This is a genomic window from Burkholderia anthina (assembly GCF_902498995.1).
Classification (GTDB): Bacteria; Pseudomonadota; Gammaproteobacteria; order Burkholderiales; family Burkholderiaceae; genus Burkholderia; species Burkholderia anthina.
Genome location: NZ_CABVLY010000015.1, coordinates 57,672 through 113,676 on the forward strand (window position 1 = coordinate 57,672; position 56,005 = coordinate 113,676).

A 56,005-nucleotide genomic window follows, 5' to 3' on the forward strand; every position below is an offset into this window, starting at 1 on the left:
GGAAGACGGGGATCTTCATGCGCTCGCGCAGCTTGCGCTCGACGGTGAAGCATTCCGGCGCCTTGATGTCCTCGAGGTTGATCCCGCCGAAGGTGGGTTCGAGGCCGGCGATGATGTCGACGAGCTTGTCCGGGTCGGTTTCGTTGATTTCGATGTCGAACACGTCGATGCCCGCGAACTTCTTGAAGAGCACGGCCTTGCCTTCCATCACCGGCTTGGACGCGAGCGCGCCGATGTTGCCCAGGCCCAGCACCGCGGTGCCGTTGGTGATGACCCCCACCAGATTCCCGCGGCTCGTGAAGCGGTGCGCGTTCAGCGGCTCGGCCGCGATCGACTCGCAGACGCTCGCGACGCCAGGCGTGTACGCGAGCGCGAGATCGCGCTGCGTCACGAGCGGCTTGCTGGCGACGACGGAGATCTTCCCCGGGGTCGGAAACTCGTGATAGTCGAACGCTGCCTGCTGCTGTGTCTCTGTCTGTTTCATGTTCTTGGGTCCGGGCGTGTGCGCCAGGCCAGTCCCGACGCGATCCATGAGCGTGATTCTAGGCACCCGATATAACAAGATGATTCTGTTTTAATATTGGTCCATCACTTTTTCCTGATGAATGGTTGACCAGTCAATGACATTCGACACGAACGACGTGGTCAGGCGGCTCGGTGCCCGCCTGAAGATGCGGCACCTGATGCTGCTGCTGCAGATCCAGCAGCACGGGTCGCTGACGCGCGTCGCGGAGCACATGGCCAGCAGCCAGCCGGCGGTGACGAACGCGCTGTCGGAGCTGGAAAGCATGTTCGGCACGCCGCTGTTCGAGCGCTCGTCGCGCGGGATGCGGCCGACCGCGCTGGGCGCGGTGGTGCTCGAGCGGGCCAGGGCGATGCTGAAGGATCTCGACCACCTCGCCCGCGAGATGGAGGCGGTCGCCGCCGGGCATGCGGCCCACCTGCATATCGGCGTGATCCCGTTCATTTCGGGCCAGATGCTGTCGGCGGCGCTCAAGCGGCTGCAATCGCGGATGGAGCGGCGCGTGACGGTGACGATTCACGAAGGCACCAGCGACCAGTTGCTGCTGCAGCTCCGGGATCACAGCGTCGATCTCGTGATCGGGCGGGCGTCGTCGACGGTCGATCTGGGGCAGGTGTCGTTCGAGGTGCTGTACCGGCAGCAGCCGCGGATGATCGCGAGCCGGCGGCTGGCCGCGAAACTGGCCCGCACGAAGCTCGACTGGGAGAAGTTGCGCGCGCTGGACTGGATTCTCGGCGCGCCGCATACGCCGATGCGCGAGCAGGTGACCGACCTGTTTCTGTCGGCGGGCATTGCGCCGCCGGTGCCGATCGTCGAAAGCTACTCGTCGAAGCTGATCGGCGAAATGATCGCGTCGAGCGACGAGGCCGTGTCGATCGTGCCGGCCGATATCGCGGAAGAAATGGTGCGCATCGCCGGGGTGGCGATCGTGCCTTACTCGCTGGTCTGGACGCTGCCGCCCATCGCGCTGTTTACCCGCGCCGACGAATCGCATGCGCCGACGCGGGATCAGCTGGTTCAGGCACTGCGCGAGATCTGCAGGGAAACCTACGTCGAAGTCTCGCGATAACGCTTCGGTTCCCGGCCCGTACGCGCGGGGCCGGGAACCGCGTCACACCTGCTCGCGCGCCGCCGCCGAAGCATGTCCGGCCTGCATTCCCTACGCCGCATCCGGACAATCCCCCGCCCATCAGGATTCGCTCCAAACCCGCGCCGCACAAGCCGCAGCCCGTGCATAGTGGTTTCCACCCATAGTCGCAAATAGTCAAGAACAGGTCGCCGCCGGTCGTCTTGCGACCAATATGGCTCGTTACTTTTACTCCCACGATGCAGGCCGGGACGCACTCCGCGCACCGTCGCACATCGGCCCACAGGGGAGAAACCATGAAGTCGACAAAGATCGCCGCGTTCGTCGCGGCCGTGCTGGCGACCGGCGCATTCGCGACCGCGGCGCAGGCCGAAACGGATGCCGCGACCTGCCGCAACGTGCGCTTTGCGGATATCGGCTGGACCGACATCACGTCCACCACGGCGCTCGCCTCGACGGTGTTCGAAGGGCTCGGCTACAAGCCGACGACGACGATCGCGTCGGTGCCGATCTCGTTCGCCGGCCTGAAGAGCAAGCAGCTCGACGTGTCGCTCGGCTACTGGTGGCCGGTGCAGCAAAAGCAGCTTCAGCCGTTCCTCGACAGCAAGTCGATCAACGTCGTCGAACCGCCGAACCTGTCGGGTGCGAAGGCGACGCTCGCGGTGCCGAGCTACGAATACCAGGCCGGCCTGAAGACCTTCGAGGACATCGCGAAACACCGCGCGGAGCTCGACGGCAAGATCTACGGGATCGAGCCGGGCAGCAGCGCGAACGCGACGATCCAGAAGATGATCGACACGAACCAGTACGGCCTCGGCGGCTTCAAGCTGGTCGAATCGAGCGAGGCGGGGATGCTCGTCACGGTCGAGCGCGCGATCCGCGAGAAGAAGTGGGTCGTGTTCCTCGGCTGGGAACCGCACCCGATGAACATCCAGATCAGCATGAACTACCTGTCCGGCGGCGACGCGTCCTTCGGTCCGAACTATGGCGAAGCGCGCGTGTACACGCTGACGGCGCCCGACTTCATTGCCCGCTGCCCGAATGCCGGCAAGCTGATCGAGAACCTGCGTTTCTCGACGCAGCTCGAGAACCGGCTGATGCAGTCGGTGATGAACAAGACGAAGCCGGCCGACGCCGCGAAGGCGTATCTGAAGAAGAATCCGCAGGTGCTCGACGCGTGGCTGGCCGGCGTCAAGACGTTCGACGGCAAGGACGGGCTGCCCGCCGTGAAGGCCTATCTCGGCCTGTAACGGCCCGTGCGCGCCGGGCGTGCCCGGCGCGCAGCGACGAATCATCTGCAGTACGACGGAAATCGGGCGACACCATCCGAATCAAGCGAGGGCTCACAGCATGAACAACGAAGTCATCATCACCTGCGCGGTCACCGGTGCGGGCGACACGGTCGGCAAGCATCCGGCGATTCCGGTCACGCCGAAGGAAATCGCGGCCGCCGCGATCGAAGCGGCGAAGGCCGGCGCGACGGTGGCGCACTGCCACGTGCGCGATCCGCAGACGGGCCGCGGCAGCCGCGATCCGAACCTGTACCGCGAGGTGGTCGACCGGATCCGCTCGGCCGACGTCGACGTGATCATCAACCTGACGGCCGGCATGGGCGGCGATCTGGAAATCGGCCCGGGCGAAGATCCGATGCGCTTCGGCAAGGGCACCGATCTCGTCGGCGGCCTCACGCGCCTCGCGCACGTCGAGGAACTGCTGCCGGAGATCTGCACGCTGGACTGCGGCACGCTGAATTTCGGTGACGGCGACTACATCTACGTGTCGACGCCCGCGCAGTTGCGCGCCGGTGCCAAGCGCATTCAGGAACTCGGCGTGAAGCCGGAGCTGGAAATCTTCGACACGGGCCATCTGTGGTTCGCGAAGCAATTGCTGAAGGAAGGTCTGCTCGACGATCCGCCGCTGTTCCAGCTGTGCCTCGGCATTCCGTGGGGCGCGCCGGCCGACACCGGCACGATGAAGGCGATGGTCGACAACCTGCCGCCGGGCGCGCACTGGGCCGGCTTCGGGATCGGCCGCATGCAGATGCCGATGGTGGCGCAGGCGATGCTGCTCGGCGGCCACGTGCGCGTGGGCCTCGAAGACAACATCTGGCTCGATCGCGGCGTACATGCGACCAACGGCACGCTCGTCGAGCGCGCGCGGGAAGTCATCGAACGGCTCGGCGGCCGCGCGCTGACACCGGCCGAAGGGCGTCGCAAGCTCGGCCTGCCGGCGCGCGGCGAACGTCCGCTCGAACGCCGTGCGGTGACCGAATTTGCATGAGTGTTTGCAACTGATCCAGCTTTATTGCGGCGGCGCGCGCACGAGCGCGGCCGCCGTCCGATTCCCCTCGATTTGAAGGATGCGTTGACATGGCTGTGAAGACCGATATCAAGACGTTCGCCGCGATCGGCACCGGCGTGATCGGCAGCGGGTGGATTTGCCGCGCGCTCGCGCACGGTCTGGACGTGGTCGTCTGGGACCCGGCGCCGGGCGCGGAAGAGCGGTTGCGCGCGAGCGTCGCGAATGCGTGGCCCGCGCTCGAACGTGTCGGCCTCGCGCCGGGCGCCGATCGCGCGCGGCTGCGTTTCGAATCGACGATCGAGGCCTGCGTCGCCGACGCCGACTTCATCCAGGAAAGCGCGCCCGAGCGCGAGGCGCTGAAGCTTGAACTGCACGAACAGATCAGCCGCGCGGCGAAGCCCGACGCGATCATCGCGTCGTCGACGTCGGGGCTGCTGCCGACCGACTTCTATGCGCGGGCGGTGCATCCGGAGCGCTGTGTGGTCGGCCATCCGTTCAATCCGGTCTACCTGCTGCCGCTCGTCGAAGTGCTCGGCGGCGCGCGCACGTCGCCGGAAGCCGTGGAAGCGGCGATGGAGATCTATCGCAAGCTCGGCATGCGGCCGCTGCACGTGCGCAAGGAAGTGCCCGGCTTCATCGCGGACCGGCTGCTCGAAGCGCTGTGGCGCGAGGCGCTGCATCTGGTCAACGAAGGCGTCGCGACGACCGGCGAGATCGACGACGCGATCCGCTTCGGCGCGGGCATCCGCTGGTCGTTCATGGGCACGTTCCTGACCTATACGCTGGCCGGCGGCGACGCGGGCATGCGACACTTCATGCAGCAGTTCGGCCCGGCGCTCGAACTGCCATGGACCAAGCTGGTCGCGCCGACGCTGACCGACGCACTGATCGACAGCGTCGTCGAAGGCACGAGCGAGCAGCAAGGCAAGCGCAGCATCAAGGAACTCGAGCGCTATCGCGACGAGTGCATTACCGAGGTGCTGAAGGCGATCGCCGCGGTGAAGGCGCGGCACGGGATGCGATTCGAGGACTGACAACATGACCGGCGATACCCCGCTGACGATCTACCGCGACGTCGTACGGCCCGAGTGGGTCGACTACAACGGCCATCTGCGCGACGCGTTCTATCTGCTGATCTTCAGCTTCGCGACCGATGCGCTGCTGGACCGCATCGGTCTCGACGACGCCACGCGTCGCGAGCGGGGCCGCTCGGTCTACACGCTCGAAGCGCATGTGAACTATCTGCAGGAGATCAAGGAAGGCACGCGCGTGCGCGTCGATGCGCGGGTGTTCGCGCATGACGCGAAGCGGCTGCACATGTATCTCGAACTGTTCGCGGACGGGCACGACGGCGCGGTGTCGGCGAGCGAGCAGATGATGCTGCACGTCGACACGCGCGACGGCGCGAAATCGGCGCCGTTCGACGACGACGTCGCCGTGCGCGTGGCCGGGCTTCACGCGTTGCAGCGCGATTGCGCGGCGCCCGCGTATGCGGGCCGCGTGATCGGCCTGCCGCCGCGCCGTTAGCTCCGGATACGGAAAACCCGCACGATGCTCGAACCCGAAATCGCGGCGTTCGTTGCCGCCGTCGCCGCCGCGTATCCGGCCGATGCGGCGGCGCGCTCGGTCGGCGAGCAGCGGCGCGTCTACGATCGCTTCGCGGCCGCATGGACGCCTGCCGCGCTGCCGGCCGGCATCGTGCAGCACGATGCAGTGTGGCGCGCGCCGGACGGACGAGCGATCAAGCTGCGGCGCTACGCGCCCGAGCACGGTACGCCGCGCGGCACCGTGCTGTTCTTTCATGGCGGCGGTTTCGTCGTCGGCTCGCTCGACAGTCACGCGCTGATCACCGCGCAACTGGCGGCCGACACGGGGCTCGCCGTGATCGCGGTCGACTACCGGCTCGCACCCGAGCATCGCGCACCGGCCGCGCTCGAGGATTGCCTCGCCGTCACGCGTGCCGCGCGTGACGCAGCACACTGGCCGTTCGGTTCATGCGCCCGCCCGCTGACGCTCGCGGGCGACAGTGCCGGCGGCAATCTCGCGGCGGCCGTCGCGACCGTGCTGCGCGATGCGGGCGAGGGCGGCATCGACGGGATCGCACTCGTTTATCCGATGCTCGGTTTCGAACCGCAATCGCCGGCGCGCGAAACGGAAGCGCACGCGCCGATGCTGACACTCGACGACGTTCATCACTATCGCGCGCTGTACTGGGGCGATGCGGATGAAGCCGCGTTGAACGACGCTCCGCTGCTGCGCGCATCGGTGCCGCTTGCCGCGTCGCGTTTCGACGGGTTGCCGCCGGTGCTTGCGATCGGCGCGGAACACGATCCGCTGCGTGACGACGCGCGCGTGTACGTCGAACGGATACGCGCGGCCGGCGGCGCCGCACGTTACTGGATGGGAGAGGGGCTGGTGCACGGTTGCTGGCGCGCGCTCGGAACGAGTCCGCAGGCGGCGCGCATGCACCGGATGGTCGGTGGGTTCTTGCTCGCACCACACGCGTAGCGGGCGTTTTCCGGGAGGCAGCGATGCAGTCAGCGCAACACCGTATCGAGGACTGGCGGACGTTTTCGGGGGATGCGGCGATTGCCGCGGTGGCGATCGGCGACGGTACGGTGGACGTCGCGTGGCACGACGCGCGACGATCGCCGTTTCATTTCGACTGGCTGCGCGACAACTGCGCGTGTTCCGCGTGCGTGCATGCGATCACGCGCGAGCAGGTGTTCGAGATCGCCGATGCGCGCGAGGATCTGGCCGCGCACACCGCGCGGATCGAAGCCGACGGCACGCTGCATGTCGAGTGGAACGACGGCCATCGCAGCGCGTGGTCGCCGGGCTGGTTGCGTGCGCATGCTTATGACGATGACTCGCGCGCGGAGCGCCAGGCCGCGCACGGACGGCATGTGTGGGCCGGCGACGATGCAACGGCCATCGGCGTGTTCGCGTGGCGCGACGTGATGGAGGATGACGGCGCGTTGCTTGCGTGGCTGCGCGCGTTGCAGCGCACCGGGCTGACGCTCGTCGAAGGCGTGCCGGCCGAGCGTGGTCGCGTCGACGAGATCGCGCGTCGCATCGGTCTGATCCGCGAGAGCAATTTCGGCGTGCTGTTCGACGTCGAATCGAAGCCGCGCCCGGACAGCAATGCCTATACGTCGCTCAATCTGCCGCCGCACACGGACTTGCCGACGCGCGAGCTGCAGCCCGGCGTGCAGTTCCTGCATTGCCTCGCGAACGACGCGACGGGTGGCGACAGCATCTTCCTCGACGGCTTCGCGCTCGCGGATGCGCTGCGGCGTGAACATCCGGCCGATTTCGAGCAACTGGCGTCGACGCCGTTCGAGTTCTGGAACAAGAGTGCGACCAGCGACTACCGCTGTTCGGCGCCCGTGATCGGGCTGGATGCGCGCGGGAACGTGACGGAAGTGCGGGTCGCGAATTTCCTGCGCGGGCCGCTCGATGCGCCGGCCGAGTCGGTCGCGGCCGTCTATCGCGCGTACCGTCGGTTTCTCGCGCTCGCGCGTGAGCCGCGTTTTCGCTTGCACCGGCGGCTGCGTTCGGGCGACATGTGGGCGTTCGACAACCGGCGCGTGCTGCATGCGCGCACCGAGTTCGATCCATCGACGGGGCGCCGCCATCTGCAGGGCTGCTACGTCGATCGCGACGAGCTGCTGTCGCGGTGGCGCGTGCTGTCGCGTTCGGCGCCCGCTGCGGCCGCGCCGCGCTGACCGGCCGCATACACCCGTCTACCCCGCATACGAAAAAGCGCCCGGACGCACCGCGCCCGGGCGAAGCCACCCGCTGCCGGGCGGCGGAGGTATGCGTTTCATAAAAAAAGACGAGCCCGCACAGCGGGCTCGTCCGGTTACAGCTTCATCGCGCGATGCGCGGTGCGCCCGCCGGGGGCGCGTCGGCTTACTGGCCGAAGAAGATCGAGTCGCGAGCGTTCGACGACGCTGCGGCAGCCGGGGCGCCCGAGTGGACGACCGGAGCCGGCTGTGCGCCGTAGCCGCTGGCGTCGGCACCATGAACACGCGCTTCCGCCGACTGGATGTCGTTCGGGTAGTACGGGCTCGACAGGCCCGGCTTGTAGCCGGCTTGTTCGAGCTGAACCAGTTCGTTGCGGACTTGTGCGCGGGTCACGGTGCTTTGTGCGAAAGCGCCGAACGAAGCGGACAGGGCGACAGCGGCAACAACTGCGGAAACGAGCGATTTCATGATGACCTCCGGTGTTTTATTGGGTTCGCTCTCGACACCATGTCTTAAGCGATTGACTAAATCTTAGTCACCGGGGTCTTCAGGGTAAACGCTGATTTTGACGATAGATTGTTTCCTGGGTGGTAACAGTTGTGCGTCGAATCAGTCTTTCAACGGCCTTTCTTTTCCGTCCGCGTAATAAGTATGAAGAATATGCGAGCCGGCGGCGTGCCGTTCAGCGTGCCTCGGCCGCGGCGTCGAACGGCTTGGCGAGCGGCCGTCCGGCGGGTGCGCCCGCGCTCAGGAAACGCACGCCCGTCGCGGCTTCCGACGCTTCCCACAGCAGCGCCGCCACGGCCGCGTCGCGGGCCGAACGCGGCACGCTTGCCGGTGCCGGCAGGCCGCGCGACTCGAACCAGCCGGATGGGCCGATGTACGAGCCGCCGACGAGATCGGGCGCCGTCGCCGCATGAATCGCGGGCAGCGCGCCCTGGTCGGCAGGTTGCGCGAGATAACGGTTCGCCGCACGCATCAGCGCGGCGCGGGCGGGCGAGCTGTCCATCGCGGGGCCCGCGAACTGCAGGTTGGTCGCCGCGTAGCCGGGGTGCGCGGCGACGCTGATCCCCGCGAACGCGGCGCGCTGGAAGCGGCGCTGCAACTCGATCGCGAACACGAGGTTCGCGAGCTTGCTGTCGCAATACGCGAGATAACGGTTGTAGCGATGCGCGGCGCGCAGGTCGTCGACGCGGATCCGGCCGCCGCGGTTGAAGCCGCTCGACATCGTGACGACGCGCGCCCGGCGGGCGGCGCGCAGCGCGGGCAGCAGATGGCCGGTCAGCGCGAAATGGCCGAGGTGGTTGGTGCCGAACTGCATTTCGAAGCCGTCGCGCGTCTGCCGCAGCGGCAGGAACATCACGCCGGCGTTGTTGCAGAGGATGTCGACGCGGCCGTGACGTTCGGACACGTCGTCGGCGAAGCGCTGGATCGATGCGAGATCGGCGAGGTCGAGCGGATCGACTTCGACGCGGGCAGCGGGATGAAGACGGCGGATCGCATCGGCCGCCTGCGCGGCGCGGGCGGCATCGCGGCAACCCATCACGACGGTCGCGCCCTTGGCGGCGAGCGTTTCCGCGATCTGCCAGCCGAGACCGCTGTTGGCGCCGGTCACGACCGCGACCTTGCCGCCTTGCGCCGGGACGTGGCGCGCGCTCCATGCATGCATGTCTGCCTCCCTCGGCGTGGCAATGCGCCACGACGCGTAATCGTTACATTGAGTGGTGTAACGATAGTCCGCGCAGGCGGAGCAGACAAGCGGGGGAATTAGACCGGCGGTTCTAGGCAGGCATGCGTGTTACGCAGCCGGCCCGCGCACGCGGCCGGTGCGCGTTATCGGCCGCCGGCCATGCCGAGCACTTCGGCGGCGGAGATCATCGCGGCCGCATTCGCGGGTGCCGGGCGCTCGGCCGGGCGGAATACTTCGTCGCCGCGCTGGATGACCTGGCGCGACAGCGCACAGGTGCCGGTGCGCTGCGCGAAGCGGCGGCGCCAGCGCTGCTCGCCGTAATGACAGCGGCCGGGTTCGACCCAGCGGACGACGAGCAGCGTATCGGAACGTTCGAGAATTTCGACGTGGACGTCGGCGGGATCGAGCGCAGGCAGGGATTGAGAGGCCTTCATTTGCCGTTTCCTAAAGCTCGTGCGGTTTCGGCCTTGGCAGTGGATGTCACTACCCGATGGCGAATCCGTAGCGGTTTCCATGAGTGGTGCGCTAAATGTAAGCGTCTGTGACCGGAAAAAACATCCTGTCTGGCTCAAATTACCTTTTGCCGATTTAGAAACAATCGACCCGCATTTTCTTTAAAAAGGACGGACAAAAACGCCCCGGACGCGGACGCCCGGGGCGGAAAATCGGCCCGCGCCCACCGTGTCTGCTCGCTCAGTCACGGGGCCCACCGCGGGGGACGGAGGTGCCCGTCAGGGATCGTCGACGGGCGGGGGTGCGGTGTGCCGGGAGGCGCGGTCCGGCCACACGATGATCGCGCGCGCATCCCGTTGAGACCCTGACAGCAACATGACTTTTCTGTCAGGTTCGCCGGCCGCGGCGTGACGCGAGCTGCGGAAACCGGCGGAAACGCCCGCCGGCATTGGCTTCGCGCGATGCGGAGCCGATCGTCCGGGGCGTGGGTTGCCCGCCAATCGACCACTGCGGCACCGCTGCCCGGCAGATTCTCCCGCTCGGGAAAATACTGAATCGCGCGGCCGTGACAAATCCGGAATCTGTTCCTATGATTGGTTGGACCTTTGGTCCTTTGTGCCAATCGGCCGGTTCGCCGGCTTCTATTCGGAGAGGTGCGCATGAGATTGCAGGGCAAGCACGCGCTGGTCACGGCGGCCGGGCAGGGCATCGGCCGGGCAACCGCGCTGCGGTTCGCGAGCGAGGGCGCCGACGTGCTGGCGACCGACATCAACGAGGCCGCGCTCGCGCAGCTCGCGGCCGACGCCGAGCGCGCGGGCGGCCGGCTGGCGACACGGCGGCTCGACGTGACCGACGCGCACGACGTCGCGGCACTCGCCGCGCAGGAACGGGCGTTCGACGTGCTGTTCAACTGCGCCGGTTTCGTCCATCACGGCTCGATCCTCGATTGCGACGACGACGCGTGGGCGTTCTCGCTGAACCTGAACGTCACGTCGATGTACCGGCTGATTCGCGCGTTGCTGCCGGCGATGCTCGAAGCGGGCGGCGCGTCGATCGTCAACATGGCGTCGGCGGCGTCGAGCGTGAAGGGCGTGCCGAACCGCTTCGTCTACGGCACGACCAAGGCCGCCGTGATCGGGCTGACCAAGGCGGTCGCGGCCGATTTCGTCGAGCAGCGCATCCGCTGCAACGCGATCTGCCCCGGCACGATCGAGTCGCCGTCGCTCGAGCAGCGGATCGCCGAGCAGGCGCGCACGCGCCAGGTGTCGACCGACACCGTGCGGCAGGCCTTCGTCGCGCGCCAGCCGATGGGCCGCATCGGCACCGCGGACGAAGTGGCCGCGCTCGCGTTGTACCTCGCGTCCGACGAAGCGTCGTTCACGACCGGCGCGATTCATCTGATCGACGGCGGCTGGTCGAACTGACCGTGTCGAACTGACCGGCCCGCCCCATTCACTTTCCGTTTCCGTTCGGACAACCCCATGAAACTGCTGAGATTTGGCGACAAACACCACGAGAAACCGGGCTTGCTCGATGCGCAGGGCAAGATCCGCGACCTGTCGGGCGTGATCGACGACGTCGCCGGCGATGCGCTCACCCCGGCGTCGCTCGCGCGGCTGCGCGACATCCCGCCGTCGTCGCTGCCGCTCGTCGAGGGCACGCCGCGGCTCGGCGCGTGCGTCGGCCGCGTCGGCAAGTTCATCTGCATCGGGCTCAATTACTCCGACCACGCGGCCGAATCGGGCATGGACGTTCCGAAGGAGCCGGTCGTGTTCGGCAAATGGACGAGCGCGATCTCGGGGCCGAACGACGACGTCGAGATTCCGCGCGGCTCGGAGAAGACCGACTGGGAAGTCGAGCTCGGCGTGGTGATCGGCCAGGGCGGCCGTTATATCGACGAAGCCGATGCGCTGTCGCACGTCGCCGGCTACTGCGTGGTGAACGACGTGTCGGAGCGCGAATACCAGCTCGAACGCGGCGGCACGTGGGACAAGGGCAAGGGCAACGACACGTTCGGCCCGCTCGGGCCCTGGCTCGTGACGGCCGACGAAGTGCCCGATCCGCACGCGCTGCGGCTGTGGCTCGAGGTGGACGGCCACCGCTACCAGAACGGCACGACCGCGACGATGGTGTTCCGCGTGCCGCACCTGATCAGCTACCTGAGCCGCTTCATGAGCCTGCAACCGGGCGACGTGATCTCGACCGGCACGCCGCCGGGCGTCGGGCTCGGGCAGAAGCCGCCCGTCTATCTGCGCGCCGGGCAACTGATCACGCTCGGCATCGACGGGCTCGGCGAGCAGCGTCAGCGCACCGTGCAGGCCTGATTCCCTTCAACGGACCGTTCGTCATGCCTATCATTCGATCGATGCGCGTCCTCGACGTGCGCTTCCCGACCTCGCGCCAGCTCGACGGCTCCGATGCGATGAACCCGGATCCGGACTATTCGGCCGCGTACGTCGTGCTCGACACCGACCACGCAGGGCTCGAAGGCCACGGGCTCACGTTCACCATCGGGCGCGGCAACGAAATCTGCTGCGCGGCGATCGACGCGATGCGTCATCTCGTCGTCGGCCTCGACCTCGACTGGATTTGCGAGGACATGGGCCGCTTCTGGCGGCACGTGACGTCGGACAGCCAGTTGCGCTGGATCGGCCCCGACAAGGGAGCGATCCACCTGGCGACGGGGGCCGTCGTCAACGCGGTGTGGGATCTGTGGGCGAAAGCCGAACGCAAGCCGCTGTGGCGGCTCGTGGCCGACATGAGCCCCGAGGAATTGGTGCGCGCGATCGACTTCCGCTACCTGACCGACTGCCTGACGCCGGACGAAGCGCTCGACCTGCTGCGCCGGCAGGCGCCCGGCAAGGCCGACCGGATCGCGCTGCTCGAGCGCGACGGCTACCCGTGCTACACGACGTCGGCCGGCTGGCTCGGCTACAGCGACGACAAGCTGCGCCGGCTGTGCCGCGAAGCCGTGGACGCGGGCTTCGACTACGTGAAGCTGAAGGTCGGCGCGAACCTGGAGGACGACATCCGCCGCGTGACGATCGCGCGCGAGGTGATCGGCCCGGACCGCAAGCTGATGATCGACGCGAACCAAGTGTGGGAAGTCGACGAGGCGATCGACTGGGTGCGCGAGCTCGCGTTCGCGAAACCGTGGTTCATCGAGGAGCCGACGAGCCCCGACGACGTCGAAGGGCATCGCAAGATCCGCGAGGCGATCGCGCCCGTGCAGGTCGCGACCGGCGAGATGTGCCAGAACCGCGTGCTGTTCAAGCAGTTCATCGCGCGCGGCGCGATCGACGTCGTGCAGATCGATGCGTGCCGGCTCGGCGGCGTGAACGAGATTCTCGCGGTGATGCTGCTGGCCGCGAAGTACGGGCTGCCGGTGTGTCCGCATGCGGGCGGCGTCGGGCTGTGCGAATACGTGCAGCATCTGTCGATGATCGACTACGTGTGCATTTCCGGTACGAAGGAAGGGCGCGTGACCGAATACGTCGATCACCTGCACGAGCATTTCGTCGAGCCGTGCGTCGTGCGCGGCGCGGCGTACATGCCGCCGACGGCGCCCGGTTTTTCGATCGAGATGAAGCCCGAATCGCTCGAACGGTATCGGTTCCGCGGCTGAGGGACGACGCACGACGAAGCACGACGTACCCTGCGCCGCGCGCGGCCTGCGCGGCGACGACACGAACGACGGAGACGCGAAGTGGATTTGAATCTGCAAGACAAGGTCGCGATCGTGACCGGCGGTGCATCGGGCATCGGCGCCGCGATCTCGATGCGGCTGGCCGACGAACGCGCAATTCCCGTGGTGTTCGCGCGGCACGCGCCGGACGACACGTTCTGGCATGCGCTCACGCGGAAGCAGCCGCGCGCGGCGTGGGTGTCCGTCGAGCTGCAGGACGATGCGCAATGCCGCGAGGCCGTCGCACGGACGGTCGCGCGTTTCGGCCGCATCGACGGCCTCGTCAACAACGCAGGCATCAACGACGGCATCGGCCTCGATGCCGGGCGCGACGCGTTCGTCGCATCGCTCGAGCGCAACCTGATCCACTACTACGCGATGGCGCATTACTGCGTGCCGCACCTGAAGGCGACGCGCGGCGCGATCGTCAACATTTCGTCGAAGACGGCCGTGACCGGCCAGGGCAACACGAGCGGCTATTGCGCATCGAAGGGCGCGCAACTCGCGTTGACGCGCGAGTGGGCCGTCGCATTGCGCGGCGACGGCGTGCGCGTGAACGCGGTGATCCCCGCCGAAGTGATGACTCCGCTCTATCAGAACTGGATCGCCGGCTTCGACGATCCCGGCGCGAAGCTGGCGGAAATCGCCGGCAAGGTGCCGCTCGGCAAGCGCTTCACGACGGCCGACGAGATCGCCGACACGGCCGTGTTCCTGCTGTCGGAACGCGCATCGCACACGACGGGCCAGTGGCTGTTCGTCGATGGCGGCTATACGCATCTCGATCGTGCGATCGACTGAGGACGGCGCGCCATGCAACCCGATCCGAACCCGATGACCGCCGCACCCGCGGCCCCCGCCGCGCTGATCGCATTGACCGGCGTCAGCAAGCGCTTTCCGGGCGTGCAGGCGCTCGACGATTGCCGGTTCGACCTGCGCGCCGGCGAAGTGCATGCGCTGATGGGCGAGAACGGCGCCGGCAAATCGACGCTGATGAAGATCCTCGCCGGCGTGTACCAGCGGGACGGCGGCGAGATCCGCATGGACGGCCGCGCGGTGGAGATTGCCGATCCGCGTGCCGCGCAGGCGCTCGGCATCGGCATCATCCATCAGGAACTGAACCTGATGAACCACCTGAGCGTCGCGCAGAACATCTTCATCGGCCGCGAGCCGCGCGGTCGCTTCGGCGTGTTCGTCGACGAAGAGAAGCTCAACCGCGACGCGGCCGCGATCTTCGCGCGGATGCGGCTCGATCTCGATCCGCGCACGCCGGTCGGCCGGCTGACGGTCGCGAAGCAGCAGATGGTCGAGATCGCGAAGGCGCTGTCGTTCGATTCGCGCGTGCTGATCATGGACGAGCCGACCGCCGCGCTGAACAACGCGGAGATCGCCGAGCTGTTCCGCATCATCGGCGACCTGCGCGCGAACGGCGTCGGCATCGTCTACATCTCGCACAAGATGGACGAGCTGCGCCAGATCGCCGATCGCGTGACGGTGATGCGCGACGGCAAATACGTCGCGACCGTGCCGATGGCCGGCACGTCGATGGACGCGATCATCGCGATGATGGTCGGCCGCCAGCTCGACACGACGTTCCGTACGCCGCCCGAGACGTCGTCCAACGACGTCGCGCTCGACGTGCGCGGCCTGTCGCGCGGCCGCGCGATCCGCGACGTCGGCTTCACGCTGCGGCGCGGCGAGATCCTCGGCTTCGCGGGGTTGATGGGCGCGGGCCGCACCGAGGTTGCGCGCGCGGTGTTCGGCGCGGACCCGATCGACGCGGGCGAGATCCGCGTGCACGGCAAGCCAGTGACGATCCGCACGCCGGCCGACGCGGTCAGGCACGGCATCGGTTATCTGTCGGAGGACCGCAAGCATTTCGGGCTCGCGGTCGGGATGGACGTGCAGAACAACATCGCGCTGTCGAGCATGCGCCGCTTCGTGCGCCGCGGCGTGTTTCTCGATGCACGCGAGATGCGCGACACCGCGCAGTCGTATGTGCGGCAGCTTTCGATTCGCACGCCGTCGGTTGCGCAGCCCGCGCGGCTGCTGTCGGGCGGCAACCAGCAGAAGATCGTGATCGCGAAGTGGCTGCTGCGCGACTGCGACATCCTGTTCTTCGACGAGCCGACGCGCGGCATCGACGTCGGCGCGAAAAGCGAGATCTACAAGCTGCTCGACGCGCTCGCCGCCGACGGCAAGGCGATCGTGATGATCTCGTCGGAGCTGCCCGAGGTGCTGCGCATGAGCCACCGGATTCTCGTGATGTGCGAAGGGCGCGTGACCGGCGAGTTGCGCGCGGCCGACGCCACGCAGGAAAAGATCATGCAGCTCGCGACGCAGCGCGAGTCGACCGTATTGTCCTGATTCAGACGCCTACCCGATCATGTCCAACGATACGCATCCCGTTCCGCCACTTGCCACCGGCGACACGCCGGCGGCCGCACCGGGCCTGCGCGCCCGCTTCTTCAACCCGGCCGCGCGGCAGAAGCTGCTGGCGTTCGCGAGCCTCGTGCTGCTGATCGTGTTCTTCAGCATCGCCTCGTCGAACTTCCTCGAAGTCGACAACCTCGTGTCGATCCTGCAGGCCACGGCCGTGAACGGCGTGCTGGCCGTCGCCTGCACCTACGTGATCATCACGTCGGGCATCGACCTGTCGGTCGGCACGCTGATGACGTTCTGCGCGGTGATGGCCGGCGTCGTGCTGACCAACTGGGGCATGCCGCTGCCGCTCGGGATCCTGGCCGCGCTGTTCTTCGGCGCGCTGTCGGGCAGCGTGTCGGGTTTCGTGATCGCGAAGATGAAGGTGCCGCCGTTCATCGCGACGCTCGGGATGATGATGCTGCTCAAGGGGCTGTCGCTCGTGATCTCGGGCACGCGGCCGATCTATTTCAACGACACGCCCGGCTTCACGTCGATCGCGCAGGATTCGCTGATCGGCAACCTGATTCCGTCGCTGCCGATCCCGAACGCGGTGCTGATCCTGTTCCTCGTCGCGATCGGCGCGTCGATCGTGCTGAACCGCACCATCTTCGGCCGCTACACGTTCGCGCTCGGCAGCAACGAGGAAGCGCTGCGGCTGTCCGGCGTGAACGTCGATGCGTGGAAGATCGCCGTCTACACGTTCAGCGGCGCGGTGTGCGGGATCGCGGGGCTGCTGATCGCGTCGCGGCTGAACTCCGCGCAGCCCGCGCTGGGCCAGGGCTACGAGCTCGATGCGATCGCGGCCGTCGTGATCGGCGGCACGTCGCTGTCGGGCGGCGCGGGCAGCATCGTCGGCACCATCATCGGCGCATTCATCATGAGCGTGCTGACCAACGGCCTGCGCATCATGTCGGTCGCACAGGAGTGGCAGACGGTCGTCACCGGCGTGATCATCATCCTCGCCGTGTACGTGGACATCCTGCGCCGGCGTCGCCGCTGACGTCGCCGCACGGACGCGCAGGCATCCGCTTCACCGCCGGCCCGGCCGGCAATTTCAGTCGATACCCACCAAGGAGACGCGAAGTGATCAGGAGCAAGGTGTTGAATGCGATCGTCGGGCTGACGTTCGCCGTCGGCGTCACGGCCGGCGCGCACGCGCAGGAAACCTACATCCCGCTGATCTCGAAGGGCTTCCAGCATCAGTTCTGGCAGGCCGTGAAAGCCGGCGCGATGCAGGCCGCGAAGGACTACAAGGTGAAGGTGACGTTCGAAGGCCCCGAAACCGAGGCGATGGTCGACAAGCAGATCGACATGCTGTCCGCCGCGATCGCGAAGAAGCCGGCCGCGCTCGGCTTCGCGGCGCTCGACAGCAAGGCCGCGCTGCCGCTGCTGAAGAAGGCGCAGGCCGAGAAGATCCCCGTGATCGCGTTCGACTCGGGCGTCGACAGCGACATCCCGGTGACGACCGCCGCGACCAACAACAAGGCCGCCGCGGGGCTCGCCGCCGACAAGCTCGCCGCGCTGATCGGCGACGAAGGCGAGGTGGCCGTGGTCGCGCACGACCAGACGAGTCGCACCGGCATCGACCGTCGCGACGGTTTTCTCGAACGGATGAAGTCGGCGCATCCGAAGGTGCAGGTCGTGACCGTCCAGTACGGCGAGGGCGACCAGCTGAAATCGACCGAGGTGACGAAGTCGATCCTGCAGGCGTATCCGAAGCTCAAGGGCCTGTTCGGCACCAACGAAGGCTCGGCGATCGGCGTGGTCAACGGCGTGCGCGAGATGAAGCGCAAGGTCGTGATCGTCGGCTACGATTCAGGCAAGCAGCAGAAGGACGCGATCCGCAGCGGGCTGATGGCCGGCGCGATCACGCAGAATCCGATCGGGATCGGCTACAAGACGGTCGAGGCGGCCGTGAAGGCGATCAAGGGCGAGAAGCTGCCGAAGGTCATCGATACCGGTTTCTATTGGTACGACAAGTCCAACATCGACGACCCGAAGATCGCGGCGGTGTTGTACGACTGAGCGAGGCGTGATGTCATGCGCGGGTAACGGCGGAACACGAGGACACCATGGGCGCAGTGCGTATCGATTCCCACCAGCACTTCTGGCGTTACCGCGCGGCCGACTATCCGTGGATCGGCCAAGGGATGGGCGTGCTCGCGCGAGACTACCTGCCCGACATGCTGTGGCCGCAGATGCATGCGCAGGCGCTCGGCGCGTCGATCGCGGTGCAGGCGCGCGCCGGGCGCGACGAGACGGCATTCCTGCTCGACCTCGCCCGCGACGACGCGCACATCGCGGCCGTGGTCGGCTGGGAGGATCTCGCGGCGCCCGGGCTCGCCGAGCGCATCGCCGAATGGCGCAGCCCGAAGCTGCGCGGCTTTCGTCATCAGGTGCAGGACGAAGCCGACGTCGCCGCGTTCGTCGAGGATCCCGCATTCAATCGCGGCGTCGCCTGGTTGCAGGCGAATGGCTATGTGTACGACGTGCTCGTGTTCGAGCGTCAGTTGCGCGACGTGCGCGCGTTCTGCGCGCGGCACGATGCGCACTGGCTCGTGCTCGATCATGCCGGCAAGCCCGCGCTTGCCGGGTTCGAACGCGACGACACCGCGCTCGTGCGCTGGCGTGCCGGGTTGCGCGAGCTCGGTGCGCTGCCGCATGTGGTGTGCAAGCTGTCGGGGCTCGTGACCGAGACGGACTGGCGGCGCGGCCTGCGCGCGAACGATATCCGGCACATCGAGCAGTGCCTCGACGCGGCGCTCGACGCATTCGGGCCGCAGCGGTTGATGTTCGGCTCGGACTGGCCCGTGTGTTTGCTCGCGGCGTCATATGACGAAGTGGCGTCGCTGGTCGAGCGCTGGGCCGAAGCGCGGCTGTCGGCCGCCGAGCGCGGCGCCTTGTGGGGGGGCACGGCCGCGCGTTGCTATGCGGTGCCGGGCGCGTCGAAGCCCGGCATATAAAATAGGCGCGAACGGCCTGGCGCTTCATTGCGCAGACCGTTCGCAACGAAACCGCTCACCTGTATCAACGTATGTCCATCCAGCCGATTCAGAACCGCCGCCTGTACCAGCAGATCGCCGACAAGCTCAGCGGCATGATCGAGTCCGGCGATTTTCCGCCGGGCAGTTATCTGCCGCCCGAGCGCGAACTGGCCGAACGGTTCGGCGTGTCGCGCACCTCGGTGCGCGAGGCGCTGATCGCGCTCGAAGTCAACGGGCTCGTCAGCGTGCGCGTCGGCGACGGCGTGAAGGTGCGCCAGCCCGAGGCGGCTGCCGCGCCGGCGCCGCAACCCGCCACGAAGGTCGCGCCGTTTTCGATCGTCGAGATCGATCCGGAACTCGGCATCGCGCTCGACCTCGACACCGAAATCCCGCCGTTCGCGCTGTTGCAGGCGCGCCGGCTGATCGAACCGGAAGCCGCGTCGCTCGCCGCGAAACACGGCTCGGACGCGCAGATCGAAGGGATCCACGAGGCGTTCCTGCGCAACCAGGAAGACAACCGCAGCGGCTCGCTCACGCATCCGGGCGACCGGCTGTTCCATATCCGTATCGCGGAAGCGAGCGACAACCCCGCGTATGCGCTGATGATCAAGCAACTGCTCGCGCACAAATACGATCTGATGTTTCAGCGGCTGCAGTCGCTGTACATGCCGAACGACATGCCGCACCGCTCGGAGCTCGAGCACCGCGCGATCCTCGACGCGATCCGCGCGCGCGACCCGGAAGCCGCGCGCCGCGCGATGGCCGAGCATCTTGACGAAGTGATCGAGATCTTCGGCCGCGCGCTCGACTGAGCGCGCTTTGACACGCTACCGGTTCAGAAACGATCCGCGCGATAAGGCGTCGGATCGGTGAACGGGGTTTCGCCCGTCATCATTTCGGCCAGCAGGCGACCGGACACGGGGCCGAGCGTCAGCCCGTGATGGTTGTGCCCGAACGCGAACCACAGCCCGCGATGCGCGGGCGCGGGGCCGATCACCGGCCGCATGTCGGGCGTGCATGGGCGGAAGCCGAGCCACGGCTGCGGGTCGAGCCGTTCGCCGAAGCCGAACACCGGGCGCGCGACGCGTTCCGCGCGTTCGAGCTGCACGCCCGTCGGCGGCAGGCCGCGGCGCGCGATTTCCACGCCGGTCGTCAGCCGCAGGCCGCGCCGCATCGGCGCGATCACGTAGCCGTATTCGCGATCGACGATTGGTGCCGACGGCGTGCCGCGTTCGGATGGCGCGTAGTGCATGTGATAGCCGCGTTTCTCGCGCAGCGGAATCTTGTAGCCGAACTTGCCGAACACCGTGTCGGACCACGGGCCGAGCGCGACGACGACGGCCGGCGCGGCGATCCCGCCGTCGTCCGTCGTGACTTGCCAGCCCGGTGAGAGCGCCTCGAGGCTCGCGGCGTCGCCGTTGAGCAGCGTGCCGCCGCCCTGCACGAAGAGTTGCGCGTAGGTTTTGACGAGCGCGGACGGATCGACCACGCTCTTCGGGTCGAGCCAGTGCAGCGCGCCGCAGAAACCCGGCGCGAGGCTCGGTTCTCGCGCACGCAGTGCCGCGGCGTCGAGCGGCGTGATGCCGAGCCCGTGGCGGCGCGCGGTGAGCCCGGCATCGCCGACCGCGCGTTCGAATGCGGCCGGCGTGCGGAACGCTTCCATCCAGCCGCTCGCGCGGACCAGCTCCGCGGCGCCGGCGCGTGCGATCAGCGCGTCGTGCTCGACGATGCAGCGCTCGATCAGCGGCAGCATGTCGCGCGAGGCCGCCGCGTGACGCATCGGCGCCGATTCCCACCAGAAGCGCGCGAGCCACGGCGCGAATGCCGGCAGCGACGCGCTGTGCCAGTAGAGATCGGTCGAGCGGTTCAGCGCGTAGCGCATCAGCGTGAACGGGCTGCGCGGGAACGGGTACGGCTCGATCGACGAGCGCTCGATCAGTCCCGCGTTGCCGAAGCTCGTGCCTTCGCCGGGCGCACCGCGGTCGACGAGCGCGACCTTGCGTCCGCGATCCTGCAGATGCAGCGCGGCGGAGACGCCGATGATGCCCGCGCCCAGAACGATTACGTCGAAGTCCATCGTGTGAGTGGCCGTGTTAGCGGGGCGCGTGGCCGCGGTGCGGTGTGCGCGCCCGGGTTGGAGATCGTATGAAGTGAAAGCATACTCGCGGCGGCGTGGTGCACCAAGAGGGTGTGCGCCGCTGGCCCCGGTGCGGCTGGCCCGTGCGCGATGGTTCGCGGTGGTCCCGGTCGTGGGGCAGCGGAATGCGCAGGTTCCGGCATTCGGGGTGACGCGCGATGACCGATTTGTCCGCACACGCATACGCTGCGGAGTTGACGCGTCCGGGTGTCCAATCCACTGATCAATCCGCCTGCGTCGCGGCTGCATGGCCGTTCGGCTGAACGTCGCCCGCATCGTCACGCCCGGCACCGATTCAACCTGCTTTCCTGCATGACTCGCGGGTGTATCCCACTGGTTCGGGATGCAGATTTTTACCTAAGATGGAGGGAATCGTGCGCGGGATACGGTGCCTGCACGCGCATGAAGGGAGCAGGTCGCGCCGGGCACGACTGCAGCAGATTTTCCATCATGGATGCGAGCGTGTGCGCGGCGGCTGCGAGTCAGGCAGCCGCATCGACGCCGGCGGGTGCGGCGGCATTCGTCGCGCGAATGGCGTCCGGCCGGCCGGGCCGAGTCGCGTCGTTGCGCCGCGCGTTCGTCGCAATCGTTTGCGTTCTGACCGTTGCGCCTGCCGTCCTTGCCGGGGCGCCGGCCAATGCCGACGATCCGGTCGACACGGTACACGTTGCCGCCGCCGCGCCCCCCGTCAGTCCTGCCCATTCCGCGATTTCTTCACACGACTCCGCCGTGCGCCAGGTCGTGCTCGGCATCGTCAGTTTCACGCGCTGGCCCACGACGCCCATTCGTCTGCATCTGTGCGTGACGGGCAAGCCCGACTATGCGGGCGGACTGACCGACACGTTGCAGGCCGGCTCGACCGTGCTCGACGTGCAGCGCGTTCGCTTCGACGATTCCGCGCTCGGCATCGCGTGCGACGTCGTCTATCTGGGCAACCTCGACAACGACGAGCGCGCGCGGGTGAGAAACGCGCTGGCCGGCCACCCGGTGCTGACGATCGCCGAACACGACGAGTCCTGCACCGCGGGCGCGATGTTCTGCCTCACGGTCGAGGGCGAACACGTCACGTTCGACATCAATCTCGACGCCGTCGCGCGCAGCGGGGTGCGCGTGCATCCGAACGTCCTCAACCTCGCGCGACGGCCGCTGACGCCATGACACGTTCCGCGCCGTCCATTTCGTCTTCACGTGTGCCGCGCCCGACGCTGCAAAGCGTGTTGCGCCGCGCGCATTTGCGCCTCGCGTTCGTCGCGGTGACGATGGCCGCCGTGTCGTTGATCGTCGTCGCCGTGATCGCGTTGCGCGCGTATGCCGGCAACAACCTGAACCTGCTGGCCCGCTCGCTCGGTTATACCGTCGAGGCAGCGCTCGTGTTCGGCGACCGCGTCGCGGCGAATGAGGCGATCGCGCTGATCGCCAACGACGAGGACGTCGCGCAGGTGGTGGTCATCGATGGCAAAGGCCAGTTGTTCGCGATCTGGACGCTGCCCGTCGGAAGCCGGATCGCCCGGATCGAGCGCGGCGTCGCCGATTTCGCGCTGCCCGGGCCCGTGACCATTCCGGTGATGCACGACGGCCTCGTCGTCGGTCAGGTCATCGTGCGTGGCCGAGGACATCAGTTCTTCGGATTCCTGCTCGGCGGCATCGGCGGCATTCTCGGCTGCCTGGCCGTCAGCGTGCTCGGCGCGTATGTCAGCTCGAAGCGTCTGCTGCGCAACATCGTCGCGCCGCTGCGCGCGCTTGCCGGCGTCGCGCACGCCGTGCGGCGCGAGCGGGCATTCGCGCGGCGCGTCGAGCCCGTGGCGATCGCCGAACTGAACCAGCTCGGCGACGACTTCAATGCGCTGCTCGACGAATTCGAGGAATGGCAGAACACGCTGCGCGACGAGAACGCGTCGCTCGAACACCGGGCGACGCACGATGCGCTCACGGGGCTGCCCAATCGCGGGCAGTTCGAGACGCGTCTGTCGCTTGCGCTTTGCGACGCCGTGGTGACGCGGCAGCGGGTCGCCATCCTGTATCTCGATTGCGACCGCTTCAAGGAAATCAACGATTGTCTCGGGCACGACGCGGGCGATGCGGTGCTGGTCGGTATCGCCGCGCGGTTGCGCACGCAGGTGCGCGAGACCGATCTGGTCGCGCGCCTGGGCGGCGATGAGTTCGCGGTGATGCTGACGGCCGTGCGCGAAGCGGACAGCGTAGGCCGGATCGCCGGCGCGATTTTGTCCGGCATGGTGCCGTCGATCGAGCTGTCCGACGGACGCATGGTGGCCACCATGATGAGTGCCGGCGTTGCGCTGTATCCCGACCACGCGTCCGACGCCAGCGGCTTGCTGCGCGCGGCCGATGCCGCGATGTACCGCGCCAAGCGCACGCGGCCGGGGTCGTGGCAGCTGGCGGAAGGCGTTGCCGGGCCGGTTTGAGGTCCATCGTTTCGCGCTGCGGGCGAGGCCGCGGCAGCGGGATAAAAAGCGCACGCGGCGCGGGCGCGTACATAGGGGTCGATGATGGAAAACTCGTTGCCAGTGAGCATGGGGCGGATGTGTATCGGGAGCGCGGTGCTGCTGTGCCTGCTGCTGGGCGGGTGCAAGACGGCGCCGCTGCATCGGGGGCTCACGCAGACGCAGGTCACGGCGCTGAAGTCGGCCGGCTTTCAGGAGACCGGGCAGGGGTTCGAGTTCGGGTCGACCGGGCCGATTTTGTTCGACTTCGATCGGTATAACCTCCGGCCGGATGTGCGGCGGATCGTCGAGCGGATTGGCAGGACGTTGAAGTCGGCGGGGATCAATGGGGTCCGGGTCTACGGGTACTCGGATGAGGAGGGGGCGGCGGCTTACGATCTCGAGTTGTCGAGAAGGCGGGCGGAGGTCGTTGCCATCGAGCTGGTGGATGTCGGGTTGGACGGAAAGCGGATCGTGATCGTCGGGAAGGGGAAAAGCGATCCGATAGGGGATAACCGCACAGCGGCCGGGCGGGCGCAGAACCGGCGGGCGGCGATCGTGATTTCGCCGAGGTGAAGGGCGCGTCGCGCACCGGCGTGCCCCGATCGCGGTGGTTGCTCGTGAATACACGGCTACCGGCCTGCGTCAGGGCAGTCCGTTGTAACTGTTTGCCATCATTGCCGGGCACATGCGCGCGCGTTCGTTCGCGCGCAGCGGACCTTGACGTACAGGGCATCCGGGACGCATCGGCGTCATGAAACCGTCATGCCCGATCGCAAGCCGTTCGGCACATTCGAAACGAGGATTTCAATTGCCTGAATAAAATCGTTCCGCCAGTTTTTTTGAACGCTGCATGGCCATGCGGCCAGCGCGGCGACGACCGGAACGTGTATGGCCCTCGAACCCAACGATCTGCTGCCGCATTTCGAACGCGAGATCGCGCTGCTGCGCCGTTCGATGCAGACGTTTGCGCAGCGTTTCCCCAAAATCGCCGCCCGCCTCGCGATCAACGGCGAGCGATCGGACGACCCGCATGTCGAGCGTCTGCTGCAGTCGTTCGCGTTGATGGCGGCATCACACGACATCCGTCTCGAAGACGACGTGCCGCCGTTTACGCGCGATCTTCTCGAATCGCTGCACGGCGCGTTCCTGCGCGCGTTTCCCTCCTGTGCGATCGCGCAATTTCATTGCAACGCCACCGACAAGCAGACCTCACCCCGCGTCATCCGTCGCGGCGATCGATTGATCGCACCCGTCGGCCGGGCGGTATTTCGTATGGCGGACGACGTCATGACCGCGCCGCTGACCGTCGCGGCCGTTCGTTACACGACGTCGGCGATCGCACCGCGAGACGCGTCGTTGCCACCGGAAACGACCGGTTTGCTGACCATCACGTTCGAGCTGACCGCGTCGGATGCCACGTTCGCGATCGTGCCGGACAGGTTGCGCCTGCATTTCACCGGCGCGCGCGAGGTGGTCGCGGCACTCGCGGACGCAGCCCTGCTGCTTGCCGTACGCAGTTTCGCCGAAGCGGGCGATTCCGGTCGCTGGAAGCGTTTGCCGGACGTGGTGATGACGGCCGTCGGCGTTGAGCCGACCGATGCGCTGCTCGACCTGCCGCCTGACGACACCCTCGGGCCGTTTCACCTGCTGATGACGTACTGCGCCGTTCCGGAGCGCTTCGACTTCGTCGACGTCGACATGCGGCCGCTCAAGCGGGCCGCCGGCGACAGTCGGCGCGTCGCGCTGCACCTCGCGATCGCCGGCGTGCATCCCGACTCGCAGCGCGCCCAGCGTCTGGTCGCCGCGACGGTTGACCATGTGCGCTTGTTCTGTACGCCCGTGACCAACCTGTTTCCGGACGATGCCGAGCCGATCGAGACGTATGCCGGTTGCGCGTATTACCCGGTGAAGGCGCTTGCCCAGGCAGGCGCGTCGCAGACGGACATCTGGTCGATCGACACCGTTTGTCAGACTTCCGACGCCGGTACGTCGATGCTGGCGCCGTTCCAGTCGCTACGGCACGGCATGGACGCTCGCCCGGGGTTGTTCTGGACGGTATTGCGCGACGAGGCCAGGCGGGCACCGAAGAAGCCGTCCGCCGATTCCGAGTCAAAACAGGCGGACAAGGCGCCGACGCCGGCCCTGGACGACACGCCCGAACCGCTCCACGGCGTCGAACTTCAGCTGACCGATCGCGACGGCCGACCTGCCGATCCGGGCAAGCGCAAGCTGGCGATCCGGCTTTCCTGTACCCAGGGCGACCTGTCCGGGATGCCGACGCGCGAGCTGGCGCTGGCGAAAGGCGACCCGGTGGGCGCGATCATGCTGCTGAACCGGCCGACCCGGAGCCAGGCGCGGGCGTTCCGCTACGGGGAGCTGTGGGATCTGCTGTCGCTTCTCGTGCCGCAGGCGATCCGGCTGGACAAGGGCGGCCTGACCCAGCTCAGGCGGCTTTGCGCGCGCTGGGCGGAAGGCTCCGTCGACGCCGGGCGGCGTTTCGATGCGCTCGTCTCGTTGTCCACCGCGCGTGTGCGGTGCTGGCTGCCGGGCAAGCCGGCGTCGGCGTTCGTGCAGGGGCTGGAAGTGCGACTGGTCGTGGACGAGCAGCGTTTCGCCGGGTTCAGCCTGGGCGCGTTCGCGCACGTGATGGACCGGTTTTTCGCGCCGTACGTGCCGGTCACCAGTTTCGTGCAGGTCGTGCTGTTTTCGGCGCAGACCGGCGCGCTGCTTCGGCGCGGGCAACCTTGTCCCGGCACCCAGCCTTTGATCTAGTTTCCGATTATCGGGGCGCGAGTCAAACGTTTGCGGCGTGCCTTTCGCATGGCAGGGTTTTGACCTACATTATCGAAGCCTCGGGCCGGGGAACCGGCCGATGGAACCTGAGAACACAAGCAAGGAAAAAGAATGAGTTTCGCTCCGAATGGGGGTATTCCCGGCGGTTTTGGCGGTAGTGCGCTCGGTTCCTTGAGTGCGCTCGGCGGCCTTGCCGGTCCTGCCGCGTCGAGTATTGCCGGCAGTCTCGGGCCGCTCGCCGGCCTGGCCGGCCACGTCGACACCGTCCAGCGCGCGATGCAGCTCGCGCAGACCGGCTTCTCGCTGATGGACAAGACGCCCGGCGCGATTGCCGACGCGATCAACGGCGCCGCCAACCCCGCGCGCCTGACCCAGCTCAATCGCTACGTGACGCTCGATACGCCGCTCGGGCCGGACGTGCTGCTGGTGAGCGCGGCCGTCGTCGACGAACACGTGAACCGGTTGCCGGAAATCCACCTCGACCTGCTGTCGCATCGCCATGACTTGCGCCCGGAGGACCTGATCGGCCAGCAGGTCAAGATCCGGCTCGACCAGCAGGCGCGCTTGTCGACGCTCGAACGCGTCGTGGCAGCGGGCACCGGCGACAACGACCGTTACTTCGACGGCTACGTTGCGTCGTTCGACCGCGCCGGCAACCCCGGCAACGTCACGCAGTATCACCTGACGGCCGTGCCGTGGTTCTGGTTCCTCACGCGCTCGACCGACTGCCGGATTTTCCAGAACAAGACCGCGCAGGACATCCTCACCGAGATCTTCCAGGAGCACGAGTTTTCCGACTTCGTGTTCGATATCCGCACGAGCCAGAAGCCGCTCGAATACGTCGTGATGTACCAGGAGTCCTACTACAACTTCTGCGCGCGGCTGATGGAGCAGGAGGGGCTCGTCTGGACGCATCGCTACGAGAAGGACAAGCACTTTCTCGTGATCGGCGACACGAACCTGCTGTTTCGTCCGATCGACGGGCTCGCCACCGTGCCGTTCGCCGCGACCGAGGCCAGTGAAGACAGCGGTATCGACCAGTTGCACGAAGGCCGGCGCTTCGGGGTCGGCAAGGTCACGTTTCGCGATTTCAATTACCAGAACCCGTCGTCGCCGCTGATGCTGGTGGAAGCCGAGCCGCAGAACCTCAAGCACGCGCGGCTCGACGCGACCGAGCGGTTCGAGCATCAGTCGCTGTACGACCACGGCGACGACGGCAACCGCTACGCGCGTTTCGCGATGGAAGCCGAAGAAGCGCAGGCTCATCGCTATACCGGTGGCGGCTATGCGTGGCGCATGACGACGGCCGGTGCCGTGACCGTCGCGAATCACCCCGTCCTCGCGAACAACCAGGAATACGTGATCCTGCACGTGCGTCACGAGGCGGTGAACGATTACACGCAGCACAACGCCAAGCTGCCGTATCGCAACAGCTTCGCGCTGTTGCCGAAGAAGATTCCGTACCGTGCGCCGCGCGCGACGCCGAAGCCGGTGATTCACGGCACGCAGTCGGCGATCGTCGTCGGCCCGAAGGGCGAGGAAATCTACACGAACGGAAGCGCGGTGAAGCTGCACTTCCCGTGGGATCGACGCGGCAAGAAGGACGGATCCGACTCGATGTGGGTGCGCGTGTCGCAGCCGTGGGCGGGCGACGGCTGGGGCGCGGCCGCGATTCCGCGGATCAAGCAGGAAGTGCTCGTGGCGTTCAACCAGGGCGATCCGGACAACCCCGTGATCGTGGGGCGCGTGTTCAACGGCGAACAAGGCAACCCGTACCACGGCGCGGCCGGCCAGACGATGGGGATCAAGAGCCAGACGCACAAGGGGCAGGGTTCGAACGAGATTCGCATGACCGACACGAACGGCATGCAGGAATTCTTCATGCATGCGCAGAAGGACATGAACACCGTCGTCGAGAACAACGAGACGCACAAGGTGATGGGGCCGATGCGTACCGTCCTCGTGGCGACCGGCAGCGAAGAAAAGCAGATTCCGCAGGGCAACCTGACCGAGACGATCGCCGAGAAGCGCAGCACCACGGCGACCACCGTCGAGGTGACGACGCCGGCCAAGGACGGGGGCGGCGGTACGCAGGTTCACGTGGCCGAGCGCGGCATCCTGCTGAAGGTGCAGGACAGCTCGATCTCGCTCGCGCCGGAAGGCATTCGCCTCGAGCACAAGGGCTCCGTGATCCTGATGACCGACGACGGCGTGATGGTCAACGGCAAGCGCATCGATCTCAACAAATAACTCGAACAAAACCAGCCATGCACTACGCAATCCACGAAGGCACTTTCGAGCTGCCGGACGCGGCGCTCGACCGCACCGTCAACATCCTGATGATGAACGTCGGCCCCTGCGGTCTCAACCTCGTGATCGCCCGCGGGCGGTTTCGTGACGGAGAAGATATCGCTGCGTTCGTCGCGCGCGAATGGGAAGTGGCGTCGCGCGATGCCAGGATGCTTACCGAGAAGGCGCGCCGGCCGGTCACGGTCAGCGGGCGTGCGGGTATCCAGATCGATTCCACGCACGAGCGCGACGGCCGGCTGTGGCATCAGATGCAGACCATGTTCCCGTCGGACGACGCCGGTCGCGTGCTCGTGATGACGTTGACCAGCGCGGCGCCGCTGACCGACGAACAGCAGGCGATCGCCGACCGGATGCTCGCCAGTTTCCAGCCGCGCGCGGCGCGACCGACCCTGCTCGGGCCGGGTGACGCGTCGTGAGCGCGGAACACTTCGCGGCCGCGCGCTTCGAAGACCCGATCCAGCACACGTCGTTCTGGGGTGAGCTTGTCGGCACGGTCGGGTCGATGATCGGCGGTGCCGTCGTCGGCGCGCTGGTGGCCGAGGCGATGGAGGGGCTCGTGTTCGCCGGCCTCGCCGCGCTCGAAATCGGCACGGCCGGGTTGGCGACGCCGCTCGTGATTGCGATCGGTGTCGGCGTGGCCGTCGGCTCGGGTGCGCTGATGGAAGCGAGCGGCATGAACGAAGCCATCGACGACGGCGCGAAGGCCGTGGGCGATGCGATTGCGCCGCCAGTGATCAAAGGCAAGATCGCGAGCGGTTCGGGGAACGTTTACGTCAACGACAAGCCGGCGGCGCGGGCGGCGCAGCCGGGGGATCTCGATACCGTCGCGTGTACCGATCATCCCGGGCCGCAGATGATTGCCGACGGATCGGGGAACGTTTATATCAACAATCAACCCGCTTCGCGGGTTGGCGACAAGACGACGTGTGACGGGACGATTGCCGAAGGCTCCGATAACGTTTTCATCGGCGGCGGCACGCAGCGGGTGCGGGACGTGAAGTCGGCCACGCGGCTCGGATGGTTGGGCGCCGCGCTTGGGATTGCGCTGGCGGTGTGTGGCCGCGGCAAGATGAGCTGGGGGCAGTTCCTGAAGAGCAAGGTGCCGTGTCTTGCGATTAATTTTGCGGCCGGTGCTTTCGGTACGTGGCTCGGTAGTCTGGCGAGGCCTTCAGCCGGCCACCCGGTCAACGTCATTACCGGCGGCAAGATTCTCGACGGCACGGACGACACCGACTTCGCTTTGCCCGGGCCGCTGCCGATCGTGTGGCGGCGTTTTTACAGCAGCCATGATGATCGGGCCGACAGCCTGTTCGGGGCAGGGTGGAGCGTGCCGATCAGCGTTGCGCTGCGGGTTGCGCGTGAGCATGGCGAGGTCACGTCGATCACATATTGGGACGAGCAGGGGCGCGACATCGTGTTTCCGGCCGTGCCGCCCGGCGAAAGTCATTTCAGCGTGCCGGAAGGCATTTATCTGATTTGCACCGAAGGCGGCCACTACGTGGTCGAAACGGTCGATGGGGTGTATCGCGATTTCGGCCGTGCTCGCAGCGATGCGGACAGCGAGACGCTCAAACTGTGGCGGCTCGAGGATCGCAACGGCAACTGGATCGAAGTCGAGCAGGAAACGGCCGATGAGGTCGTGCGGCCAGTGCGGCTGCGCGACAGCGCGGGGCGCGTGCTGACGCTGGGCTACGAGGCGCCGCATCCTCGACGCATTGCCACCATTGAGCTGACGCGTGGTGTGGACGGTGAGCAACCTGACACGCTGGTGCGTTATGCGTACAACGCTGCGGGCGAGCTGGTGGCTGTGACCGATCGGAGCGGTCACACCGGGCGACGGTTTGCATATGAGCGTGGACTGATGGTCCAGCACACGCTGCGTGGCGGCTTGATGTGCTTTTATGCGTGGCAGGGCGTCGGCCGCGATGCGCGTGTCGTGCGCCACTGGACCGACGACGGCGAAGCGTACACGTTCGACGCGGATCTGGTTCAGCGTTCGGTGACCATCACCGACCAGATCGGGCGCGTGACGCATTGGACGTGGAACGAGGATCAGCAGCCGACGAGTCATACCGACGCCGAGGGCCATGTATGGTCGCTCGAGTGGAACGCGATGCGGCAACTGGTCAGTACGACCGATCCGGCTGGAAACACGACGCGCTTCGAATATGACGAGCGCGGACGGCAGACGCAGCGCATCGACGCGCTTGGCCAGGTCGAGCGCACCGAGTGGAACGGGCACTACGATCTGCCCGTTGCCGAAACCGATGCGGCCAATGCGCGCTGGATCTATCGCTACGACGATCGCGGCAACCTGACGATGACGCGCGATCCGGCGGGGTTCGCGACCGAGTATTACCGCGACGATCGCGGGCTCGTGCACACGATTCGCGATGCGCGCGGCGGGTACAAGTTCCTTGAGTGGAATGGCCGGGCGCAGTTGATTTCGTATACCGATTGTTCCGGCAACGCCACTCGGTTTGCGTATGACGCACGTGGGGCGCTTGCGCGGGTGACGGATGCCGCCGGCCACGCCACCGTGTACGAAACGGATGCGATGGGGCGGGTCACGGGGATCGGGACGGCTGATGGTGCGCGGCAGACGTTTCGGTACGACGCGGCGGGACGTCTCGTCGAGGCCGTCGATGCGAATCAGCGCAGCACGCGTTATGAGCTCAATCCGCGTGGATTGTTGCTGGCACGCACGGATGCGGCGGATCGTGTCGTGCGGTTCGGTTATGACGATGCGTTCCGGTTGGCGAGCTTGACCAACGAGAACCGTGAGACGTATCGCTTTCAGTATGACCGTCGCGATCTGGTTTCCGTACAGATCGGTCTCGATGGCCACAAGCGTATGTACGAGTACGACGTGTGCGGTCAAGGCACGATCGTACGCGACGGGCAGATCGAGACGCGATACGAGCGCGATGCGATCGGGCAACTGACGGCGAAGCAAGCTTCGCACGAGCGTTGTGAATATCTGTATGACAAGGCAGGCCGAATCACCTCGGCTGAGCTGTATGCGCTTGCCGTGCGTGGGCCGTCGCTGAGGAATCGGGTCAGCTTGAAATACGACGCGCGTGGTGAGGTCGTCGAGGAGTACACGCCGACCGGCTGGCTCGCGCATACCTACGATGAGCTTGGGAATCGCGTCAGCACGACGATCTCCGGTGAGCGGACAATCGATTGGCTGCATTACGGGTCGGGGCATGTGCACCAGATTCGTTTCGATGGTGCGGCAGTTGCGGACATCGAACGGGATGATCTGCATCGCGAGGTGCTGCGGACGCAGGGCAAACTGACGAGTCATTTCGGGTATGACGCGGTGGGGCGGCGTGCACGGCACGCTGCGCAGCGAGGCCGGGCGGGCGACGAGTTGCTTGCGAAGCAGTGGCAATACGATGCAGTAGGTGACGTGATCCAGAAGCGTGATCAGCGCTATGGCACGACGAGTTATCGGTATGACCCTACAGGGCGTATCGAACAGGCGGTGGGGCCCGGGTTGCCGTCGGAAGTGTTTCGCTGGGATGCGGCGGCGAATCTGGTGTCGAGCGATCACCCCGGTGGCTATGTCGAGCACAACCGGCTCAAGATGTTCGAGGATAAGCGCTTCGAGTACGACGCGAATGGGCGGCTGGTTCGCAAGCTGAGCGGGCACGGGCCTGCTAAAGAGCTGGTGCTTGAGTATGACGACTGGAATCAGCTCAAGACCGTCGTGACGAAGGACCGGCTTGGTATATCGACCACACATTTCGAATACGACGCGTTTGGCCGGCGGATTCGGAAGCTCAATGGCAGTTATGCGAGCACGGATTTCCTGTGGGACGGCATGCGGTTGGTGCAGGAGACGTATCACGACCGGAGTGGCGAAGAGGCGCTGACGTACTTGTACGAGTCCAATAGTTATGTGCCGCTTGCTCGGATTGATCAAGGGAAGGCGGCGGCGAACGATGCGGATGTACGGGATGCGGTTTACTACTTCCACAACGATGTTTCGGGGTTGCCGGAGGAACTGACTGACGCCGGTGGCGAGTTGGTTTGGCAGGCTCGCTACAAGGTGTGGGGCAACGCGGTGCAGGAGGAGTGGATCGCGCGGGTGCCGCAGTCGTCGATACCGAAATGGGGTGAGGTTCAGTCAGCTACACGGGCGCCTGCAAATGTGCCACGGCCGCAAAACTTGCGGTTCCAAGGACAGTATCTGGACCGTGAAACCGGGTTGCACTACAACACTTTCCGGTTCTACGATCCGGACATAGGTCGATTCATCAACCCGGACCCGATCGGGTTGGCAGGTGGGTTGAATCAGTATCGGTATGGGCCGAATCCGCTGACATGGATTGACCCGTGGGGCTTGACTTGCCTGAGTCAATGGAGTGGGAAGCGCGGTCGCGAAAAATCGATGTATGACTTGGAGCGAAACGGCTTCAATGTCGTTGCTGAAGAGGTGACAATGAAGGTGAACGGCAAGCGTATTCGGGCCGACTTCGTTGCGACGGACAGCCACGGCAACTATCACGTCTTCGAAGCTAAGCATGGGACTGGGCGTCTGACCAAAAATCAAAGCGCTTCTGGCGTATTTGATATGGCGAGTCCATCGAATACCGTCGACGGTATTGGTGGTGGGGTAATTACGCCCTCAGCGGGAAAAACTGGGCAGTTCGAAATCGCGACTGGCAACAGAGACATAGGCGAAGTGCTTGGCGAGCGTGGTACTTCATATGATGCAACATTTCATGTTCTGAAATACTGAGGTGTGTAGATGGACGCGGAATTGAAAAGGGTATTTGAAAAGAGGTTGCAGGAAATTCTCAAGGAAAATATAAGTGAAAGAGGTGTCAAGGTATTGAGGGGTGAAATTGTAGTAGACCGGGAGGGTGCGGGTAATGGGCGAATTGGATTCAGGTTTCTGAGAAATGCAAACGGATATATTCTTTCTGCTGCGGCTGATTCCTTTATCCTTCAGGATTTCTATGCAATAAAAAAACCTCCATATAAGCCGAAGATACCGACTGGTCTGGTTATGGCGATGAATACCTCTATGGAAACGGTAAAGTCGTTTTCGCCGAATATTGGTGGGGCCATTGATCTGCCGCGGGATGAGGTGGAAATTGAATCGGCATGTCGATGGATATGTGAAAAAGTGATGGGAATCTATTTGCCGAGGGTGATCAATGTGATAGAGATTGATTCTGGGTTGGTTCGGGATGTAATGGAAAACCCAAGCTACTATTCATACCCGTTTCTGACTATTGCTTTTGCGGCGAAGAGAAATGGTATTGGCTTGGATGGGCTGGATGTTGATTATTTGCTGGGTAGAAAGGTGTCGGGGAATAAGTCGTTCGACGGAGATGTTTTGAAAGAGTATTTTTAGGATATGACGCGATAGGGCGGCGTGCACGGCACGCTGCGCAGGGAGGCCGGGCGGGTGACGAGTTGCTTGCGAAGCAGTGGCAATACGATGCAGCGGGCGACGTGGTCCAGAAGCGTGATCAGCGCTATGGCACGACGAGTTATCGGTATGACCCGACGGGGCGTATCGAACAGGCGGCGGGGCCCGGGTTGCCGTCGGAAGTGTTTCGCTGGGATGCGGCGGCGAATCTGGTGTCGAGCGATCACCCCGGTGGCTATGTCGAGCACAACCGGCTCAAGATGTTCGAGGACAAGCGCTTCGAGTACGACGCGTATGGGCGGCTGGTTCGCAAGCTGAGCGGGCATGGGCCTGCTAAAGAACTGGTGCTTGAGTATGACGACTGGAATCAGCTCAAGACCGTCGTAACGAAGGACCGGCTTGGTATATCGACCACACATTTCGAATACGACGCGTTTGGCCGACGGGTTCGGAAGCTCAATGGCAGTTATGCGAGTACGGATTTCCTGTGGGACGGCATGCGGTTGGTGCAGGAGACGTATCACGATCGTCAGGGCGAGGAAGCGCTGACGTATTTGTACGAGTCCAATAGTTATGTGCCGCTTGCTCGGATCGATCAAGGGAAGGCGGCGGCGAACGATGCGGATGCAGGGGATGCGGTTTACTACTTCCACAACGATGTTTCGGGGTTGCCGGAGGAACTGACTGACGCCGGTGGCGAGTTGGTTTGGCAGGCACGCTACAAGGTGTGGGGCAATGCGGTGCAGGAGGAGTGGATCGCGCGGGTGCCGAAGCGGGCGACACCGTCTTGGAACGAAGTGTCCGCGGCCGCACCAGCGCAGACTCGTGCGCCGCGGTCACAGAACCTGCGGTTCCAGGGGCAGTATCTGGATCGCGAGACGGGGCTGCACTACAACACTTTCCGGTTCTATGATCCTGATATCGGGCGGTTCATCAACCCGGATCCGATCGGTCTGCTGGGTGGAACGAACCTCTACCGGTACGCTGCCAACCCGTTGGTGTGGATCGATCCGTGGGGCTGGGCATGTGGGGAGCTTAGCGGTAAAGCTCAGGAGGTCCATAACTTGGCCGGTGGTGGGGATGCGCGCTCAATACGAAATTCAACGGTCTCGATCGTCGAAGCCAAGGTGAATGGCAAGCCACAGCTGTTTGCAGCGGGAAGCGGGGGGCGACTAAGTCCAGCACAACGACAGGCACTTATGAAGATGGGAGTACCAGAAGAGAATATCTTTTATGGTAAAAATTCTATCGATGGTTTTGATAAGCTCGAAAACCATGCAGAGCGAATTATTTTGCGCAATCTTCCCGAAGGTGCTGAGGTTAGTCGCTGGGGTATCTCTTGGGGCGGATTGCAAAGGAATGCATCGTGTCCGTCATGCCAGCCCCACGTGGAGCAAGCTGGTGGGATTTTTGATTAGGAGATAATTATGTTCGATATCGAGACGCATAAACAATATCTCGAATCAATTCTTGCTGCAGGGAAGCGCGAAAACCTTGCTCGCTTTGGTGTTTGGTGTTGTATTGGACTTGCACACGATGACTCAATATTCGAGTTCCTTGCCATGCATATGGGGAGTACGAGTACACAGATCAAACAACGAGTCAGAGACTACCTGGATCAAGTATGGAATGGAAATGAAAGCGCCAATCCATTAAATGATCTGGAGCAAGTGGACTGGGACCCTGATGCAGTTGAAATGGATGACGATGCTGCCGCCCAAGGGGCGACCGATTTGCTGGCAGGGCTATCTTTCTTGATCAAATGGTGTGCTGAACACAACGTGGCGCGATTGGTTGCATGTGCCGAAGTTTTGATAAATCGGATTGACTATTTGGAAAGTTTCGAGCTGATTGGAAGGTATACCGAGAATCCGGTTGATGGCGAAATGAATTCGCAGAAAATTTTTGCACAAGATCTTGTTGTCGGTGGGGTATCTGATCAAGATAAAATGAAATATCACGAGTGGCTATTCAGTCCCGGAATTCCTTGAGCTTGCTCGGATTGATGAAGGGAAGGCGGCGGCTAACGATGCGGATGTACGGGATACGGTTTACTACTTCCACAACGACGTTTTCGGGTTCCCGGAGGAACTGACTGACGACGATGGCGAACTGCTCTGGCAGGCTCACTACAAGGTGTGGGGAAACCAGTGCAGGAGGAGTGGATCGCGCGGGCGCAGCAGAGGTTGACAGCTGCCTGGGGTGAAGTGTCGGTGGCGGATTATGAATAAATTGAATGTTCTCGTTGAGAAAATGAAATCGGATTGGTCTTTTGCGAGAAAGGCTATTCATTTTGGTCAGGAATGTCCATTTTTGCTGAGATCCAATTTTGCTGACGGAATTGCCAGTGGTGTGATGGTCGAGGGTATTTCTGATTCCGCGTATGAGCTCATGCAGTTTTGGGGAATATCCGAGCGAGCAGATTTATTCAAGGATGATGAGTGCGGGCAATGGGGGGTTGAGGTATTGTCACCTCAAGAGGCGATTGAAGAAACGGCAAGGCAAAGGCAGATCAGGAATCGAGATTTTCTCGATGGCGATGTTGTGTTTGCTCGATTTTGTGGGGATTCAGATTTGCTTTTGATGGATTCCGTTGGAGCTGTTTACGTTGCTTTGCCTTTGGATTGTAGGGGTGACTGGCCGCGAGTGGCGGATTCGCTTGAGGATTTTTTGGAGAATTTGACGAATTCTCAGGGGGCAAAATATTGGGAACCGCCAAAGGGAAGTCGCTAATTGGCGCGAGGCGATATCGTATGTAATGCATGAGCGTTGCGAATATCTGTATGACAAGGCAAGCCGAATCACATCGGCCGAGCTGTATGCGCTTGCCGCGCGTGGGTCGTCGCTGAAGAATCGGGTCAGCTTGAAATACGACGCGCGTGGTGAGGTCGTCGAGGAGTACACGCCGACGGGCTGGCTCGCACACACCTACGATGAGCTTGGGAATCGCGTCAGCACGACGATTTCCGGTGAGCGGACGATCGATTGGCTGCATTACGGTTCGGGACACGTGCACCAGATTCGTTTCGATGGTGCGGCAGTTGCGGACATCGAACGGGATGATCTGCATCGCGAGGTTCTGCGGACGCAGGGCAAGCTGACGAGTCATTTCGGGTATGACGCAGTAGGTCGTCGTGCGCGGCACGCTGCGCAGCGAGGCCGGGCGGGCGACGAGTTGCTTGCGAAGCAGTGGCAATACGATGCATCGGGCGACGTGGTCCAGAAGCGTGATCAGCGTTATGGCACGACGAGTTATCGGTTTGACCCGACGGGGCGTATCGAACAGGCGGCGGGGCCTGGGTTGCCGTCGGAAGTGACGCCTGAACGCGGCGTCTGGCTGTACCGCTACGATACCTTCAATCGCCGGATCGAAAAGCTGCAACTCGGCGGTCGCGAAACCGTGAAGTTCATGTGGGATGGGGCGACGCTGGCTGAGCGCTGGATCGAGTTTGGATTCCCGGCCACAAACTGCCAACCGGAAATTTGGAAGCGGTTATAGATATGGGCAACATATCTCCATCGCAATATACAGTAACTCCGATTGACATCAATCGAGGGGGTGCGTGAAATTCAAGGATATTTTTTTCTCCAGGGAAGATAGGTACGCGATAGGGGTTGAGCTGGACTCAGGCACTTACTACCTGTCGATTCCCTTTGTCAATGGCATGGTGGATTACGAGGAGTATTACGAAATAACCGAATCCCAGGCGAAGGGGTTTTCAGAAAACAAAGCGCTGGCTAATGAGTTTGCGGATAAATGCAGAAATCGACTTATGGATGATAGTTTGATTATCAAACCTGGAGCAGATCGTGGAACCCCATCCTGACGGGGCTGAAGTCGATAACGCAAGTTGGCCGAGCCGGCCGGGACAGCGACAAAAAGAAACGCGTCCGGCCGGCGGGCCTGCGCCGTTTTCGCGCGAGGCCCACGGCACCCGCCATCATCCCCGCTCGAAACTCGGCCGCTTCGGATCGTACGTCCACCCCGGCACCAGATAGCGCGTCGCAGCCGCATCGTCGCGCGCCGTGCCGCCGACTTCCCGATACAGTGTATGCGCGGCCTCGACCTGTGCTATGTCGAGTTCGATCCCAAGCCCCGGCCGCTCCGGCACGGCTACCTGACCGCCGACGATCTCGAGCGGCTCGCGCGTGAGTCGCGCATCGCCTTCCTCTGGTGGTATTAACCTTACGTGGCGACGCGGAATGACGGGGTCAAAGGCTGCGTACAACGAGCTTCTCGGGTTCACCGATTCGTCGAACGACTATGGGACGTTTGTGAGGCATTTGCAAAATTGGGCAAGCTACAGCCTCACGAATGGTACTGACGATTTACCTGCGGTCTGCGCCCGAAGGGGAGATAGGACACATGCACAAGGACCTAAAGGTTTCAGCGTGGATTGGAAAGTTCTCTGGCGCACATGACCTTATACATTACGTTGAAACCGGCTACGACCCTAGCGGAAATTCGACGAACCAGTTCTGGAGTGAAATCGGCATCTCTTGGTTCGACGACGACTTTAGAGAGGCGTCAATACTTTCATCGGGAAACGACACACTGGCGGATGAACTGCAAGAGTTCTCCTATGGTGAGACTTTTGCCGACGAGCTGTTTCGCCGACTCACTCAGATGCGCCAGCCCGGGATGGACGGGCTGATCCTCTTGTACGATTTTGACTATCCGAACGTTGGCGGGCAACGGCTGCGTAGTCGTGTGGCGTTTGTGGGGACCTTCGACTATCGTAAATAGTCCCGACATACACTGTCCGGCCGTTGCCGCGTTTCGATCTGATCGGGACGGCATGCGCACCCGCGTGGCGGGTTTCTAGTTCGGCGAGTTTCGCTACGCCTACGGATAGCATGACTGGATCACGTCGTGAGCGCGGAGCACCTCGCAGCCGCGCGCTTCGCAGACCCGATCCAGCACACGTCGTTCAGGGGGGAGCTTGTCGGCCACAGTCGGGTTGGCGACGCCGCTCGTGACCGCGATCGGTGTCGGTTCGGGGGCACTGATGGAAGCGAGCGGCATGGACGAAGCCATCGACGACGGCGTGCAGTTCTATGGCTCAGACATCGGCCACGTCATCAATCTAAACCCAACCTGATCACGTCTGCATAACCAACGACGTCAACTGCGCCGCCCGCGCCACTTCCGTCTTCGCATAGATCGACTTGATCTGCGACCGAATCGTGCCGATCGACACGCCGCGCAGCTCGGCGCATTCCTGCGGCGAGTTCCCGTCGCAGCACAGCAGTACCGCGAGATCGGCTTCGGCCGACGACAACCCATAGAACACGCGTAACCGCTGCGCGCGCGCCGACGGCGAACGCAGGTCGGCCGCGGTAATCAGTGCCGCCACACCGGGCCGTTCGCGCACGAGGCGCGACTGTTCGGGCACGGGCATCAGCGCAAGCGGCAGCGGTTCGCCCGTCGTACGGCGCAGCAACAGCCCACCGCGCGCGAATGCATGCCGCCATTGCGCATCGTCGACGCAGCCTTCCGGCGCGAAGCGCCCGTTCACGATACGCAGCGCCGGTTCCGCCGCGATCAGTTGATCGGCCGCGCGATTCGTATAGCGGAGTTCGCGCTGCGCGCCGAGCAAGAACACCGGCACCGGAATCGCATCGAGCGCCGATTCCGCGGCGGCCACGCGTGCTTCGAGTTCGCCGATGCGTGCCTGAATCCGCAACGCGCGGCTGATGTGCGCGCCCATGCTTTCGATCGCGTCACGCTGCGCGTCCGACAGGCCCTGCGATTCGGGGCCGCTCTGTACACTGAGGAATGCGCCGGTGCCCTCGCCGCGATGGATATACAGCCCGGAGATGCTGCCGATCCCGTATGGCTTCAGGAATTCCTGGTAGAACACGCTATGCGCGCGTTGCGGGCGGGACAGTTGATTGACGTCCTCGAACCAGCGCCCAGCAGGCCAGTTGCCGGCAACCGGCACGACTGGGTCATACAAATAGAATTCGGTGTTGTATGCGTGGTGGCATTCGGCGACCCACGGCTCGTCGTCGCCCGCGGCGAGCTCGATGGCCGGTATTCTCGCCGCCTCGTCGAACGACAGCAGCGTGGCCATGCGCACGCCCACCGACGATCTCAAGCCGTCGAGCACGGTTTCCCATCTCTGATCGCCCAGTGCTGCGGCGTAGATGTCGTCGACTAATGCCGATGGAATCAACTCGTTCCGTTGCATCTGGTCACCCCCGCGCTACATATTCTTGTCGATCGCCTTTCGCGCATCTTACTCATTCTCGCGCCGGGTTCAATATGCGTGCGCACTTTGGGCTGGAAGCACGTCGGTTTGAGGCGTTTCTCGTCAGACGTAATGGCGACTCTCGAGCTTTCTTTTGACTGGAGCGGTGGCATCACGCAGACCAATCCTGGCGACAGCCGGACCGCTGCCGGCACGCTGTTTCTGCAGAAGAATGCGGTGCCCGACGAGGTCGGGCACGGATACTTCCTTGGCGCAAAAGGTACGCTCGACTATTTCATCGCGCCGGGGTTGAGCGTGCGCTTCATGAGCACGCTGGACGCATCAGTGCGCTGAAGTCGCCCGCTGGCAGGGTGAGCGGATCCGGGCGTCCGAAGGGAAGCAACAGGCGCTTTTGTCCCGAAACGCGTTCTTGCGCTGAGTGAAGCCGATTCATTCGAACTGTTTCGAATCGTTGCGTTCCGAGGCCGACCGACGTCTGTTTCAGCTCACTTTTTCCGTTCGCATCGGCGCATGCAATAGCCCGGTGGGTGCTGACGAAATTACGTGCCTATGCCTAATGGCTAACGCTCGCGCAAGCGGAAAATATATGGTGTTAGCGATGGTCTAATAGAAGTATTCAATGCTGATCGCGCGCGAACGAGCGCTAAGCAGCCTGTAGATCCGCTCCAAGCACTATTTCATCGAGGAGATGGAAAGGGAGGAATCCGAAATATCAAAAACACTGCAGTAAACGAGCGCGGGCCGCAAGTGCTACCAACACTCACGACCCGCTGACCACAGCCAACTTACCAGGAGTTGCCCATGGCTAAGGCGAATGATAAAGCACGTCCCCCGATTTCGGAACGCTACGTGACGGTCCAGGAAATATGGGGTGTTCCGAAAAGATTCGGCCCGAGGCCGAAGACGTTCTTTCCATATATGAAGATCGGCGGAATGTGGCTGATCAATGATGTGGGTTTTGAGCCAGGCAAAAAGGTGCGGATAGCGGTCGAGCCGGGAAGGCTGGTCATCACCACGATGTGAGATGCGACAGCGGCGCTGTACATCGGCCCGATTCGTCTCGATGCGAATCGGCCGATCGGCTAGTGTGGCGCGAACCACCAAATCCAGACCGTGATCGCCGATGAACCGGCGATACGAAAGGCCGCGCAGACAGCACCGCGCGGCCTGATCGAACTTCAACTCGCGCAAATGCGCGCCTCAGTGCAGCAAGCACGCATCCGCGGAGCACAAAGCCGTACATCAAGCCGGGCAGGACAGCCGCCACCGGCCACGACGAAACATCACCAAGCGATATTGCAAGACGACCGTGCCGTCCCCGCACCACCCGTCGCCGTGCAACGCGAACCCGCGCCGCCGTCATAAAACGTCCGCGTTTCAGGTTGCGGCACTGACGGATCGTACGGATTCGGCACAGCGTGCGGACCTCGCGCAGCATCGAAGGGCCGCGTAGGCGCATACGCATTCTCGCCGCCACGCGCATGTGACCCATTGGCTCGCAGATATTCATTCCAGTTCAGCTCGCGCTGTTCGTGTTTCGGCAGCGCGCGACCGAAGCTATCGTTCCCGCCCGCACCGAGCTCGACGCGATTCGAGGGCCAAACAGAATCGCGAGATCCATGTTCCGCCGAAGGCTGCGGTTTAAGCGAATCGCCCGAAACCCTCAACGGCCGCGTATCCGGCGTATCGAACGGACTACGTTCAACCGGCGCCGCGTACTTCACGCGCTGCGTCGTCGGCACTGAACGCTCAACGTCCGGAGCCACAGCCCGACGTTCCGAACGAAACACATTGGCCTCGTCCGAACGATCGATCAGCGAATCGCGGCCCGAAGCGTCGACAGTAGAAACGGAAAGCGCACAAGCAAGCGCGGCGGCAGAAGAAAAGCGAAGAGGAGGATTCATCGGGGCTCCGAACCACGTGATAAGCAATGAGAAAAAACGGCAGATCACTGGCTGGCGGCTCGGCGACGGATGGGCGTCGAGCGACCCTGACGCGACTGCGAGGCACGGAGGGGGCGACCCGCAGGAGGGCTGGCTGGATTGCAGAAGCGATCCCGAATTATTTCACAAAAATCACAAACTGCTTTCTGTGTGTCCGTATACGTCAGCAATCGGAAGGATTGGCGCCCGTGAACTACCGCCCCGAGTCGGTGCACGCCTTCACAATCATCAGTCGATTGATTTTCGGCGATCGAACCCCAGACGATCAAAAAGCGACGCCCCACGAAACACCGAATCCCCGAAACCCAATCCCGGCAAGGCCAAACCTCACCAACCCACCCGAAATCGCAACCCAATTGCACTCCCCCGCAAACGTTAGCACCCCGTCCAGTTGCTCCCGAATCGCCACCAGGAAGTCGGCAAGTTTCTCCGTGTTTTCCCCAAGAGAGGCGGCATTTTTGACAGACGATTTAAAAACGCTCATATAATTTCGACTGCCTTGCCAACGGCTGTCGGACCATCCCTCCGAACGAGCAGTTGGCAAGCGGGGCAGGCGAAACGCTTGCGCAATGCAAGACGCATCACGATGTCTTTCCGAACCAGACGTCCCCTTCGGGGACTGCAAGAGCCGGGCCCCGCTACGCATCACTCCGCTGCAGGTCCGTCTTCATGTGTCTCGGGCGTGTCCCATGTCCTCGCCCCGGGTGCTGTTCGATTGCGCAAGTCATGCCGCCATTGCCCGTATGACTAACAACATCGAGGAGCTCCTGATGACGCTGTCCCGTCTTACGTCCATTTCCGTTGCCGCCGTGCTGTTCGCCGCCGGCGCCGCCGCCGCGCAAGCGGACACCGTGAAGATCGCCATCGCTGGCCCGATGAGCGGCTCGGTCGCCCAATACGGCGACATGGTGAAGGCCGGCGCGCTGACCGCGATCGAACAGATCAACGCGGCAGGCGGTGCGGGCGGCAACAAGTTTGAAGTCGTGATGATGGACGACGCATGCGAACCGAAGCAGGCCGTCGCCGTCGCCAACAAGATCGTCAGCCAGAAGATCAAGTATGTGATCGGCCACGTGTGCTCGGGTTCGACGATTCCCGCGTCCGACATCTACGAAAACGAAGGCATCGTGATGGTCACGCCGTCGGCCACCGCGCCGCAGCTGACGGAAGGCAAGAAGCGCCACTTCATCTTCCGCACGATCGGCCGTGACGACCAGCAAGGCCCGGCCGCCGCGCAGTACATCATCAACCACGTGAAGCCGAAGAAGGTCGCGGTCCTGCACGACAAGCAGTCGTACGGCCAGGGCATCGCGACGTCGGTGAAGAAGGACCTCGAAGCCGCGAAGATCCCGGTCGTCCTGTTCGAAGGCATCAACGCCGGCGATTCGGACTACTCGGCGGTCATCACGAAGCTGAAGTCGCAAGGCGTCGACTTCGTCTACTTCGGCGGCTACCACCCGGAAATGGGCCTGCTGATGCGCCAGGCGCGCGAGCAGGGCGTGAAGGCCACGTTCATGGGGCCTGAAGGCGTGGGCAACAAGGACGTGACGGCCATCGCCGGCCCGGCTTCGGAAGGCATGCTGGTCACGCTGCCGGCCGACTTCTCGGCCGATCCGGCCAACGCGGCGCTGGTGAAGGCGTTCGCGGACAAGAAGCGCGATCCGAACGGCCCGTTCCAGATGCCGGCGTACGCAGCGGTGAAGATCATCGCCGACTCGATCGCGGGAGCGAAGACGACGGACCCGACCAAGGTCGCCGCGTACATGCACAAGACGACGTTCGACACGCCGATCGGCAAGGTCGCGTATGACGCACAGGGCGACCTGAAGGCGTTCAAGTTCGTCGTCTACACGTGGCACAAGGACGCGACGAAGACCGCCGCCAAGTAATACGGAGTACCCGCCCCGCGCACCCGCTCTGCCCGTCACCCGGGCAGGGCGCGTGCGCATTTGGCCGTTGCGCGGCCAAGGGGCGGCCCGAGACGACACCGTGCGTTGCGCGCGGCCGGCCGCCGTGATCCGGCGACGGCATGCGACACAGCGCCAACGGGAGCTTCCCGCACATGACTGACTTCTTTCCGCAATTCGCCCAGCAGCTGGTCAACGGCCTGACGCTGGGTGCGATCTATGCGCTGATCGCCATCGGCTATTCGATGGTCTACGGCATCATCGGCATGATCAACTTCGCCCACGGCGAGATCTACATGATCGGCGCGTACGTGGGCCTCGTGACCCTCACGGCCATCGGCATCTCCGCCGGCTATCCGCTGCCGCTCGTGCTCGGCGCCGCACTGATCGTGTCGGTGATCGTCACCGGCCTGTACGGCTTCGCGGTCGAACGCGTCGCGTATCGCCCGCTGCGCGGCGGCCCGCGCCTCGTGCCGCTGATCTCCGCGATCGGCATGTCGATCTTCCTGCAGAACTACGTGCAGATCGGCCAGGGCGCGCGCGACGTGTCCGTGCCGATCCTGATCTCCGGCGCGTTCGACATCCATCTCGGTGGCGACTTCGACGTGACGATCCCGTATGCGCGTCTCCTGATCGTCTGCGTGACGATCGTGCTGATGATCGCGCTCACGCTGTTCATCTCGCATTCGCGCATGGGCCGTGCGTGCCGCGCGTGCGCCGAGGACATGAAGATGGCGAACCTGCTCGGCATCGACACGAACCGCGTGATCTCGTTCACGTTCGTGCTCGGCGCGATGCTGGCGGCCGTCGGCGGCGTGCTGATCGGCCTGACGATCGGCAAGCTGAACCCGTACATCGGCTTCGTCGCGGGCATCAAGGCGTTCACCGCCGCGGTGCTGGGCGGGATCGGCAGCATCCCGGGCGCGATGCTCGGCGGCGTGCTGCTGGGCCTGGCCGAAACCTTCGCCGCAGGCTACATGCCGGCCGAGTACAAGGACGTCGTCGCGTTCGGCCTGCTCGTGCTGATCCTGCTCTTCCGCCCGACCGGCCTGCTCGGCAAGTCGGACATCGAAAAGGTTTGAGGGAGACGCAGATGAGTCAAGTCATTTCCGTTCGCCGCCCGGCCGCCGACGCGTCGGTCGGCCAGGCGCTGAAGCATGCCGTGGCCGCCGCGTTCCTGACGGCGATCCTCACGATTCCGGTGCTGGGCCTGCAGCTGAAGCTGGACGGCTACCAGGTGGTGCTGACGCCGCATTGGCGTCCGGTGTGGATCGCGGTCACGGCGGTGTTCCTGTTCCAGCTGTTCAAGCCGTGGCTCATGCGCGCGAAATCGGCGGTGAAGCTGCCGGCGATGCCCGCGATGGGCGCGCAGCAGCAGCGCGTGATCATCTGGGTGATGCTCGCGGTCGGGTTCGTGTGGCCGTTCTTCGGCTCGCGCGGCGCGGTGGACGTCGCGACGCTCGCGCTGATCTACGTGATCCTCGGCCTCGGGCTGAACATCGTGGTCGGCTTCGCGGGGCTGCTGGATCTCGGCTATGTCGGGTTCTACGCGGTCGGCGGCTATACGTACGCGATGCTGAACCAGTATTTCGGGCTGTCGTTCTGGGAGTGCCTGCCGATCGCGGCGATCGCGGCGGCGACGTTCGGCTTCCTGCTCGGGTTCCCGGTGCTGCGCCTGCGCGGCGACTATCTGGCGATCGTCACGCTCGGCTTCGGCGAAATCATCCGCCTGCTCGCGAACAACCTGACCGACCTGACGGGCGGCCCGGACGGCATCTCGAGCATTCCGAAGCCGACGGTGTTCGGCTTCGAGATGGCGCGCTCGGCGAGCGTCGAAGGCGCGAAGACCTTCCATGAACTGATCGGGCTGGAATACAGCGGCGAGCACATGGTGATCTTCCTGTACCTGATCGCGCTGGTGCTGGTCGGCTTCACGCTGTTCGTGACGAGCCGCCTGATCCGCATGCCGATGGGGCGCGCGTGGGAAGCGCTGCGCGACGACGAGATCGCGTGCCGTTCGCTCGGCCTGAACCCGACGCGCATCAAGCTGTCGGCGTTCACGCTGGGTGCTGCGTTCGCGGGCATCGGCGGCGCGTTCTTCGCGGCGCGTCAGGGCCTCGTGAATCCTGAATCGTTCACCTTCATCGAATCGGCGCTGATCCTCGCGATCGTCGTGCTCGGCGGGATGGGGTCGCAGCTCGGCGTGATTCTCGCGGCGATCCTGCTGACCGTGCTGCCGGAAGTCGCGCGCGGGTTCGCCGAGTACCGGATGCTGATCTTCGGTCTGGTGATGGTGTTGATGATGATGTGGCGTCCGCAGGGCCTGTTGCCCGCGAGCCGTCCCCACGTGGAGCTGCCGCAATGAGCGCGAATGCAGAACTGTTGAAGGTCGCCGGGCTGCAGATGCGCTTCGGCGGGTTGCTCGCGGTGGACGGCATCGATTTCGACGTGCGCCGCAACGAGGTGTTCGCGATCATCGGGCCGAACGGCGCGGGCAAGACCACGGTGTTCAACTGCGTCGGCGGCTTCTACAAGCCGACCGGCGGCGACGTCGTGCTCGACGGCCATGCGATCGGCGGGCTGCCGAGCCACAAGATCGCGTTGAAGGGGCTGGTGCGCACGTTCCAGAACATCCGTCTGTTCAAGTCGCTGACGGTGGTCGAGAACCTGCTGGTCGCGCAGCATCGCAAGGTGAAGTCGGGGCTGCTGCCGGGCCTCTTCTCGACGCCCGCGTATCGTCGCGCCGAGAAGGAAGCGCTCGAACGCGCGGCGGTGTGGCTCGACCGGATGGGGCTGAAGTCGGTCGCCAACCGGCAGGCGGGCACGCTGTCGTACGGGCACCAGCGGCGCCTGGAGATCGCGCGCTGCATGATCACCGAGCCGCGTCTCTTGATGCTGGACGAGCCGGCGGCCGGTCTCAACCCGCAGGAAAAGATCGAGCTGCAGCACCTGATCGACAAGCTGCGCCACGAGTTCGGCGTATCGGTGCTGCTGATCGAGCACGACATGAGCCTCGTGATGGGCGTGTCGGACCGCATCCTCGTGATGGAGCACGGCCGGCCGATCGTGATCGGCACGCCGGAAGCGGTCCGCAACGACCCGCGCGTGATCAAGGCGTATCTGGGGGAAGAGTGATGCTGAAGCTGGAACAGGTCCATACGCACTACGGCGCGGTCGAGGCGCTCGCGGGCGTGTCGATCGAGGTGAACAAGGGCGAGATCGTCACGCTGATCGGCAGCAACGGCGCCGGCAAGACGACGCTGATGATGACGGTATGCGGCACGCCGCGCGCGTCGTCGGGCCGCGTGCTGTTCGAGGGCAACGACATCACCGGGATGTCGACGCACCAGATCATGCGGCAGGGGATGGCGATCTCGCCGGAAGGGCGGCGCGTGTTCCCGAGTCTGACGGTGCTCGAGAACCTGAAGATGGGCGGCTTCTTCGCGAGCCGTCACGAGATCGACGACGGCATCGAGCACGTGTTCAAGCTGTTTCCGCGGTTGAAGGAGCGCGCGACACAGCGGGCCGGTACGATGTCGGGCGGCGAGCAGCAGATGCTGGCGATCGGCCGCGCGCTGATGAGCAAGCCGCGCCTGCTGCTGCTCGACGAGCCGACGCTCGGTCTCGCGCCGCTCGTGATCGCGCAGATCTTCGACATCATCCGCGCGATTCGCGACGAAGGCGTCACGGTGTTCCTGGTCGAGCAGAACGCGAACAAGGCGCTGGGTGTGGCCGATCGCGGCTACGTGCTCGAAACGGGGCGCGTGGTGCTGGCGGACACGGGCGCGAACCTGCTCGCGAACGACCGGATCAAGCAGGCGTATCTCGGCGGTTGACGCGGGAAACCGCCGGCCTGCAACGGGCCGGCGGCCGACGATAATTTTTGGCCGGTTCGGCCCCGATCGCCGCAAATTCGGCTACGCCATGCGAACCATCGGGATCAACGCAAAATCGACCCGATAAGGCCATGTCTTGTGGCGAATTGGATGCCCGGTAGCCATGCCCGTCAAATTCGTCAACGTGCCCGCTCACCGCTGACCCGAAGCAACTGCGTAGCCCGCGCCTCACGCGTGCAGCGCCAGTCCTTTCACGGCCTTGTCGACGGCCTTCTTCGGCCCGTGCAACGCCAGGCCGACCAGATCCAGATGCTCCGCGTCCCCGGCACGAAACACGGCACGATTGGCCGCGTCGTGCCCGGTCGAAAACATCGCATGCACGTAGGGCACGATCGTGAGTTCGCGCGATAGCGCCTGTCGATGCGCGGCCTGCAACCCGTCCAGATCGGCTGCGAACACCAGCATCGGCTGGCCGAGCATGCGGCCGTAGCGGCGGCCTGCCGCATCCTCGTAAGGCTCGCCGAGCGCTTCCGGCGCTTCGGCCGCGACGCCCGTCGCGAGAAACGCGACGACATTGAGTTTCTGCCACGCCGCGAGATCGTCGCGCACGATCAGCGCCACCTTGGTATCGAACATGATTGCTCCTCGTTGAAGCAGGCATGATCGGATGCCGCGCGCGATCAGTCTGGAACGTTTGTGCAGAGTTGCCGGTACGCGGCCGGCGTGATCCGGTATGCGCGACGGAACCAGCGGCCCAGGTGGCTCTGGTCGGCGAAGCCGACGTCCGCGGCCGCCTGCGCGGGCGTGCGGCCGGCCGCGAGCAGCCGGCGCGCGGCGCGCAGCCGCAATCGCACCAGGTATGCATGCGGCGACGTGCCGAACGCGCGCTGGAACAGACGCGTCAGCCGGAACCGGTCGATCCCGGCGAAGCCGGCCAGCTCGTCGAGGCCGGGATTGCCGTCCATCTGCGCATGCAGCAGATCGCGTACCCGCGCGATCGCGGGCGGCACGGGGCCGCTTTCCGGCACGCGCGGGCCACGCAGTTCGCCGCCGAGCCGCATCAGCAGCCGGTCGAGTGTCTGGTCGCGCGCGAGTTTGCCTTCGTTGCCGTGGATCGCGAGAAACGCCTGGCGGATCGCGTCGACCAGGCTGCGATCGTCGACGAGCGTATGGCCGAAGGACGCCTCGACGCCACCCAGGCCCGGCAGGTCCAGACGTCGCGCCGCATGCTCGACCCACGCTTGCGGCAGATACAGCATCCCGTACGTGAAGCCGCCCGCTTCGGGCGCATGGCCGTCGTGCAGCGCGCCCGGCTCGATCAGGATCGCGCGGCCCGGCACGCTCGTATGCAGCGACCGGTGGCACTGGAAACGCTGCACGCCCTGTTCGGTGAAGCCGACCAGCATGTCGTCGTGATCGTGCGCATCGTACGCATGGCCGTCGAAATGCGCATGCAGGCTTTCGATGCCGGTTTCCGCATCGCGCCGCGCGACGAGCCAGTGGTCGGCCGTGTTGGACGCTTTCTTCATTCGTCGCTTTCCACCGCCTGTTCTTCACGCGCGTATTGCGCCGGCGGACGGCCGACGTGCCGCGTGAACGCGACGCTGAAGGTGCTGGCGGAACTGTAGCCGACGCGCCCCGCGATCTCCGCGATGCGCCCTTCGTTGCGGCGGAGCAGATCCTTCGCGAGCGCCATGCGCCACGTGAGCAGGTATTCCATCGGCGCGACGCCGACCGCGCGGCTGAAGCGTTCGAAGAAGGTCGAGCGCGACAGCGCGGCTTCCTTCGCCAGCTCGACGATCGTCCACGGATGCGCGGGGCGCTCGTGCATCCGGCGGATCGCGGCGGCGAGGCGGCTGTCGGCCAGCCCGCGCACGAGGCCGGGCGATGCGTTCGTGCCGGCCGTGAAGCGCAGCGCCTCGATCAGCAATACTTCCAGCAGGCGCGCCAGCACGATCTCGCGCGCAGGCCGCTGCGCGCGAGATTCGTCGCGCACCAGTTGCACGAGCGTGGTCAGTCGCGGTTCGCCGCGCACGTGCACGTATCGGGGCAGCAGCGACACCAGCAGCGATGCGTCGGGCGAACCGAAGCTGCAGTTGCCGGCCATCATCCGGGTGTCGACCGGGTTGGCGGGATCGCCGATCCGGTATTCGCCGTGGTCGAGCGCGACCGGCGGCGCGGTTTCGATACCCGGTGCGGGCGGTTCGAGGCTCGACATCGCGACGCCGTATGCGGCCGGAATCAGCATGAAATCGCCGGGTAGCAGCGCGATCGGAGCATGCCCGTCGATCGCGATCCGGCACCCGCCGTCGAGGATCGCGCAGTAGAAGGGCTCGCCAGCGACCGTGCGGCTGATCGCCCACGGGCTCGCGCCGCGCACGTATTTCGAGTACTGCGCGCTCGGTTGCAACAGCGTGACGACTTCGGTCAGCGGATCGATCATCGCCGGACTCTCGCAAAAGAAAAGCGGATTTTCGATTGTAGCGAATACGGTCCCGGCCATCTATCGTACGGACACATGCCCAACACACTGACAGGAGTCCGCATGAAGACCGTATTGATCACCGGCTGTTCCTCCGGCTTCGGCCTCGAGATCGCGCGTCATTTTCTGGCGCATGACTGGCAGGTCGTCGCGACGATGCGCACACCGCGCGAGGACGTGCTGCCGCCGTCGCCGCACCTGCGCGTACTGCAGCTCGATGTCACGAACCCCGACAGCATCCGCGACGCGCTCGCCGCGGCCGGCCCGATCGACGCGCTCGTCAACAACGCAGGCTTCGGCGCGGCCGCGCCGGCCGAGCTTACGCCGCTCGACACGGTGCGCGCGCTGTTCGAGACCAATACGATCGGGACGATCGCGGTCACACAAGCCGTGTTGCCGCAGTTTCGCGAGCGCGGGGCCGGCGTGGTCGTGAACGTCACGTCGAGCGTCACGCTGAAGGTGCTGCCGCTGCTCAGTGCATATCGCGCCAGCAAGGCGGCAGTCAATGCGTATACCGAATCGATGGCGATCGAACTCGAACCGTTCGGCGTGCGTACGCACCTGGTGTTGCCGGGCCGCGCGCCCGATACGCGTTTCGGCGACAACGCGCGCGCGAACATGCACGGCTTCGAGCACGAAGCGTATGCGGAATTTGTCGGGAAGGCCGTTGCGCGGATGCTCGATGCGTCGTCGCCGATTACCCATGCCCAGGACGTTGCCGATGCGGTATGGCGCGCGGCGACCGACCCGTCGAGCCCGATGCGCATTCCGGCCGGCGCCGATGCGCTGGCGTGGGCGGCGGAAGCCGGCTGATCGATCGGGAATGCGTCGCGCCGGTCGGTCGAACCGGCGTGACGGATCGCATGGCGCGGGGAAGGGCGTTACAGCGCGCGTGCGATCGCCTGTTCGAGCAGCGACAAGCCGAGGTCGATCTCTTCCTCGCTGACGGTCAGCGGCGGTGCGATCCGGAACACGCCGCCCATGCCGGGCAACTGCACGATGTTCATGCTGAGCCCGAGGTTCATGCACTCGCGCGTGATCTTCGCGCCGAGGCCGTCCGCCGGTTCCTTCGTCCGGCGATCCTTGACGATCTCGACGCCGAGCAGCAAGCCGCGGCCGCGCACGTCGCCGATGCAGTCGAAGCGTTCCATCAGGTCGAGCAGGCCGCGCCGCAGCCGGTCGCCCATCACGTTCGCGCGCTCGACGAGGCCGTCGCGCTGCACCACGTCGAGCACGCGCAGGCCGACCGCGGCGGGCAGCGGATCCGATACGTGCGTCGTATAGAACAGGTAGCCGAGCTCGTGCGCGCGTTCCTCGATCGCGGCGGACGTCACGATGGCCGCGAGCGGCAGCCCGGCGCCGAGCGTCTTCGACAGCGTCAGGATGTCGGGCGTCACGCCGTCGCGCTGGCACGCGAACATCGTGCCGGTGCGGCCGACGCCCGTCTGCGCTTCGTCGAGGATCAGCAGCATCCCGCGCGCTTCGCACTTGCGCTTGAGCGCCGCCATGTAGCCTTCCGGCAATTCGATGATGCCGCCCGAGCTGAGGATCGGCTCCGCGATGAACGCGGCGAGGTTGCCGCTCGACTGGCGGTCGATCAGGTCGAACGCATAGTCGAGCTCGGCGAGGTAGTCGTACGTGCCGTTGTGCTCGAAGCGCGGCCGGTACGTGAACGGCGCCGGAATCGCGAACGAGCCGACGGCGGCCGGGCCGACGCCTTTGCGCCCGGCGCTGTACGTGGCGGACGCAGCCGCGCCCGTCATCCCGTGCCACGACTGTGCGAAACCGACGATCTCGTACTTGCCGGTGACGAGCTTCGCCATCCGGATCGCCGCTTCGTTCGATTCCGCGCCGGTGCTCAGCAGCAGCGCGCGGTCGAGCCCCGGCGGCGTGACGTCGGCGAGGCGCGTCGCGAGATCGACGACCGGCCGCGACAGCATGCCGCTGAACAGGTGGTCGAGCTTGCCCGCGTATTCGCCGATCACGGCGACGATCTCCGGGTGGCTGTGCCCGAGCACCGCGCTCATCTGGCCCGACGTGAAGTCGAGGATCGCGCGGCCGTCCGCGTCGTAGACGAAGCTGCCTTGCGCACGCTCGATGATCATCGGCTCGAACGTGCCGCCGTAGCGGATCAGGTGCTGTCTGGCGTTGCGCCAGAAGGTTGCGTCGTCGTTCAGGGACATCGGGTTTCTCCGGGCAAGGGCAGGGATCGCTTGCAGTCTAGGCGCCGGTCTGGTTTTATGGAAACGAATAGTGCTTATGCAAGGTAGAAAAGGAGCTAATACCTTGGGACGCTCGCTCGACATCGACCTGCTGCGCTCGTTCGTCGTGATCGCCGAAGTGCGCTCGCTCAGCCGCGCGGCGGCGCGGGTCGGCCGCACGCAGTCCGCGCTGAGCCAGCAGATGCGGCGGCTCGAGGAGGTCGTCGATCAGCCGCTGTTCCAGCGCACCGGCCGCGGCGTGCTGCTGACGCATCCCGGCGAGCGGCTGCTCGCGCATGCGCAGCGTATCCTGCGGCAGCACGACGAGGCGATGGCCGACCTGTGCGGCACGGGGTTGTCGGGCAGCATCCGCTTCGGGTGCCCGGACGATTACGCGGCCGTGTTCCTGCCGTCGCTGTTGCGGCAGTTCTCGAACCAGCATCCGCAGGCGATCGTCGAAGTCGTGTGCGGGCCGACGCCGCGCTTGCTCGAGCAGCTCGACAAGCGGGCGGTCGATCTGGCGATGATCTCGTTGCCGGACGACGACGGGGCGACGGCGGATTTCATCCGTCGCGAGCAACTGGTCTGGATCGGTTCCCCGGGGCTGGATGCCGCGCGGTTCGATCCGTTGCCGCTCGCGCTGTCCGATCCCGATACGCTCGATCACATCGCGGCCTGCGAGGCGCTGGATCGAGCGGGGCGCGATTATCGCGTCGCGTATGCGAGCAGCAGCCTCGCGGGGCTGACCGCGCTGGTGCGCTCGGGGCAGGCGTTCGCGGTGATGACTCAAACGGCGGTGCCCGCGGATCTGGCGATTCTCGCCGGCGATCGCGGGTTGCCGCCGCTGCCGGCGGTGGGGATCACGCTGAAATTCGACCGGAAGCGGCCGTCGCATCTGACGGTCGCGTTTGCCGAGCATATTCGGGCGGTGTTGCCGCTGCTGTGACGGGGGCGGGCTGTTCCGGTTGGTGCAGGAAAGGGCGATTCGACTCATCGAATGGACCGCATTCACGATGAGCTGTTTTCTGACGGGGAGGGCACGCGGGAATGATGCGAGGGCACAAGACAAGACGGCGGTCTTCAACTTCGTGCCGACGCGTCCGGGGTCGATGCTCCGCGATCGCATCGCGGGCTGGACGGCTGAAGAAGTGGGGGGCGGGACGCGCGCGTGATGCGGCGGCGATGTCGCCTTCGGTGGATCGCAACGGCATTTGCCGCGGAAACAAAAAAACCGCGAAGCCTGACGCTGTCGCGGTTTTTCTTGAGCATTCCGGAAGCACGGATATCTCGTGTCTGGTGCCGACGGCGAGACTCGAACTCGCACAGCTTTCGCCACTACCCCCTCAAGATAGCGTGTCTACCAATTTCACCACGTCGGCACTTCAGTACTGCAAGGGGCGCTATTCTAGCGTCACTTTTTGCGTTTGTGAAGAGGATATGACACGCTCGCGCGGCACGCGAAAGCGATCCCGGTAAAATTCGTTCGATCGATCCGACGATCATCGCAACCGCAACCGCTTTCTCTCCGTGACGACCACTCTCGAACAATTGCAGACCGGCCAGCTGACGGGCACCCGGCAACTCAAGCTCGCGTGCGGGCTCACCGAATTTCCGCGCGAAATCTTCGAGCTGGCGGACACGCTCGAAGTGCTCGACCTGTCCGGCAATGCGCTGTCCGCGCTGCCGGACGACCTGTCGCGGTTGCATCGCCTGCGCATCCTGTTCGCGTCGTCCAACCGCTTCACGGCATTCCCGGCCGTGCTCGGCACGTGCGCGCAACTCGACATGATCGGCTTCAAGGCGAACCGGATTCGCACGGTGCCGCGCCATTCGCTGCCGCGCGCGTTGCGCTGGCTGATCCTGACCGACAACGAAATCGAAGCACTGCCCGCCGAAATCGGCGACTGCTCGCGCTTGCAGAAGCTGATGCTCGCCGGCAACCGGCTGCGCGCGCTGCCCGCTGAAATGGCCGCATGCCGTGCGCTCGAACTGGTGCGTCTGTCGGCGAACCGGCTCGACGCGCTGCCGGACTGGCTGCTGCGTTTGCCGCGTCTCGCGTGGCTCGCGGCCGCGGGCAATCCGCTCGGCGCCGTGCCGGAGGCAGCCGCTTCCGCCGAGCCGGGCGTTGCGGACATCGACTGGACGTCGCTCTCCTGCGACCAGCAACTCGGCGAAGGCGCATCGGGCGTCATCTACCGCGCGCAATGGCAGGCTAACGGTCACGCGCCGCGCGCGGTCGCGGTCAAGCTGTTCAAGGGCGCGGTGACGAGCGACGGTCTGCCCGATTGCGAAATGGCCGCCTGCCTGCACGCGGGACGCCACCCGAACATGATCCCGGTGATCGGCAAGGTGCGCGGTCATCCGGACGGCACGCACGGCCTCGTGATGGAACTGGTCGATCCGGCACTGACGAACCTCGCGGGGCCGCCGAGTTTCGCGACCTGCACACGCGATGTCTATACCGACGATGCGCGGTTCGCACCGGCAGCCGCGGCGCGGATCGCGCACGGCATCGCGTCGGTCGCCGCGCATCTGCATGCGCGCGGCATCATGCACGGCGATCTGTATGCGCACAACATCCTGCACGACGGCGAGGGCGGCGCGCTGCTCGGCGATTTCGGCGCGGCGTCGGTCTATGACGTGAATGACCGCGCGCACGCGGCGCGGCTCGAACGGCTGGAAGTCAGGGCGTTCGGCTATCTGCTCGACGAGTTGCTGGCGCGATGCGAGCCACGCACGCGGGAAGGGGCGCACGAACTTGAAGCGCTTGCGACCGCGTGTCTGAACGAGGACGTCGATGCGCGTCCGTCGTTCGACGCGATTGCTGCTTCACTGGCTGCATCGACGCGCTGACGTTGCTGACGTTTGCGCGCCGGAGGGGTGCGTCGACGCGTGCCGGCGCTTACGCCTGCCGCGCGGTCAGCAGCTTGATTCCCAGTCCGACGAACAGCAGCCCGCTCGCGCGCTTCGCCGCGCGTACCCACGGGCTGACGCCGAAGCCGCGATGGAGCCGGCGCACGCCGAACGAATAGACGCTGTGAACGACGATGACGGTGCAGGCGATCGTCGCGTACATCACGACGAACTGCATCGCGAGCGGACGATCGTGCGCGATGAACTGCGGCATGAACGCCGACAGGAAGATCATCGTCTTCGGATTGCTGCCCGACACGAACAGCGCTTCACGGAACAGCTTCCGGCGGTCGGGCTCGACGAGTGCCGCGTTGCCGTCCGGCGAACGTCGACGGCGGCTGCCGCGCAGTTGCCGGATGCCGAGCACGATCAGATACGCCGCGCCGACGATCTTCATCGCGACGAACAGCGGCGGCATGGCGGCGAGCACCGCGCCGACGCCGAGCGCGACCAGCATGACCACCACACCCTGCGCGACGAGGTTGCCGGCGATCGTCGCGGCGGTGCCGCGCGTGCCGTAGCGCACCGTGTTGCGGATCAC

54 protein-coding genes, 1 tRNA gene and 3 pseudogenes (2 of these 58 only partly in view) are annotated in these 56,005 nt (G+C 65.0%); 43 read left to right on the forward strand and 15 right to left on the reverse strand.

Going from position 1 to position 56,005, the window contains the following annotated elements; all coding sequences use genetic code 11:
• Nucleotides 1–484, reverse strand: the start of a protein-coding gene (locus BME24068_RS19560; RefSeq protein WP_174927151.1) for an NADP-dependent malic enzyme. It extends 1,817 nt beyond the left edge of the window; 484 of the gene's 2,301 nt are visible here — the first part of the coding sequence; its start codon is at nt 482–484; its stop codon lies off the left edge, out of view.
• 136 nt (nt 485–620) lie between these two features.
• Between BME24068_RS19560 and BME24068_RS19565 the strand changes: the two genes are divergently transcribed.
• The 7 genes from BME24068_RS19565 (at nt 621) to BME24068_RS19595 (ending at nt 7,639) form a co-directional block, all read left to right on the forward strand.
• On the forward strand, nt 621–1,592 hold the full coding sequence (locus BME24068_RS19565) for a LysR substrate-binding domain-containing protein (protein WP_174927083.1): 972 nt from the start codon (nt 621–623) through the stop codon (nt 1,590–1,592).
• A 314-nt stretch (nt 1,593–1,906) separates the two neighbouring features.
• Nucleotides 1,907–2,860 carry a choline ABC transporter substrate-binding protein gene (locus BME24068_RS19570; protein ID WP_096501764.1) on the forward strand — a complete coding sequence of 318 codons (954 nt, stop codon included), beginning with the start codon at nt 1,907–1,909 and terminating at the stop codon, nt 2,858–2,860.
• A 100-nt stretch (nt 2,861–2,960) separates the two neighbouring features.
• The gene (gene cdhC / locus BME24068_RS19575) at nt 2,961–3,890 is read left to right on the forward strand and encodes a 3-dehydrocarnitine:acetyl-CoA trimethylamine transferase CdhC (RefSeq protein ID WP_096501762.1); all 930 of its coding nucleotides are present in this window, start codon (nt 2,961–2,963) and stop codon (nt 3,888–3,890) included.
• A gap of 89 nt (nt 3,891–3,979) precedes the next feature.
• The gene (locus BME24068_RS19580; protein WP_174927084.1) at nt 3,980–4,945 is read left to right on the forward strand and encodes an L-carnitine dehydrogenase; all 966 of its coding nucleotides are present in this window, start codon (nt 3,980–3,982) and stop codon (nt 4,943–4,945) included.
• Between the two features lie 4 nt (nt 4,946–4,949).
• A complete protein-coding gene (locus BME24068_RS19585; RefSeq protein ID WP_174927085.1) occupies nt 4,950–5,438 on the forward strand; it encodes a thioesterase family protein in 489 nt (162 codons plus the stop codon).
• Between the two features lie 24 nt (nt 5,439–5,462).
• Nucleotides 5,463–6,419, forward strand: coding sequence for an alpha/beta hydrolase (locus tag BME24068_RS19590; RefSeq protein WP_174927086.1), 957 nt, complete (start codon nt 5,463–5,465; stop codon nt 6,417–6,419).
• A gap of 23 nt (nt 6,420–6,442) precedes the next feature.
• On the forward strand, nt 6,443–7,639 hold the full coding sequence (locus BME24068_RS19595; RefSeq protein ID WP_096501754.1) for a TauD/TfdA family dioxygenase: 1,197 nt from the start codon (nt 6,443–6,445) through the stop codon (nt 7,637–7,639).
• A gap of 187 nt (nt 7,640–7,826) precedes the next feature.
• On the opposite strand, the gene BME24068_RS19600 is transcribed toward BME24068_RS19595, so the two are convergent.
• The 3 genes from BME24068_RS19600 to BME24068_RS19610 all read right to left on the reverse strand — a co-directional run bounded on the left by BME24068_RS19600 (nt 7,827) and on the right by BME24068_RS19610 (nt 9,785).
• The gene (locus BME24068_RS19600; RefSeq protein WP_096501752.1) at nt 7,827–8,129 is read right to left on the reverse strand and encodes a DUF4148 domain-containing protein; all 303 of its coding nucleotides are present in this window, start codon (nt 8,127–8,129) and stop codon (nt 7,827–7,829) included.
• A 214-nt stretch (nt 8,130–8,343) separates the two neighbouring features.
• Nucleotides 8,344–9,330: an oxidoreductase gene (locus BME24068_RS19605; RefSeq protein WP_174927087.1), complete on the reverse strand. Its 987-nt coding sequence runs from the start codon at nt 9,328–9,330 to the stop codon at nt 8,344–8,346.
• A gap of 164 nt (nt 9,331–9,494) precedes the next feature.
• Entirely contained in the window at nt 9,495–9,785 is a 291-nt protein-coding gene (locus BME24068_RS19610) for a DUF3331 domain-containing protein (protein WP_096501748.1), read from the reverse strand.
• A gap of 678 nt (nt 9,786–10,463) precedes the next feature.
• On the opposite strand from BME24068_RS19610, the gene BME24068_RS19615 reads away from it, so the two are divergent.
• The 9 genes from BME24068_RS19615 to BME24068_RS19655 all read left to right on the forward strand — a co-directional run bounded on the left by BME24068_RS19615 (nt 10,464) and on the right by BME24068_RS19655 (nt 19,706).
• Entirely contained in the window at nt 10,464–11,228 is a 765-nt protein-coding gene (locus BME24068_RS19615) for an SDR family oxidoreductase (protein WP_174927088.1), read from the forward strand.
• A gap of 57 nt (nt 11,229–11,285) precedes the next feature.
• Nucleotides 11,286–12,128: an ureidoglycolate lyase gene (locus BME24068_RS19620; RefSeq protein ID WP_174927089.1), complete on the forward strand. Its 843-nt coding sequence runs from the start codon at nt 11,286–11,288 to the stop codon at nt 12,126–12,128.
• 23 nt (nt 12,129–12,151) lie between these two features.
• Nucleotides 12,152–13,429, forward strand: coding sequence for an L-fuconate dehydratase (locus tag BME24068_RS19625; RefSeq protein ID WP_174927090.1), 1,278 nt, complete (start codon nt 12,152–12,154; stop codon nt 13,427–13,429).
• A gap of 81 nt (nt 13,430–13,510) precedes the next feature.
• Complete coding sequence (locus BME24068_RS19630) at nt 13,511–14,287, forward strand: SDR family oxidoreductase (protein ID WP_174927091.1); 777 nt, start codon at nt 13,511–13,513, stop codon at nt 14,285–14,287.
• A 12-nt stretch (nt 14,288–14,299) separates the two neighbouring features.
• A complete protein-coding gene (locus BME24068_RS19635; protein ID WP_096501738.1) occupies nt 14,300–15,853 on the forward strand; it encodes a sugar ABC transporter ATP-binding protein in 1,554 nt (517 codons plus the stop codon).
• A 19-nt stretch (nt 15,854–15,872) separates the two neighbouring features.
• On the forward strand, nt 15,873–16,910 hold the full coding sequence (locus BME24068_RS19640) for an ABC transporter permease (protein WP_096501736.1): 1,038 nt from the start codon (nt 15,873–15,875) through the stop codon (nt 16,908–16,910).
• 83 nt (nt 16,911–16,993) lie between these two features.
• The gene (locus BME24068_RS19645; protein ID WP_096501734.1) at nt 16,994–17,935 is read left to right on the forward strand and encodes an ABC transporter substrate-binding protein; all 942 of its coding nucleotides are present in this window, start codon (nt 16,994–16,996) and stop codon (nt 17,933–17,935) included.
• Nucleotides 17,936–17,982: 47 nt separating this feature from the next.
• Nucleotides 17,983–18,873: an L-fucono-1,5-lactonase gene (locus BME24068_RS19650; protein ID WP_174927092.1), complete on the forward strand. Its 891-nt coding sequence runs from the start codon at nt 17,983–17,985 to the stop codon at nt 18,871–18,873.
• A gap of 71 nt (nt 18,874–18,944) precedes the next feature.
• On the forward strand, nt 18,945–19,706 hold the full coding sequence (locus BME24068_RS19655) for a FadR/GntR family transcriptional regulator (RefSeq protein WP_096501730.1): 762 nt from the start codon (nt 18,945–18,947) through the stop codon (nt 19,704–19,706).
• Between the two features lie 23 nt (nt 19,707–19,729).
• On the opposite strand, the gene BME24068_RS19660 is transcribed toward BME24068_RS19655, so the two are convergent.
• Nucleotides 19,730–20,971, reverse strand: coding sequence for an NAD(P)/FAD-dependent oxidoreductase (locus BME24068_RS19660; RefSeq protein WP_174927093.1), 1,242 nt, complete (start codon nt 20,969–20,971; stop codon nt 19,730–19,732).
• A 510-nt stretch (nt 20,972–21,481) separates the two neighbouring features.
• Here BME24068_RS19660 and yfiR point away from each other — a divergent pair.
• From yfiR to yfiB, 3 genes are all read left to right on the forward strand, one after another.
• Nucleotides 21,482–22,189 (forward strand): regulatory sequestration protein YfiR, encoded by a 708-nt coding sequence (yfiR, locus tag BME24068_RS19665; RefSeq protein ID WP_174927094.1) that lies wholly within the window; start codon nt 21,482–21,484, stop codon nt 22,187–22,189.
• The gene (dgcN, locus tag BME24068_RS19670; protein ID WP_174927095.1) at nt 22,186–23,454 is read left to right on the forward strand and encodes a diguanylate cyclase DgcN/YfiN; all 1,269 of its coding nucleotides are present in this window, start codon (nt 22,186–22,188) and stop codon (nt 23,452–23,454) included. The genes yfiR and dgcN overlap by 4 nt, the downstream gene beginning before the upstream one ends.
• Before the next feature lie 84 nt (nt 23,455–23,538).
• The gene (gene yfiB, locus BME24068_RS19675) at nt 23,539–24,048 is read left to right on the forward strand and encodes an outer membrane lipoprotein YfiB (RefSeq protein WP_096502033.1); all 510 of its coding nucleotides are present in this window, start codon (nt 23,539–23,541) and stop codon (nt 24,046–24,048) included.
• A gap of 231 nt (nt 24,049–24,279) precedes the next feature.
• Here yfiB and BME24068_RS35080 read toward each other — a convergent pair whose 3' ends face one another.
• On the reverse strand, nt 24,280–24,507 hold the full coding sequence (locus BME24068_RS35080; protein ID WP_239007825.1) for a hypothetical protein: 228 nt from the start codon (nt 24,505–24,507) through the stop codon (nt 24,280–24,282).
• Here BME24068_RS35080 and tssF point away from each other — a divergent pair.
• The 12 genes and pseudogenes from tssF (at nt 24,418) to BME24068_RS19730 (ending at nt 37,794) form a co-directional block, all read left to right on the forward strand.
• The gene (gene tssF / locus BME24068_RS19680; RefSeq protein WP_244962176.1) at nt 24,418–26,247 is read left to right on the forward strand and encodes a type VI secretion system baseplate subunit TssF; all 1,830 of its coding nucleotides are present in this window, start codon (nt 24,418–24,420) and stop codon (nt 26,245–26,247) included. The genes BME24068_RS35080 and tssF overlap by 90 nt on opposite strands.
• 132 nt (nt 26,248–26,379) lie before the next feature.
• Nucleotides 26,380–28,518, forward strand: coding sequence for a type VI secretion system Vgr family protein (locus BME24068_RS19685; protein ID WP_174927097.1), 2,139 nt, complete (start codon nt 26,380–26,382; stop codon nt 28,516–28,518).
• Between the two features lie 17 nt (nt 28,519–28,535).
• Complete coding sequence (locus BME24068_RS19690; RefSeq protein ID WP_174927098.1) at nt 28,536–28,994, forward strand: DcrB-related protein; 459 nt, start codon at nt 28,536–28,538, stop codon at nt 28,992–28,994.
• A complete protein-coding gene (locus BME24068_RS19695) occupies nt 28,991–33,328 on the forward strand; it encodes an RHS repeat-associated core domain-containing protein (RefSeq protein ID WP_244110699.1) in 4,338 nt (1,445 codons plus the stop codon). The genes BME24068_RS19690 and BME24068_RS19695 overlap by 4 nt, the downstream gene beginning before the upstream one ends.
• Before the next feature lie 9 nt (nt 33,329–33,337).
• The gene (locus BME24068_RS19700) at nt 33,338–33,949 is read left to right on the forward strand and encodes a hypothetical protein (RefSeq protein WP_143331645.1); all 612 of its coding nucleotides are present in this window, start codon (nt 33,338–33,340) and stop codon (nt 33,947–33,949) included.
• A pseudogene (locus BME24068_RS19705) lies at nt 33,949–34,992 on the forward strand (RHS repeat domain-containing protein); the annotation flags it as partial. The gene BME24068_RS19700 and the pseudogene BME24068_RS19705, both read left to right, overlap by 1 nt.
• Before the next feature lie 33 nt (nt 34,993–35,025).
• Nucleotides 35,026–35,385 (forward strand): annotated as a pseudogene (locus tag BME24068_RS35620) (hypothetical protein); the annotation flags it as partial.
• Nucleotides 35,386–35,394: 9 nt separating this feature from the next.
• The gene (locus BME24068_RS19710; RefSeq protein ID WP_174927099.1) at nt 35,395–35,958 is read left to right on the forward strand and encodes a hypothetical protein; all 564 of its coding nucleotides are present in this window, start codon (nt 35,395–35,397) and stop codon (nt 35,956–35,958) included.
• A 100-nt stretch (nt 35,959–36,058) separates the two neighbouring features.
• Nucleotides 36,059–36,157 carry a hypothetical protein gene (locus BME24068_RS35540; protein WP_425322066.1) on the forward strand — a complete coding sequence of 33 codons (99 nt, stop codon included), beginning with the start codon at nt 36,059–36,061 and terminating at the stop codon, nt 36,155–36,157.
• A 33-nt stretch (nt 36,158–36,190) separates the two neighbouring features.
• Nucleotides 36,191–36,700 carry an SMI1/KNR4 family protein gene (locus tag BME24068_RS19720; protein WP_143331643.1) on the forward strand — a complete coding sequence of 170 codons (510 nt, stop codon included), beginning with the start codon at nt 36,191–36,193 and terminating at the stop codon, nt 36,698–36,700.
• Between the two features lie 25 nt (nt 36,701–36,725).
• Nucleotides 36,726–37,466, forward strand: coding sequence for a hypothetical protein (locus BME24068_RS19725; RefSeq protein ID WP_239007804.1), 741 nt, complete (start codon nt 36,726–36,728; stop codon nt 37,464–37,466).
• A 64-nt stretch (nt 37,467–37,530) separates the two neighbouring features.
• Nucleotides 37,531–37,794, forward strand: a complete 264-nt coding sequence (locus BME24068_RS19730) for a hypothetical protein (RefSeq protein ID WP_096501712.1) — start codon at nt 37,531–37,533, stop codon at nt 37,792–37,794.
• A gap of 114 nt (nt 37,795–37,908) precedes the next feature.
• Here BME24068_RS19730 and BME24068_RS19735 read toward each other — a convergent pair.
• Nucleotides 37,909–38,139, reverse strand: a pseudogene (locus BME24068_RS19735) (glucarate dehydratase); the annotation flags it as partial.
• Between the two features lie 194 nt (nt 38,140–38,333).
• On the opposite strand from BME24068_RS19735, the gene BME24068_RS19740 reads away from it, so the two are divergent.
• Both BME24068_RS19740 and BME24068_RS35295 read left to right on the forward strand, forming a co-directional pair.
• A complete protein-coding gene (locus BME24068_RS19740) occupies nt 38,334–38,714 on the forward strand; it encodes an immunity 22 family protein (RefSeq protein WP_239007803.1) in 381 nt (126 codons plus the stop codon).
• 229 nt (nt 38,715–38,943) lie between these two features.
• A complete protein-coding gene (locus tag BME24068_RS35295; RefSeq protein ID WP_275404984.1) occupies nt 38,944–39,069 on the forward strand; it encodes a hypothetical protein in 126 nt (41 codons plus the stop codon).
• Here BME24068_RS35295 and BME24068_RS19745 read toward each other — a convergent pair whose 3' ends face one another.
• Complete coding sequence (locus BME24068_RS19745; RefSeq protein WP_096501710.1) at nt 39,070–40,161, reverse strand: helix-turn-helix transcriptional regulator; 1,092 nt, start codon at nt 40,159–40,161, stop codon at nt 39,070–39,072.
• Here BME24068_RS19745 and BME24068_RS19750 point away from each other — a divergent pair.
• On the forward strand, nt 40,156–40,515 hold the full coding sequence (locus BME24068_RS19750; protein WP_162826191.1) for a hypothetical protein: 360 nt from the start codon (nt 40,156–40,158) through the stop codon (nt 40,513–40,515). The genes BME24068_RS19745 and BME24068_RS19750 overlap by 6 nt on opposite strands.
• A 468-nt stretch (nt 40,516–40,983) precedes the next feature.
• Nucleotides 40,984–41,205 carry a SymE family type I addiction module toxin gene (locus BME24068_RS19755; protein WP_172441883.1) on the forward strand — a complete coding sequence of 74 codons (222 nt, stop codon included), beginning with the start codon at nt 40,984–40,986 and terminating at the stop codon, nt 41,203–41,205.
• A gap of 260 nt (nt 41,206–41,465) precedes the next feature.
• Here the strand turns inward: BME24068_RS19755 and BME24068_RS19760 are convergent, their stop codons facing one another.
• Nucleotides 41,466–42,086, reverse strand: coding sequence for a hypothetical protein (locus tag BME24068_RS19760; protein WP_096501706.1), 621 nt, complete (start codon nt 42,084–42,086; stop codon nt 41,466–41,468).
• Between the two features lie 809 nt (nt 42,087–42,895).
• Between BME24068_RS19760 and BME24068_RS19765 the strand changes: the two genes are divergently transcribed.
• The 5 genes from BME24068_RS19765 (at nt 42,896) to BME24068_RS19785 (ending at nt 47,868) form a co-directional block, all read left to right on the forward strand.
• Nucleotides 42,896–44,014, forward strand: coding sequence for a branched-chain amino acid ABC transporter substrate-binding protein (locus tag BME24068_RS19765; RefSeq protein ID WP_174927100.1), 1,119 nt, complete (start codon nt 42,896–42,898; stop codon nt 44,012–44,014).
• Nucleotides 44,015–44,187: 173 nt separating this feature from the next.
• On the forward strand, nt 44,188–45,114 hold the full coding sequence (livH, locus tag BME24068_RS19770; RefSeq protein WP_096501700.1) for a high-affinity branched-chain amino acid ABC transporter permease LivH: 927 nt from the start codon (nt 44,188–44,190) through the stop codon (nt 45,112–45,114).
• An 11-nt stretch (nt 45,115–45,125) separates the two neighbouring features.
• A complete protein-coding gene (locus tag BME24068_RS19775) occupies nt 45,126–46,397 on the forward strand; it encodes a high-affinity branched-chain amino acid ABC transporter permease LivM (RefSeq protein ID WP_096501698.1) in 1,272 nt (423 codons plus the stop codon).
• Nucleotides 46,394–47,167: a high-affinity branched-chain amino acid ABC transporter ATP-binding protein LivG gene (livG, locus tag BME24068_RS19780; protein ID WP_174927101.1), complete on the forward strand. Its 774-nt coding sequence runs from the start codon at nt 46,394–46,396 to the stop codon at nt 47,165–47,167. Before BME24068_RS19775 ends, livG begins: the two co-directional genes overlap by 4 nt.
• The gene (locus tag BME24068_RS19785; RefSeq protein ID WP_096501694.1) at nt 47,167–47,868 is read left to right on the forward strand and encodes an ABC transporter ATP-binding protein; all 702 of its coding nucleotides are present in this window, start codon (nt 47,167–47,169) and stop codon (nt 47,866–47,868) included. The genes livG and BME24068_RS19785 overlap by 1 nt, the downstream gene beginning before the upstream one ends.
• 228 nt (nt 47,869–48,096) lie before the next feature.
• Here BME24068_RS19785 and BME24068_RS19790 read toward each other — a convergent pair whose 3' ends face one another.
• Genes BME24068_RS19790 through BME24068_RS19800 form a run of 3 tightly spaced genes read right to left on the reverse strand, consistent with a single transcriptional unit; the run spans nt 48,097 to nt 50,371 of the window.
• The gene (locus BME24068_RS19790; protein ID WP_096501692.1) at nt 48,097–48,504 is read right to left on the reverse strand and encodes a DUF2000 domain-containing protein; all 408 of its coding nucleotides are present in this window, start codon (nt 48,502–48,504) and stop codon (nt 48,097–48,099) included.
• Between the two features lie 44 nt (nt 48,505–48,548).
• Entirely contained in the window at nt 48,549–49,397 is an 849-nt protein-coding gene (locus tag BME24068_RS19795; RefSeq protein WP_174927102.1) for an AraC family transcriptional regulator, read from the reverse strand.
• On the reverse strand, nt 49,394–50,371 hold the full coding sequence (locus tag BME24068_RS19800; protein ID WP_096501688.1) for an AraC family transcriptional regulator: 978 nt from the start codon (nt 50,369–50,371) through the stop codon (nt 49,394–49,396). The genes BME24068_RS19795 and BME24068_RS19800 overlap by 4 nt, the downstream gene beginning before the upstream one ends.
• Before the next feature lie 42 nt (nt 50,372–50,413).
• Here BME24068_RS19800 and BME24068_RS19805 point away from each other — a divergent pair, with 42 nt between their 5' ends.
• Nucleotides 50,414–51,163, forward strand: coding sequence for an SDR family oxidoreductase (locus tag BME24068_RS19805; protein ID WP_096501686.1), 750 nt, complete (start codon nt 50,414–50,416; stop codon nt 51,161–51,163).
• Between the two features lie 68 nt (nt 51,164–51,231).
• On the opposite strand, the gene BME24068_RS19810 is transcribed toward BME24068_RS19805, so the two are convergent.
• On the reverse strand, nt 51,232–52,533 hold the full coding sequence (locus BME24068_RS19810) for an aspartate aminotransferase family protein (protein ID WP_096501684.1): 1,302 nt from the start codon (nt 52,531–52,533) through the stop codon (nt 51,232–51,234).
• A gap of 76 nt (nt 52,534–52,609) precedes the next feature.
• On the opposite strand from BME24068_RS19810, the gene BME24068_RS19815 reads away from it, so the two are divergent.
• The gene (locus tag BME24068_RS19815; RefSeq protein ID WP_172441882.1) at nt 52,610–53,497 is read left to right on the forward strand and encodes a LysR family transcriptional regulator; all 888 of its coding nucleotides are present in this window, start codon (nt 52,610–52,612) and stop codon (nt 53,495–53,497) included.
• Nucleotides 53,498–53,845: 348 nt separating this feature from the next.
• On the opposite strand, the gene BME24068_RS19820 is transcribed toward BME24068_RS19815, so the two are convergent.
• Nucleotides 53,846–53,930 (reverse strand) — tRNA-Leu (locus BME24068_RS19820).
• A 148-nt stretch (nt 53,931–54,078) separates the two neighbouring features.
• Here BME24068_RS19820 and BME24068_RS19825 point away from each other — a divergent pair.
• Nucleotides 54,079–55,404 carry a leucine-rich repeat-containing protein kinase family protein gene (locus BME24068_RS19825; protein WP_174927103.1) on the forward strand — a complete coding sequence of 442 codons (1,326 nt, stop codon included), beginning with the start codon at nt 54,079–54,081 and terminating at the stop codon, nt 55,402–55,404.
• Between the two features lie 49 nt (nt 55,405–55,453).
• On the opposite strand, the gene BME24068_RS19830 is transcribed toward BME24068_RS19825, so the two are convergent.
• Nucleotides 55,454–56,005 carry the 3' portion of a LysE family translocator gene (locus tag BME24068_RS19830; protein ID WP_174927104.1) on the reverse strand. It continues 78 nt past the right edge of the window, so the window shows 552 of its 630 coding nt (coding positions 79–630); its start codon lies off the right edge, out of view — the gene reads right to left on this strand; its stop codon occupies nt 55,454–55,456.

Bases quoted from the DNA above. Each gene is read 5' to 3' on its own strand.
- BME24068_RS19565 (WP_174927083.1), top strand. From the start codon at position 621: ATGACATTCGACACGAACGACGTGGTCAGGCGGCTCGGTGCCCGCCTG.
- BME24068_RS19570 (WP_096501764.1), top strand. From the start codon at position 1,907: ATGAAGTCGACAAAGATCGCCGCGTTCGTCGCGGCCGTGCTGGCGACC.
- cdhC (WP_096501762.1), top strand. From the start codon at position 2,961: ATGAACAACGAAGTCATCATCACCTGCGCGGTCACCGGTGCGGGCGAC.
- BME24068_RS19580 (WP_174927084.1), top strand. From the start codon at position 3,980: ATGGCTGTGAAGACCGATATCAAGACGTTCGCCGCGATCGGCACCGGC.
- BME24068_RS19585 (WP_174927085.1), top strand. From the start codon at position 4,950: ATGACCGGCGATACCCCGCTGACGATCTACCGCGACGTCGTACGGCCC.
- BME24068_RS19590 (WP_174927086.1), top strand. From the start codon at position 5,463: ATGCTCGAACCCGAAATCGCGGCGTTCGTTGCCGCCGTCGCCGCCGCG.
- BME24068_RS19595 (WP_096501754.1), top strand. From the start codon at position 6,443: ATGCAGTCAGCGCAACACCGTATCGAGGACTGGCGGACGTTTTCGGGG.
- BME24068_RS19600 (WP_096501752.1), bottom strand. From the start codon at position 8,129: ATGAAATCGCTCGTTTCCGCAGTTGTTGCCGCTGTCGCCCTGTCCGCT.
- BME24068_RS19605 (WP_174927087.1), bottom strand. From the start codon at position 9,330: ATGCATGCATGGAGCGCGCGCCACGTCCCGGCGCAAGGCGGCAAGGTC.
- BME24068_RS19610 (WP_096501748.1), bottom strand. From the start codon at position 9,785: ATGAAGGCCTCTCAATCCCTGCCTGCGCTCGATCCCGCCGACGTCCAC.
- BME24068_RS19615 (WP_174927088.1), top strand. From the start codon at position 10,464: ATGAGATTGCAGGGCAAGCACGCGCTGGTCACGGCGGCCGGGCAGGGC.
- BME24068_RS19620 (WP_174927089.1), top strand. From the start codon at position 11,286: ATGAAACTGCTGAGATTTGGCGACAAACACCACGAGAAACCGGGCTTG.
- BME24068_RS19625 (WP_174927090.1), top strand. From the start codon at position 12,152: ATGCCTATCATTCGATCGATGCGCGTCCTCGACGTGCGCTTCCCGACC.
- BME24068_RS19635 (WP_096501738.1), top strand. From the start codon at position 14,300: ATGCAACCCGATCCGAACCCGATGACCGCCGCACCCGCGGCCCCCGCC.
- BME24068_RS19640 (WP_096501736.1), top strand. From the start codon at position 15,873: ATGTCCAACGATACGCATCCCGTTCCGCCACTTGCCACCGGCGACACG.
- BME24068_RS19650 (WP_174927092.1), top strand. From the start codon at position 17,983: ATGGGCGCAGTGCGTATCGATTCCCACCAGCACTTCTGGCGTTACCGC.
- BME24068_RS19655 (WP_096501730.1), top strand. From the start codon at position 18,945: ATGTCCATCCAGCCGATTCAGAACCGCCGCCTGTACCAGCAGATCGCC.
- BME24068_RS19660 (WP_174927093.1), bottom strand. From the start codon at position 20,971: ATGGACTTCGACGTAATCGTTCTGGGCGCGGGCATCATCGGCGTCTCC.
- yfiR (WP_174927094.1), top strand. From the start codon at position 21,482: ATGGATGCGAGCGTGTGCGCGGCGGCTGCGAGTCAGGCAGCCGCATCG.
- dgcN (WP_174927095.1), top strand. From the start codon at position 22,186: ATGACACGTTCCGCGCCGTCCATTTCGTCTTCACGTGTGCCGCGCCCG.
- yfiB (WP_096502033.1), top strand. From the start codon at position 23,539: ATGGAAAACTCGTTGCCAGTGAGCATGGGGCGGATGTGTATCGGGAGC.
- BME24068_RS35080 (WP_239007825.1), bottom strand. From the start codon at position 24,507: ATGCGGGTCGTCCGATCGCTCGCCGTTGATCGCGAGGCGGGCGGCGAT.
- BME24068_RS19685 (WP_174927097.1), top strand. From the start codon at position 26,380: ATGAGTTTCGCTCCGAATGGGGGTATTCCCGGCGGTTTTGGCGGTAGT.
- BME24068_RS19690 (WP_174927098.1), top strand. From the start codon at position 28,536: ATGCACTACGCAATCCACGAAGGCACTTTCGAGCTGCCGGACGCGGCG.
- BME24068_RS19700 (WP_143331645.1), top strand. From the start codon at position 33,338: ATGGACGCGGAATTGAAAAGGGTATTTGAAAAGAGGTTGCAGGAAATT.
- BME24068_RS19710 (WP_174927099.1), top strand. From the start codon at position 35,395: ATGTTCGATATCGAGACGCATAAACAATATCTCGAATCAATTCTTGCT.
- BME24068_RS19720 (WP_143331643.1), top strand. From the start codon at position 36,191: ATGAATAAATTGAATGTTCTCGTTGAGAAAATGAAATCGGATTGGTCT.
- BME24068_RS19725 (WP_239007804.1), top strand. From the start codon at position 36,726: ATGCATGAGCGTTGCGAATATCTGTATGACAAGGCAAGCCGAATCACA.
- BME24068_RS19740 (WP_239007803.1), top strand. From the start codon at position 38,334: ATGCACAAGGACCTAAAGGTTTCAGCGTGGATTGGAAAGTTCTCTGGC.
- BME24068_RS19745 (WP_096501710.1), bottom strand. From the start codon at position 40,161: ATGCAACGGAACGAGTTGATTCCATCGGCATTAGTCGACGACATCTAC.
- BME24068_RS19755 (WP_172441883.1), top strand. From the start codon at position 40,984: ATGGCTAAGGCGAATGATAAAGCACGTCCCCCGATTTCGGAACGCTAC.
- BME24068_RS19760 (WP_096501706.1), bottom strand. From the start codon at position 42,086: ATGAATCCTCCTCTTCGCTTTTCTTCTGCCGCCGCGCTTGCTTGTGCG.
- BME24068_RS19765 (WP_174927100.1), top strand. From the start codon at position 42,896: ATGACGCTGTCCCGTCTTACGTCCATTTCCGTTGCCGCCGTGCTGTTC.
- livH (WP_096501700.1), top strand. From the start codon at position 44,188: ATGACTGACTTCTTTCCGCAATTCGCCCAGCAGCTGGTCAACGGCCTG.
- BME24068_RS19775 (WP_096501698.1), top strand. From the start codon at position 45,126: ATGAGTCAAGTCATTTCCGTTCGCCGCCCGGCCGCCGACGCGTCGGTC.
- livG (WP_174927101.1), top strand. From the start codon at position 46,394: ATGAGCGCGAATGCAGAACTGTTGAAGGTCGCCGGGCTGCAGATGCGC.
- BME24068_RS19785 (WP_096501694.1), top strand. From the start codon at position 47,167: ATGCTGAAGCTGGAACAGGTCCATACGCACTACGGCGCGGTCGAGGCG.
- BME24068_RS19790 (WP_096501692.1), bottom strand. From the start codon at position 48,504: ATGTTCGATACCAAGGTGGCGCTGATCGTGCGCGACGATCTCGCGGCG.
- BME24068_RS19795 (WP_174927102.1), bottom strand. From the start codon at position 49,397: ATGAAGAAAGCGTCCAACACGGCCGACCACTGGCTCGTCGCGCGGCGC.
- BME24068_RS19800 (WP_096501688.1), bottom strand. From the start codon at position 50,371: ATGGCCGGGACCGTATTCGCTACAATCGAAAATCCGCTTTTCTTTTGC.
- BME24068_RS19805 (WP_096501686.1), top strand. From the start codon at position 50,414: ATGAAGACCGTATTGATCACCGGCTGTTCCTCCGGCTTCGGCCTCGAG.
- BME24068_RS19810 (WP_096501684.1), bottom strand. From the start codon at position 52,533: ATGTCCCTGAACGACGACGCAACCTTCTGGCGCAACGCCAGACAGCAC.
- BME24068_RS19815 (WP_172441882.1), top strand. From the start codon at position 52,610: ATGCAAGGTAGAAAAGGAGCTAATACCTTGGGACGCTCGCTCGACATC.